A 56,875-nucleotide genomic window follows, 5' to 3' on the forward strand; every position below is an offset into this window, starting at 1 on the left:
TGCTGCATGGTGGTGGTCAGGAGGTCCAGGGGCGGTCGGGCACCTTGTCGCCGGCGCTTTGCGCGGGCTTCGGCGCGGCGGCCGCGCTGGCGGCGGCGCGCGGCGAACAAGACATGGCGCATGTCGATCGGCTTTTCGCACGCGCCTGCAAGCGGCTCGGCTTGCAGAACGACGGCGAGCGAACGGACGGGGCGGGCGGCTGGATGCTCAACGGGTCCGCCGAAACGCGCTATCGGGGCAATCTCAACATCCGGCGCGACGGGCTCGATGTGGCGCGACTGATGGCCGATCTGCGCGGCATCGCTTTTTCGGCGGGATCGGCTTGTGCCAGCGGTTCCGGCCGACCGAGCCATGTGCTGCGCGCCTTGGGGATAAGCGATCGGCAGGCGCGATCGAGTCTCCGCATTGGCTTTGGCCGTGACACGCGCGAAGAAGCGTTCATGACTGCGCTCGATCGAATCGCCGAAGCCGCCGACCGCCAGCGGGTGGCCGCATGATCCGCGTCCGTTTTGAAAGTGCCGACGGAAACGCGGTTCGCCATGTCGAGGCGCCGGCAGGTGCCCGCTTGCTGGAAGTGGCCCAGAATGCCGGTGAGCCGCTGGAGGGGACATGCGAAGGTCAGATGGCCTGTTCGACCTGCCACGTCATCGTGTCGCCAGAGGATTTTCCCCGGCTGCCGCCTGCAAGCGAAGAGGAGGAAGACATGCTCGACCTTGCGATTGGAGCCGTGCGGACCAGTCGTCTCGCCTGTCAGGTCATCCTGACGGACGCGATGGACGGGCTGACCGTACGGATGCCGCCCACGCACCGGGACATGCAGGGGCGCTGACGCAGCGGCGACGCGGCCTTCGTTTAGTCGCGTTTGCAGGGTCCGGGCGACATGACCTTGCCTTCCAGCTGGGCCAGCAACGCCACCATGTCGTGGGGCAGGCGTTGATCCGGGGAGAAGGCGCAACGGAGCGCATTTCCGATCGAATCATCCGCGCATGGCGCCTCGATCCGCAGGAAATTCGCCACATTGGCCTCTTCGGCCAGCAGAGATGCGTTTTTGACCACGGATGCACAACGGGTAGCGCCCGCTTTCGTTTCCACTGACAACTGCAACTCGGCGCAACTTTTGGGAGGATCGGCGATGAAAGTGCTTCGCGCGTGGTGACGGGCGGTTCCGAAGCAGTCGAACGGCTGCGCGCGCATTCGCCTTTCCTCGCCGTGATCGCGGGCCGCGAGGCCGACCTGATCGACGCGCTGCCGGAGGCGCTGGCGAATCCGCGCGATTGGGCGGCGAGAACCGGCGAAGCGATGAACGTGGCGCGGCAGCTTCGCCTCGAACGGCGGCGATTGGCGCTGATTGCGGCGATCGGGGATCTGTCGGGACACTATGACTTCGACGCGGTCACGCGATTGCTCAGCGATTTTGCCGACGATGCGCTCCACCGCGCGGTGACCGCGGCGATCAAGGAACGAACGCCGGAGGCGGAACCCACGGGGTTCGCCGCCATCGCCCTTGGCAAACAGGGTAGCCGCGAACTCAATTACTCGTCCGACATCGATCCCATCCTCATCTTCGATCCGGCCACGCTGCCGTGCAAGCCACGTGAGGCGCCGGAGGAAGCCGCGGTACGGATCGGCCGCCGGGTGCTCGACCTGCTCCAGACGCGCGATGGCGACGGCTATGTGCTGCGGGTTGATCTGCGGTTGCGGCCCTCGCCCGAAGCGACACCGATCGTGCTGCCGGTCGAGGCGGCGATTTCCTACTATGAGAGCCAGGCGCTGCCTTGGGAACGCGCCGCCTTCATCCGGGCCCGCGCCGCGGCAGGGGACCGGAAACTTGGCGAGAGCTTTCTCGAGGCGATCCGGCCGTTCGTGTGGCGCCGCGCGCTCGATTTTGGCACGATCCGGGAAATCCGCGAAATCTCGCGCCGCATTCGCGATCATCATCGGCGCGGGCAGCAATTCGGCCCTGGTTATGACCTGAAGCGCGGGCGCGGGGGCATTCGCGAGATCGAATTCTTCGCGCAGATCCACCAACTGATCCACGGCGGCCGCGAACCTTCGCTGCGGGTGCCGGCGACGCGCGACGCGCTTGCCGCGCTGGCCGGGGCGGGGCGAATCGATGCGGAGGAAGCGGCGGCGCTCGATGCGGCCTATGTGCTGCTGCGGACGATCGAGCATCGCCTCCAGATGGTCGACGATCGGCAGACGCACAGCCTGCCTGCGGATGCCGCCGCGCTCGACAATGTGGCGCGCCTGCATGGGCTCGCCGACGGCAATGCGCTGATCGGGGTGCTGCAACCGCACGTCGCACGCGTCGGCCACATCTATGATTCGCTGGCCAGCGACGATGGCGGCGAATTGCCCGCCGCGCCCGATGCGCTGGCTGCCAGACTGGCCGATACCGGCTTCAGCGACGTTTCCAACGCCTGCCGGCTGATCGATGGCTGGCGCGGCGGCCGTTATCCGTCGCTGCGCTCGCCGGCGGCACAGGCGGCGTTGGAGGCCGTGTTGCCGGGCGTGATCGGCGCGTTCGCCGAGGCACCCGATCCGCATCATGCGCTCACACGCTTCGATACGATGCTTGCGAGACTGCCCAGCGCGATCAACATCTTCCGGTTGCTTGAGGCGCAGCCGGCGCTCGCCCGGCTATTGAGCGCGATCCTCAGCCATGCGCCGACGCTGGCGGAGCAGTTGGGGCGCCGTGCGGAGCTTCTTGACGGCCTAATCGACGCGACCGCGCTCGATCCGATGCCGCCCATCGCCGATCTGGCGTGCGAGATGGCCGCGGTGGAGCCGAACGCCGACTATCAGTGGCGGCTCGAACATGTCCGCCGCCTCGTGAACGAGCGGCGCTTTGCGCTCGGCGCGCAGATCGTGGCGGGCGCGAGCGACCCGCTCGAGGTCTCGGCGGGTTATGCGCGGATTGCCGAAGCGGCGATCGACGTGCTGGCATCGGCGACGGTCGAGGCGTTTGTCGAGGCGCATGGCCGCGTGCCGAACAGCGAACTGGTGATACTGGCGCTCGGTCGGATGGGCGGCGGCGCGCTCACCCATGCGTCGGACCTCGACCTCGTCTATCTCTTCACCGGCGACTATGCGGCTGAATCGGATGGACGCCGGCCGCTCGGCGCCGTCACTTATTATAACCGGCTGGCCCAGCGGGTGACGGCTGCGCTGTCCGTGCCGACCGCGGCGGGCCCGCTCTACGAGATCGACACCCGGCTGCGCCCGTCCGGCGCCCAGGGGCCGCTCTCCGTGTCAATCGAGGGGTTCCGGGCCTATCAGGAAAATGACGCCTGGACCTGGGAGCATATGGCGCTGACCCGCGCTCGGCCGGTGTTCGGATCCCCCGGCGCCCGCGCGGCCGTGGCGGAGATCGTCGCTCAGGTCCTGAACGGGGCACGCCCGGCGCGCGACATTACCGCCGATGCCGTTCGGATGCGCGCGGAAATGGCAACTCACAAGCCGCCGGCCGGGCCGCTCGACGCCAAGCTGCTCGACGGCGGGCTCGTCGACCTGGAGTTTGCGGTGCATGTCCTGCAACTGCGGCACAGGATCGGCTTCGATCCGCATCTTGGCCGCGCGATCGACGCGCTCGTCGAAGAGGGGCTGATGCCGCCGTCGATCCGCGAGGCGCATGATTTTCTTAGCCGGTTGTTGGTGACGCTGCGGCTGGTCGCGCCCGATGCGCAACCGCCCGGCGCCAGCACCCGCGCCCTGATCGCGCGCGCCGTGGGGCTGCCCCAATGGGAAGGCGTGGTTGCCGCGCTGGACGTGACGCGGCAGGAGGTGCGGCGATGCTGGGCGGCGATTCAGGCCGGCGACTGACCTTGAAGGAGATGAACATGGCGATCGATCAGGGCGAACGGTTTCCGGCTGTGACGCTGACGGCAGCGGACGACAGCACGATCACGCTGCCGGACTGGGCGGCCGGGGCGCCGTTCGTGCTCTATTTCTATCCAAAGGACGATACGTCTGGCTGCACGCGGGAGGCGCAGGATTTCTCTGCGCTGATGCCGGAATTCGAAGCGACCGGTGTTCGCGTACTCGGCGTGTCGAAGGATCCGCCGGCGAGCCACCGCAAGTTCGCCGCCAAATATGAACTGGCCGTTCCGCTCGCCACCGACGCCGATTGCAGCCTGATGGAGGCGATGGGCGTCTGGGTCGAGAAATCGATGTACGGCAAGAAATATATGGGGGTGGAGCGCTCGACCTTTCTGGTCGACGGCGCCGGTGTGCTCGTCCAGGCGTGGCGCAAGGTGAAGGTGCCGGGGCACGCCGCGGCGGTGCTCGATGCGGCTCGGGCGCTGGCCTGATCGCCATGCGGAGCGTGGCAGCGGCGGCGCGGTCGGTGCTCGACACCGGCGCCCCCTATGACAAGGTGATGGCCGCGCGAGCGGCGGCGCGTGACTGGCGGTTGGGGCGGCTTGGCCATCGGTTCGACGTCGCGATGCCCGATCGGCCCGCCCGGCCGGCGCAGCCCGAACTGCTGCCGCCCGACCGCATGCCCAAGCGCGGGCGGGGCGGATCGGATCGCGGGCGGATCGCGCTGATCCATGCGCTGGCGCACATCGAATTCGTCGCGATCGATCTAGCCTTCGACCTGATCGGCCGCTTCGGCGCCGGTTTCCCGGCGGCGTTCGTCGACGATTGGATGCGGGTTGGGGCGGACGAGGCGATGCATTTCGCGCTGCTCGATCGGCGGCTTCGGCGCCTTGGCAGCCATTATGGCGCGCTGCCCGCGCATGACGGGCTGTGGGACGCGGCAAGCGAAACCGCGCATGACGTGCTGGCGCGGCTTGCCATCGTTCCGATGGTGCTGGAGGCGCGGGGACTGGACGTGACGCCGGCGACGATCGAGCGGTTCGAACAGGCCGGCGATTCTGCGACGACGGCGATTCTGCGGCGCATCGTGAGCGATGAGGTGCGCCACGTGCGGGCCGGCACGCACTGGTTCGAATCGGCCTGTGATCAGCGTGATTGCGCGCCCGAAACGACATGGCAGGCGCTGGTTCGCCGGCATTTTCGCGGTGCCATTAAGCCGCCGTTCAACGACTCGGCGCGCGACTCAGCCGGTCTGACGCGGGATTACTACCAACCGCTTGTCGCTGGCTGATTATCCTCCAAAAGACTCCCCAAGCGATCCGTGTGGCGATGGGGCTGCCGTTCGGATCATGCCAATCCTGAAGTGGGCGCCGGGTCGCATCGGCGAAAACTTCCATGAACTTGCCGGGGAATCATGGCCGTAGTTTCCAATCGCGATAACGTGAACCTGGCGCATAAGTTCCGCCAACTCTTCACCAGCCGGGACGTGATTTTCCACGATGGTCGTGCGCTCCGCCGTTTCACCGTGGGTGGCCGCTCGCAGCTGATGTTCGCCGGTGCCGCGATGGTGACGGTGTTGTTTTCGGGCTACGGCGTGTCGCAGGCGATGGCGGGGGCGATCGCTTTCGCGGGTCCGGCAGCCGGTTCGCCCGAGGCCCAGGTGGCGCTGATGCGCAAGGAACTCAGCCGGATGAAGGCCGATGTCGCCGCCGCCAAGGAAGCCGCGAAGCTGCACGCCGCGCGGATCGAGCAGCGTCAGGCGATGCTCAACGCGATCGTTTCGGGCAAGGGTGATCGATCGGTGCTCGATCAGGAACTGCCGGCGGTCCCCGCCAAAACCAGCGCACTCACCAGCGAGATCACCGCGCCGCTCCGCCGGATCGAGGCCCGTCAGGTCATGCTCGCGGGCAAGGTTCAGGCTGCCGGTGAGGCGCGCTACCAGCAATTGGCCGGGCATCTCCGCAAGCTGGGGATTTCGCCCGCGCGTTATGGCAGGGCCGTGCCGGCGATGGGCGGCCCCTATGAGCCGCTCGACGACGATGCCGAGGCGTCGGGTAGCGCGAGCGCCGAGGCTGACGCGCAGTTCCGCGCGTTGTTCGCCACGTGGAAGAAGCTCGATTCGGTCGAGCAGACGGTGATCGCGATCCCGTCGATGCAGCCGGTTCAGCATGTCAGCTTCACCTCCACCTTCGGCGTGCGTTCAGATCCGTTCCGCGGCACGGCGGCGATGCATGCCGGCGTCGATATTCCCGGGGCGGTAGGCACCCCGATCTACGCGACCGCCGACGGCATCGTCTCCAACGCCGGCCGCCGCGGCGGTTACGGCAACATGATCGCGATCAACCACGGTCACGGCGTCGAGACCCGCTACGGCCACCTTTCCAAGATCTTGGTGGCGGACAATGCGCGCGTCCATCGCGGGCAGCTGATCGGGCTGATGGGCTCGACCGGCCGGTCGACCGGCAGCCACCTGCATTATGAGGTGCGTCTGGACGGCCGTGCGGTGAATCCGATCCCGTTCCTGCAGACGGGTGAATATGTTGCCCAAGCGTCGAGCAACGGTGGTGGCGTCGGCGGTCCGCGCTAACGCGTCCGTTCCCGAGGCGCCATTGCCTGGGCCCGATGCAGGCCTTATCTGGCGGGCATGACGACGATCAGCCAGTCCGAACTGGGCTTTACGCCCGCCGCCGCCGCGCGCGTTGCGGCCATCGCGACGAAGCAGGGCAAACCGGCGATTCTTCGCTTGTCGGTCGAGGGCGGCGGCTGTTCAGGCTTCCAGTATCGCTTCGGCCTTGCCGAAAAGATTGAGCCCGACGACGTGGTCGTCGAGACGGACGGCGTCGCGCTTGCGGTTGACCCGGTCAGCCTCGATCTGGTTCGTGGTGCGCAGGTCGATTTCGTCGACAATCTTGGCGGCGCGCATTTCAGCGTGTCCAATCCCAACGCCGCTTCCGGCTGCGGTTGCGGCACCAGCTTCTCGATCTGAGCAACGCATTGAAAATCGTCAGCTATAACGTCAACGGCATCAAGGCGCGGATCGATCGTCTCGTCGAATATCTCGACGAGCAGCAGCCCGATATCGTTTGTCTGCAGGAGTTGAAGAGCACCGAAGACACGCTTCCGGCCGATGCGATCGAGCGTGCGGGTTATGGCGCCATATGGCATGGGCAAAAGGGCTTCAACGGCGTCGCGATCCTCGCGCGCGGCGAGCAGCCGATCGAACGCCAACGCGGGCTGGAGGGCGATCCGGACGATACGCACAGCCGATATATCGAGGCGCAGGTCGGCGATCTGGTGGTCGCTTCTATTTACCTCCCCAATGGCAATCCTCAGCCGGGGCCGAAATTTGACTATAAGCTGGCCTGGATGGAGCGGCTGGCTGCGCGTGCGCGGGTGTTGCTCGCCGAAGAGCGCCCGACGGTGCTGGCGGGCGATTACAACGTCATCCCCAACGATGACGACAGTTTCTCGGTGCGCGCAATGGCTGACGATGCACTGATGCAGCCGGAGTCGCGCCAGCGTTATCGCCAGTTGCTGGCGCAAGGGTGGACGGACGCGCTGCGCACGCGCTTCCCAGCTGGCGGCGTGTGGACGTTCTGGGATTATCAGGCTGGCGCCTGGCAGCGCGACGCCGGCTTTCGAATCGACCACCTGCTGCTCAGCCCGCATGCTGCGGACCGCTTCATCGATGCGGGCGTCGACAAGGCGTATCGCGGCCGCGAGAAAGCAAGCGATCACGCGCCGACATGGGTGGCGCTGCGATAGCCGGCGAGGTGCATTTCGCCATTTGTTGGCGTGATGTGCTGTGTTGTGGCAGTGGCACGCATCGCTGAAATTATTTGAGATGCGCAAGGGTCTGGAATTGAAGAGATAATCGATTTGGCATGATGCCTGCAAAGCGATTGGCACCGGCGGGAATGGACAGCGCCGGCGCCAAATTCAACGCAGGAGCCCAACATGACGAGCATTCGTGCCACGACCAAGATCGCCCATCATGCCGCCATCGTGCTGGCGGTCGCGCTTTCGTTCGGTGCAGCGTCGCAAGCGATCGCCGCTGCCGATCCAGGCGAGAAACCCGCGGCCAAGTCGAAAGAGACGGCAGCGGAGAAGCCGGTCCGCTACTGCGTCGATCAGTCGGTTACCGGATCAATCCTCCGCCGCCCGCGCGTCTGCAAAACGCGGCAGCAGTGGATCAAGGAGACTGGAATCGATCCCGCCAAGTAAAGCTGATCGCGGGCAGGCGCGCTGCCTGCCCGCATCGCCCCGCCGTGATGTTCAGAGCGGCTTCTGGTAAATCACATATTCGCGATTAACCTGGCTCTGGATCGTCTCGGCGATTGCGACCATGCCCTGATTGTCCTCGAGCACCCAGCCGATCTCACCCCGCGTCGCGCCATAATGTTCGACCGACGCGCGGCGGATATACTCGATCATCATGAAGGCGAGCTGGCTTGCCATGCGCGACGACTGCAGCCGCTTCACCACGCCCATCAGCGGCACGCGCATCGTCCGCGCCTTCGGCTTGCGCAGCCACAGCAGCAGCTTTGCCCAGCCGAACGGCAGCAGCGAGCCCTTGAGCGGCTTCAGCGGTTCGTTCAGGTCGGGTAGCGTCACCATGAACGCAACGGGTTCGCCGTCATATTCGGCGATCCGGATCAGATCATTGAAGACGAGCGGCTTGAGCTTCTTGCCGACATCGTCGACTTCGGGCTGGGTGAGGGGAACAAAGCCCCAATTGTCCGACCACGCATCGTTGAGGATGGCGAGGATGATCGCCGCTTCCTCGTGAAACTTGGACTTGTCGACCATGCGAATGCGAATCCGCGCGTTCTTTTCGCCCGCGGCGATGATGCGCTGGACGATCGGCGGGAAGTCCTTGGTGATGTCGAGGTCGTAGGTCAGCAGTCGCTTGGCGGGCGCATAGCTCAAGGATTCGATCCATGGCTGATAGCGCGCGGGGTGATGCCCCATCAGCACGGTCGGCGAGTGATCGTGGCCGCGGACGAGCAGACCCGGTTCCTCCCAGATCGAAAGGCTTACCGGGCCGAGCGCGCGCGTCATCCCCTGATCGCGCAACCATTGTTCGGCAGCGGCGACGACCGCGGCGGCGACATCCTGGTCCTCGGCGTCGAACATGCCCCAGAATCCGGTGCCTGGTCCAAAGCCCTGCCCAGGCGGCATCTCGAGCGCGAGGCGGTCGATATGCGCCGAGATGCGGCCGACAACCTGGCCGCCGCGCTCGGCAAGGAACAGCTGTGCCTCTGCATGGCTGAACCAGCCATTTTTTTTCGGGCTGATGGTGCCGGCAACCTCCTCGCGTAGGGGGGGCACCCAGTTCGGGTCGTTACCGTTCAGTCGATAGGCGAGTTCGATGAAAGCCTTGGTGTCGGCCTTGCCCGAAACGGGCCGGACCTTGAGTTGGGCGGTTGCCACGGAAGCGGGCCTCGAAATTCTTGATGGAGGACAATGCAGTCTCCCGTTGCCTCGTGCCTGTCAAGCGCGCGGTGCGCAAAGCGGCAAAGGGCCTCGCAACGGCCCTGTAATGCCACCATAAGGCCACTATCTAAGGGCAATGGCAGAGACTATGACCAAATCGCTTGCCTTCAATCTCGATGACGCCGAAGCCGAGGCCGCCGTTGCGCGCGTTCGGCTCGCCGGTGTTCCGGATGATCGCGCCATGCTGCGGGCCGCAGCCGAACTCACCCGCGACCTCCATATGCCCAGCCAGCGCATCTATTGGACGGATTTCCTCCTGTCCTCGGCGGTCGGCTATGCGGGCCTTGCGCTTGCCATTCTGGCGACATTGCCCTTGCTGGCGATTGCCGGCGGGATCGTTGCGGTTCTGGCGCTTTATCGCGCGGGCCTGTTCATCCATGAACTGACGCACGTGAAGCATTCGCTGCTCCCGGGCTTCCGGCTTGCGTGGAATCTCGTGATCGGCGTGCCGCTGATGATGCCGTCTTTCATGTATGAAGGCGTGCACAGCCTGCACCATGCGCGTACCCGCTACGGCACTGATCAGGATCCCGAATATCTGCCGCTCGCGCTGATGAAGCCGTGGACGTTGCCGGTTTTTCTGCTCGTTTCGGTGTTCGCGCCGATCGCGCTGCTGATCCGCTTCGCCATTCTGGCGCCGGCGTCGATGCTCTCGCCGAAGCTGCGCCGGATCGTCGTCGCGCGCTATTCCGGGCTGCAGATCAACCCGTCGTTCGAGCGTCGCCCGCCGGAGGGCGAGTTGCGGAACCAGTGGCGCTGGCAGGAACTGGGGGCCAGCCTGTTTGCGATCGGCCTGCTTGCGGCGGTGGCGACGGGCGTCGTGTCGCTGCACGCTTTCCTCGTCTACCTCGTCGTGCTGGCGTCGGTGGCGGTGATCAACCAGGTGCGTACGCTTGTCGCCCATCTTTGGGAGAATGAGGGCGAACCGCTGACGGTGACGGCGCAGTATCTCGACAGCGTGAACGTGCCCGGACCGAGCTTCTTGCCTTATCTCTGGGCACCGATCGGTCTGCGGTACCACGCGCTCCACCATCTGCTGCCGAGCGTTCCCTATCACGCGCTGGGCACGGCACATCGTCGCCTGGCGGCGGCACTGGAGCCGGCCTCGGCCTATCACAAGGCCAATTATCCGACGCTGAGCGGACTGGTTGTGCAGCTTGCGCGCGGCACCATGCGTCTGCGCTGATCGCAATCCCGCTGCTGAAGCCAGGGGCCGGCCACCGAAAGGTGCGCCGGCCCTTTTCGTTTTTCGGCAATTGCTTGCGTCCCTTCGCTGGCCCGGTAGGATCGGGCGACAGGAACGGGAGAGGGTGATGCACCGCATTTTCACGCGCGCCACGGCGCTGTGCATGCTGGCGGTCGGCGCACCCGCGTCGGCACAGACGAACTGGCCGAACGGCGCCAAGGCGGCCGTCGTGCTGACCTATGACGACGCGCTTGGCTCGCAACTCGATCATGCGGTGCCGGTGCTCGATGCAGCGGGACTAAAAGGAACCTTCTTTCTTGCTAATGTGGAGCAACAGCATGTCGAACGCTGGCGCCGCGTAGCGGCCGCGGGTCATGAGCTCGGCAACCACACGATCTTCCATCCTTGTTCGGCGGCAAGCTATCCCGCCGATCCGCGCTTTGTGAGCGAAGCCTATACGCCCGCTAGCATGTTGCGCGAGATTGCTCAGCAGAATGTGCTGCTGACGGCGTTGGACGGACGCAAGCGGCATGGCTTTGCAACACCCTGCGGCCAGACCTTGGCAGGAGGGCAGGATTATCTTGCGGCGCTGCGCGTGTCGGGATTGGTCAGCTATGTGCGCGGCGTGACGACGACGGCTGAAGACCTCCGCGCCGATGTATCGAAGGTTGATCCGATGCACCTTCCGTCGCGCGGTTTTGGAGAGGGTTCGACAAGTGCCGAGATGATCGACTTCGTCCGCCAGGCAGAAGCGGGTGGCGGCTGGGCGGTGTTGCTCTTCCACGGGGTCGGCGGCGATTATCTGGCCGTGTCGGACCAGGCACATCGTGAACTCGTCGCCTGGCTGGCGGCGCATCGCGATGAGGTCTGGGTCACGACGCTGCAGAACGCACTCGACTGGGCGGCTGCACACCCGGGCAAGTGATCCTCGCTACTCCTCGGTGCGCAGCAACACCGCTTCGCCGATCATCAGAAACAGCAGGAACGGTGCCCAGGCGGCAAGGAAGGGCGGATAGGCACCGAGATTGCCCATCGCCAGCGCGAAGTTATCAGCGACGAAATAGAGGAAGCCGAGCGCCATGCCGATCACCGCGCGAACGAACAGCTTGCCCGATCGCGCCAGTCCGAACGCGGCGACGGCGCCCAGCAACGGCATCAGCATCGCCGATAGCGGGCCAGACAGCTTGTGCCAGAGCGCCCCTTCGAGCGCCTTGGTGGGGCGCCCCGCCAGTTTGAGTTCGCCAATGGCGCTGCGCAGGCTGCCGAAGGAATGGGTGTCGGGATCGACGTTTGACAGGGTGAATTGATCGGGACGAACGCCCTCGCCGACGATGATGGTGCCGATGTTGGTCAACGTGCCTGCAGCGACATCGAACCGCTTTGCACCTTCGATTCGCCATGCGTTGCCGGCGCGGGCGCCGTGCGTAGCGGTGAGGATCGAGGTGAGCGATCCGCCCTGTCGCTGATAGACGGTGATGCCATAGAGCTGGACGGCCTCGCCCTTGCCCTTGACCTGCTTTACCTGGATCAGATGGCCGTCAGCCTGAACCCACACGTTCGAACGGTCGCCGCGATCGATCGGCAAGGGCGCGTAATCGACGTCCTTCCACTGATCCATCGTCGCGGTCGCGCGCGTGACGATCCGATCGTTGAAGGCGAAGGACAAACCCGACACGACAAGGCCGGACAGGATCAGCGGCGCCAGCACCTGGTGCGCCGAGAGACCACCGGCCTTGAGCGCGATCACTTCGCTGTTCTGATTGAGCTGCGCAAGCGTGAGGATCGATCCCAACAGCACCGAATAGGGCAGGAACGTCGAGATGATCTGCGGCACCCGTAGCCAGACATAGCGCCAGATTTCCGCGTCGCCATTGCCCGGATAGGCGAGAATCGCGGCGGATTCGCTCAGCAGATCGAGCGACTGCAACACCAGCACCAGCGCGCCGAGGATCGCAAAGGTGCGAACCACGAACATCCGCGCCATGTACAGCGACATGGTGGGCGAGGGGAATATGCCGGTCAGGTTCATTCCGCGGCCTCCGCCCGCCGACGCCGTCGTCGGCTGCCGGGCAGCAAGCGGCCCAGCAGCTTGCCGATCTTGGCGAAGACGCGTTCGAGCGCGCCGATCGGCTGCCCGCCGGGGACGTAGGCGACGGTGTAGTACATCCAGAAGGTCAGCCCGGCGAACAATGCGAACGGCACCCAGAGCGCGATGATCGGATCGATCCGGCCCAGACTGCCGATGCCCTGCGCATATTCGTTGATCTTGTGATAGGTGACGATCATCACGATCGACAGGAACACGCCGAGCGCCGAGGTCGACCGTTTCGGCGGAATCCCCAGCGCCGCCGCGAGCATCGGCAGCAGGAACATCGTCGTCACTTCGGCCATGCGATAGTGAAATGCCGAGCGGCTCGTCTCGCGATCGACCATGTTAGCGGTGGGATCGCGGCCGATCACGGCAAGTTCGGGCAGGGTGCGTTCGACGTTGTTGTTACCGCGCTGGCGGAACTGCTCATATTTCGGCAGCGGAATCGGCAGGTTGTGCGTGGTGAAGGTCAGCACCCGTGGCACCGGAGATCCCTTGTCGCGATGTACCAGCGTGCCGTTGGTCAGGCGAAAGATGATCGTATCGGGATCATCCGATCGCAGGAACTGGCCCTTTTCGGCGGTGACGGCCAGCGGGCTGCCATCCTTCGTCACCATCTGGACGAAGATGCCGCGCAGGTCGCGGCCCTCGTCGCGGCTCGATTCGATCCGCAACGTCATCTTCGAGCCGAAATTGGTGAACTCGCCGACCTTGATCGACGCGCCGAGCGCACCCGAGCGCAATTCGAAGCGCAACTGCTCGTAATTGTATCGCGAGGTGGGCTGGAGGAATCCGACGATACCGAAATTGAGCGCAGCCAGCACGATGGCGTACATATATGGCACGCGCAGCAGCCGGGTGTAGCTGAGCCCCACGGCGCGCATCACATCGAGTTCGGACGAGGTGGCCAGTCGTCTGAACGCGAGCAGCACACCCAGCATCAAGCCGATCGGAATGCCCAGGCCCAGATATTCGGGCAGCAGATTGGCAAGCATCCGCCAGACCACGCTGACCGGCCCGCCCTCGGTCGCCACGAACTCGAAGAGTCGCAACATCCGGTCGAGCACCAGCAGCATCGCCGAGACGATCAGCGTCGAGATCAACGGAACCGCGATCAGCCGCGCCATATAGCGATCGATCGACTTCATGCTTCTCGACGTGTGTCCTTATGCTTCAACCCGCCGTCGAGCCGCGATGGCGCCGCGCGCGAATGATCCGGTCGCCTATAGCTGCGTGTCAGCGCAATTCCACCCTGTAATGGGGTGGGTGACGGCAGAATACCAGCGCTTCCGTCGCAGGGGGTGACGGAATCGTCGCGACGGCGTAAGGGCAGGCGCATGCATTTTCTCGATCAGGCGAAGATTTTTGTCCGCTCCGGCACGGGCGGGCCGGGCGCCGTCAGTTTCCGGCGCGAAAAGTTCATCGAATATGGCGGCCCCGATGGCGGCGATGGCGGCAAGGGCGGCGACATCATTTTCGAGGCGGTGCCGGGCCTCAACACCCTGATCGATTTCCGTTACACTCAGCATTTCCGGGCGCCGCGTGGGACCGGAGGTTCCGGTTCGAACCGCACCGGCGCAGGCGGCAAGGATCTGGTGATCCAGGTGCCGATCGGCACGCAGATCCTGGCCGATGACGATGAGCGGTCGCTGCTGGCCGACCTAACCAAGGCCGGCGAGCGGATCGTGTTCCTGCGCGGCGGCGACGGCGGCCGCGGCAATGCCAGCTACAAGACGTCGACGAATCGCGCGCCGCGCCAGCATGGCACCGGCTGGCCGGGCGACGAGGCATGGGTCTGGCTGCGGCTGAAGCTGCTTGCCGATGCCGGGCTGGTGGGGCTGCCGAATGCCGGCAAGTCGACCTTCATCAACGCCGTCACCAACGCGCAAGCGAAGGTGGGGGAATATGCGTTCACCACCACCCGGCCGCAGCTCGGCGTGGTGCGGCACAAGGGCAGCGAGTTCGTCATCGCCGACATTCCCGGCCTGATCGAGGGCGCGGCGGAAGGCGTGGGCATCGGCGATCGGTTCCTTGGTCATATCGAGCGTTGCCGCGTCCTGCTTCACCTTGTCGATGCCAATGACGAGGATGTGGCGACCAGCTATCGAATCGTTCGCGACGAACTCGCAGCCTATGGTGCGGGGCTGATCGACAAGCCGGTCATCGTCGCGCTCAACAAGATCGATCTGCTCGACGACGAACTTATCGAAGCATTGTCGGCCGAACTGGAAGAGGCCAGCGGCGCGCCGGTAATACCGTTGTCTGGCGCAGCAGGCACCGGGATCGACTGGGTGCTCGACAAGATGTTGGAGGCGATCGGTCCCGGTGAACAGCGATCACGCGATTACGGTGCCGATGACGAGGAAGAAGAAGTCACATGGTCGCCGATCTGACGCATTTTTAGGGCACTGCATCCACCCGGATTGATTTCGCGGAGGATAGGATGGGTGCGTTCGCTTGGTTGCGTGGGGTCTTCCGCAGCGCACGACCGGACACGGAAAGGTCGGCAGCCCCGCCCGCGAGCGCTCCGGCCAGCTGCGCCGATCGTTCGGCGGATGCCCGGGCGCGCTTCTGGGCGGCGCAGGGCCCATCGAGCGATCGTATTCTTTCCTCGTCGCCGGATGGATCGACCTGGCCCGGCGGGCATGAGGCATATCGGCTGGTCCATCGCGGCAGTGCGATCCTCCTTGCCACCGATGGCCTGTCCGATCCGTTGGATGAAAGCGCCGGTGCCAACGGGTTCGAGATCGAGCTGTTCATCGAGGGGCCGGGCGAGGGCGAACCGTCGCAAGTGGCCGGCGATGGCTGGATGCTGGAGGTGCTCCGCCGCGTGGCCGCAATCGTGATCGAGGAAGGCGGCATCCTGCGCCCGCTCGACCGGCATGGCCCGATCCCGCTCGAACTGACCAATGTCTCGCGATCGGCGGCGATCGCCGCGCGTCTGCCGGCACACTTTCTGACGGCGGACGATGTGCTGGGCGTTATGATCGGCGGGCCGGCGCCAGATTTTCCTACCGTGATCGAAGACATGCCGCTTTCCCCGGTAAGGGTGGTGCCGGTGGTGCTGCTGACGGCGGCCGAACTGGGCGAAATACGCGCCGGCGACAGCGAGACGCGCGACGCCGTGATCGTGAGGCTCGCCGAATCGGGTGCCGGGCATCGCAGCGATCTGCAACGCGAATCGATCATCTGATCGACTTGGCAGATGACAAATCACCCCGCTAAGAGCGCGGCCATGTCCGTAAGCTCCCCCGTCGCCGAGGCCATCGGCTTTGCGCCCGCCCGGTGTGCCAGGCTTGTCGTCAAGGTCGGGTCATCGCTTCTCGTCGACGCAACCGGGCAGGTGCGGCGCGAGTGGCTGACCGGGCTGGTCGAGGATCTCGGCGCGCGCGCGCGTGCGGGACAGCAACTGATCGTCGTGTCGTCGGGCGCGATCGCGCTGGGAGCGCGCAGGCTCGGCCTCGCGAAGGGCGGACGCGCCAGCCTGGAGGATGCACAGGCGGCCGCCGCGACCGGACAGATCGCGCTTTCAAGCGTCTGGGCAGAACTGCTCGATGCGAAGGAGCTGACGGCCGCGCAAATCCTGGTGACGCTCGACGATCTGGAGGATCGCCGGCGATACCTCAACGTGTCGGCCACGCTCGATCGGCTGCTGCGCCTGGGTGTCGTGCCGATCATCAACGAGAATGATTCGGTCGCCACCGAAGAGATCCGGTTTGGCGACAATGATCGCCTTGCGGCTCGCGTTGCCAGTGCGTCCGGCGCCGACGGGGTGGTGCTGCTGTCAGACGTCGACGGCCTGTACACGGCCAACCCCAACACCCATGCTGACGCCGAACTGATCGCGCTCGTCGACCAGATCGACGAGCGGATCGAGGCAATGGCCGATCGTGATTCGAGCTCGGGCATGGGCTCGGGCGGCATGATCTCCAAGATCGAGGCCGCGCGGATCGCGACCAGCGCCGGCGCACATCTGGCCATTGCCGACGGCCGTGTCGCCAATCCGTTGCGCCGGCTTGGCGAACAAGGGCGGGGCACGCTGTTCGTCGGGCAGAAGGGCGGCGCGGCGCGCAAGGCGTGGCTGCGCGGCGGGCTGACGGCGAAGGGCGCGATCCATATCGACGCGGGCGCGGCGCAGGCGCTTCGCGACGGCCGCAGCCTGTTGTCGGCCGGTGCCACCCGCGTCGAGGGGCGGTTCGCGCGCGGCGATCTGGTGGTGGTGATCGGCCCGGACGGTAAGCATCTGGCGCGCGGGCTCGCGGAATATGGCCATGTCGATGCCTCGCGTATCGTCGGGCGGCGGACCGAGGACGTGATCGCGATCCTGGGCTATGCGCCGCGCAGCGCGCTGGTGCATCGCAGCCACATGGCGTTGCTGTGAGCGTTATTGCCGTCACCGGCGGCACCGGCTTCGTCGGTTCCCGGCTGATCGATCTGGCGCTGGATGCCGGCCATCGGGTCCGCGCGCTCACCCGGCGCGACCAGCCGCCGCGCGAGGGCGTCACCTGGGTGCGGGGCGATCTGGACGCAACGAAGGCACTGGCGACGCTGTGTGCGAGCGCCGATGCGGTGATCCATGTCGCCGGGGTGGTCAACGCACCCGATCGCGAAGGCTTTGCGCATGGCAATATCACCGGCACTGCGAATATGCTGGCTGCGGCGCAAGGCGCGGGGGTGCGCCGGTTCGTCCACGTCTCCTCGCTGGCCGGGCGTGAGCCGCAGCTTTCGGCCTATGGCTGGTCCAAGGGCGAGGCCGACAAGCTGGTGCGGGCATCGGGGCTCGACTGGACGATCGTGCGTCCGCCGGCAATCTATGGCCCCGGCGATCTGGAGATGCTGGAGCTGTTCCGTCTTGCACGCTGGGGGCTGGCGCTGCTGCCGCCCGGAGGCCGCATCTCCGTGATCGAAGTGAGCGACCTCGGCCGGCTGTTGCTGGCACTGGCGACGACCGACGGCGTTGCCGGAGCGATCGACCCCGATGACGGGCGCCCGGGCGGGTGGAGCCATCCCGAATTCGCGAAGGCGATCGGCCGCGCGGTGGGGCGGCGTGTGCTGGCGCTATCGCTGCCGAAAGCCGTGTTGGTGGCGGGCGCCAGAATCGATCGGCTGCTGCGCGGCAAGCGGGCCAAGCTGACGCCCGATCGCGTCTCCTATTTCTGCCATCCCGACTGGGTGGCCGATCCGGCGCACCGTGCACCGGCCAATCTTTGGACGCCGCAGGTGGAAACCGAAGCGGGGCTGGCGGAAACGGCGCGCTGGTACCGGGCGCAACGGCTGCTGTAACCGCCGCCGGCACCGCGGCCATCCTATAATGACCGGGTGATGTGGAACACCCAGGTCAAGCTGATCCTCTGGGATCTCGACGACACGCTCTGGCGGGGCACGCTGGCCGATGGCGATGCCGTGGTGCTGGACGAACGGCGCGCGGCGCTGATCCGCGCGTTCAATGCGCGCGGCGTCGTCTCGTCGATCTGCTCGAAGAACGATCATGACGCGGCGCGCGCGCAATTGGAGGCGTTCGGGCTTTGGGACGAGTTCGTCTTCCCGCACATCGCCTTCACGCCCAAGCCGGACGCGATCAAGACGATCATCGAGGATATGCAGCTGCGGCCGGCGAACGTGCTGTTCGTCGACGATAACCCGTTGAACCTCGCTTCTGCGCGTCACGCAATGCCCGATCTCCAGACGCTGGACATTACTGAACCCGACGCTGACGATCGGCTCGGCCAGTTGCTGGCGATCCAGCAGGGCACCGAGAGCCGCGTTGACGCCTATCGCCTGCTCGAACGCAAGCGTAGCGCGCGCGTGGCGGCGCCCGAACTGTCGTACCACTCGTTTCTGCGGCTGTCCGGCATTTGCGCCTGCTCGCCGAAGCTGATGGACAATCTGGACTTCGCGCCGCGCATCGCCGAGCTGATCAACCGTTCCAATCAGCTGAACTATAGCGGTTCGCGGGTCGAGCCGGACGCGCTGGCGCAGGCGATCATCGATGTCGTCCGGTTCGACAGCTGGTCGATCTTCGCCTGGGACCGCTATGGCGATTACGGGCTGGTCGGCTTCGCGATGGTCGATCGCGACAGCGGCAGGTTCGTCCATTTCACCTTTTCGTGCCGCGCGATGCACATGGGGCTGGAGGCATTCGCGCTGGCCAAGGTGCGCGAGGCCTGGCCGGACATCGATACAAGCGAGTGGGACGGGCGGTTCGATCGCACCGCGCCGGACTGGATCAGCGATTGCGACTTCAACGATCCGGCCATTCGTGCGCGGATCCTAGGCCAGCAATTGCCCCAGATCGTCGCCGATCCAGCGATTCGGATCATGTTCGACTGTCAGTCGGGCGGCATTGCGCATTATAGCCGCTTTCGCCCGGCCATCGAATTCGACAACCGGCCGCGCGTGTTCCGCATGAACATGATGGACGACGGCAGCTATCGCGATCAGCACTATCCACCTTTTCTGGTCTATGGCGCGACCGTCGACTATCTCGACGTCCATTGGCCCGACAAATGGCACCTGATCGACCTCGGACTCTATGAAACCTGCGTGATCCGCACCTGCATCTTCCTGATGGAGAACGGGTTGCGGATGCTGGTGGTGCTTCCCCCCGAGGACGCGTCGGCGGACAAATACCGGATCGGCCTGAACCACACGCGCGAGCGATCGGCGCGGTTCAACGCGATCTGGCGCAAGGCCGCGCGCGAGAATCCCGATCACATCTGGGTGCTCGAAGTGTCGCACATCATCGACGATCCTGACGAGATGGCCGACGTAACTCATTATCGCCCGGCGCTGCTCCAGAAGATCGCCGCGCAGATGGATTGCTGGATCGAACAGGTGGCGCTGGGCGGCGGCGACGCCAATCGCCAGGCGGCCTGACCCGATCCTCGCCCGCTGACGGACCCGTTTCCGCCGCATTCGCTTGGCAGTCGGCGCTGATCACACTAAGGACCGGCCGCATGAGTGATCGCGCTGAAATCTTCGACTCCGTCGCCGCGCAAATTGCGCCTTTCAACAAGAAGGGCGTCGCGCTGACCGAAACCACCACCTTCGCCGGCGACCTCGAATGGGACAGCCTGACGGTGATGGATTTCGTTGCTGCGATCGAGGACGAATTCGATATCCTGATCACGATGAACATGCAGGCCGAGATCGAGACCGTCGGCCAGCTGGTCGATGCCGTTCAGAAGCTGAAGGGCTGAACAGCATGACCGATGCCCTGCGCAGCGTCGAGCCGGTTGCCGCCGGCGACCTGATGAGCAAGTTCGACGGCCTGATCGCGGAGCGCAAGAAGCTGCTCGACAGCGGCGTCACCGATCCGTTCGCGATCGTGATGGAACAGGTGAAGTCGCCCACCGAGGCGGTGATCAAGGGCAAGGACACGATCCTGCTCGGTACCTACAATTATATGGGCATGACGTTCGATCCGGACGTGATCGAGGCCGGTAAGGTCGCGCTCGAACAGTTCGGTTCGGGCACCAACGGCAGTCGGATGCTCAACGGGACGTTCCAGGACCATATGGAAGTCGAGCAGGCGCTGCGCGACTTTTACGACGTGTCCGGCGCGATCGTGTTCTCCACCGGCTATATGGCCAATCTGGGCATGATCTCCACGCTCGCCGGCAAGGGCGAGTATGTCATCCTCGACGCAGACAGCCATGCGTCGATCTATGACGGTTGCAAGCAGGGCTATGCGGAAATCGTTCGCTTCCGCCACAACGATGTCGCCGATCTCGACAAGCGCCTGGGCCGCCTGCCGGCAGAGGCCGGCAAGCTGGTGGTGCTGGAGGGCGTCTATTCGATGCTCGGCGACATCGCCCCGCTCAAGGAAATGGTCGCCGTCGCCAAGAAGCATGGCGCGATGGTGCTGGTCGACGAAGCGCATTCGATGGGCTTTTTCGGCCCCAACGGTCGCGGCGTCTATGAAGACCAGGGCCTTGCCCAGGATGTCGACTTCGTCGTCGGCACCTTCTCCAAGTCGGTTGGAACCGTCGGCGGATTCTGCATCTCCAACCACCCGAAGTTCGAGGCGATCCGGCTCGCCTGTCGGCCGTACATCTTCACCGCCTCGCTACCGCCGTCGGTGGTCGCCACCGCTGCGGCGTCGATCCGCAAGCTGATGACGGCGCATGAGAAGCGCGCCCGGCTGTGGGAGAATGCCCGCAAGCTGCATGGCGGGCTGGTCGCGATGGGCTTCAAGCTCGGCACGGCGTCTCCCGAGTCGGCGATCGTTGCGGTGATCCTGGAGGACCAGGAACAGGCCGTCGCGATGTGGCAGGCGCTGCTCGACAACGGCGTGTACGTCAACATGGCGCGCCCGCCCGCGACGCCCGCCGGTACCTATCTGCTGCGCTGCTCGCTGTGCGCCGAGCATCTGCCCGAGCAGATCGATCGCGTGCTGGGCTTGTTCAAGGCTGCAGGCGACGCAGTTGGGGCGCTCGCCTAACGGCGCTTTCAACTTCCGCCGTAACGGCCTAGAATTGACGCTAATGAGCGAGGCAGACCCCGCCCTGGAGCGTTCGGTTCGCGACAAGAACTGGCGCATGCTGGTACTCGGCGCTCTGGCGGTGCTAGGCGTCGTGGTGCTTGGCGTGCTCGTGTTGCTGCAGCAACGCACCGATGCCGAGCGCGATCGCGCGATCCAGATGCAGCAGCACACGTTCGAGGTGATCCTGCGCGCGAACCAGCTGTCCGGCGCCATCTCCGCGGCCGAGGCGGCACTGGGCCGCTATGTCGTCAGCGCGGATCGGAACCTGGGCCAGCAATATACCGACCAGTGGCAGCGGGCGAGCGAACAGCTGCAACGGCTGCGCGTGCTGACCGCCGACGACAAGGCCCAGCAGGCGCGGATCGCCAAACTACGCCGCGCCTTCGACAATCGCGGCAAGGAACTCAACGAAACCGCGCTCTATTCCACGTTCAAACGGCATCGCGACGCCTGGGGCAGCTATTACCAGGTCCGTGAGAGCAAGGCGCGCACCAACGTCGAGAACCTGCTCGACGAGGTGGTCGAGCATGAGCGTGGCGTGCTTCACAGCAGGACGGTGGCGGCTGCGGACCTGATTGCCAATTCGAGCTTCGCTTCGCGCGTGCTCAGCGGGTTCGGCCTGTTGATTGCGATGGGCGCCGTGGTGCTCGGCTGGATGGCGATCGAGGCGCAGGGCGACCGTGCCGCCGCCGACGCCGACGCCGCGACCGAGCGTGCGCGCGCGGACATTTTGCGCGCGGCGGTCGCCGAGGCGACCGAGCAACTGCGCCAGGAGGCCCGTGAGCGCGAGCAGGCGGAGGCGAAGCTGCGGCAGGCGCAAAAGATGGACGCGGTCGGCCAGCTGACCGGCGGCATCGCGCATGATTTCAACAACATGCTGGCGGTGGTGCTGGGCGGCGTCGAACTCGCACGGCGCCAGATCACCGCCGATCCTGCCGAGGCGGCCCGCCACCTCGACAACGCGATGGAAGGCGCGCACCGCGCCGCGGCACTCACCCGGCAGCTGCTCGCCTTTTCTCGCTCCGACGCGCTCGCCCCCGAGGCGGTCGATTCGGGCAGCCTGATCCGCGGCATGCGCGATCTGCTCGATCGTACGCTGGGCGATGCGATCAGCGTCGAGGCGCAGGGCGATCCGAAGGGGTGGCGGGTATGGGCCGATCGTCACCAGCTCGAAAATGCGGTGCTCAACCTCGCCGTGAACGCTCGCGACGCGATGAATGGGCGCGGCACGATCGTCATTACGACCGATACGACGACGCTTGCGGCGCATGCGGTCGGCAACTGCGCGGCGGGCGATTATGTAACGATCGCGGTGCAAGACACCGGGTGCGGTATGTCGCTCGACGTCATCGAGCGCGTGTTCGAGCCCTTCTTTACCACCAAGCCGGTCGGCAAGGGCACCGGATTGGGACTCAGCCAGATCTTCGGCTTCGTTCGGCAATCGAACGGCGAGATCGGAATCGAATCGGCGCCGGGGCGTGGCACCACCGTCACGCTCTATCTGCCGCGCCATATCGGTGCCCAGATGCCGGCCGCCAGCGAACCCGCCCGTTCGGACGGCCGCGACGAACAATCCAACGAATGCTATACGATCCTCGTCGTCGAGGACGATCCGCGCGTGCTGGCGGCGACGCTCGCAGCGTTGCGGGAACTGGGGCACCGCGCCACCGGCTGCGCGGACCCGCTGGCGGCAGCGGCGGCGATCGACGCACTCGATTCACTCGATCTGGTGATGACCGATGTGCTGATGCCCGGCCGCACCGGCCCCGAAATGATCGCCGAGAACGAATCGCGGCTGCGCGGCGTGGCGGTGTTGTTCGTCACCGGTTTCAGCGGCGAAGCGAGCGCGGAGCAGATTCGCGATCGGCCGGTGCTGCGAAAGCCCTTTACCGTTGCCGCATTGTCGCGGGCAATTCGCGAGGCCGTGGCCGAGGAAGGTCGACGGGTGGCGCAGGCGGCGGAGTAGGGCAGGGCGATCGCGAACCGGGTTGTTCTCACCCCGGTTATGCGAGCTCGATCCGGTCCTTGAGCATGCGTGAGGCCAATGCCCGGGCCTGATCGCGCGGCAGCCCCAGCGCACGTGCCATCGGCGCGCCGAGCAGTGCATCGCCCAGCGCCATCAGCGTCAGTTGCAACGTTTCCTCGCGCAGCGACGCCTGCGCCTCATGGCCTTCGCTGATCCGATCGACCAGCCGGTGGATCGCCTCGAGGATCGGATCGAGCGCATCCTCGTTGCCCGTCAGGATCATCCAGCTCGCCAGCGCGCCGCCGCCCTCGCGATCAAAGGCATCGAACGTCATGTCGACCACTTCGCGCGGATTATGGTCGCCGTCGCGGGCACGGAGCACCGCCTCGCAGATCTTCGCGGTGATCGCCTCTGCCATCATGGCGGCAAGAGCCTTTTGCAGACCCGCGGCCGAACCGAAATGATGCAGCAGATTGGCGTGTGTCCGGCCGACCTTGGCGGCAACGGCCTTCAGCGTCACTGCCTGCGGGCCGTCCTCGATCAGCAGCGTGCGGGCAGCCTCCAGCGCCGCGTCGCGCGATTCTTCCGGGGAGAGGCGCCGGCGCACCAGTTTCGTCGTCAACGGTTGGGCCTTGTGTCCATTTGTTGACGGCTTAGTCGAGCTTGGCACCGGGGGGAAGGCGCGCGTCCGCGAAACCTTCTCCCCCAGTGGGGAACCCGCCGCAGCTACGCGGCTAGGCGCGACGCGGGGTCCGGCTGGCCGCTTTCCGCGTCGAGCACGCGTTCGAACTGTGCGCATGCCACTTCGCAGCCGCGGCCCTTCGACCAGACCGATTCCACGCGCCCCGTCGGCCGGAAGCCGAGCTTGCGCAGAACCCGACCCGAGGCGGGGTTGTCGACGACATGGCCGGCGGTGACGCGGCGGATGCCGCGCGCCTTCGCTGCGTTTAGCGCGCCGCGCGCGGCTTCGGTGGCATAGCCACGGCCCCAGGCGTCGGGCGTGAGCCAATAACCTAGCTCATGCGGTTCATCGCGGACCGTGTCGATGCCGACGCCGCCGATCAGCCGCACCGATGCCCCTTGATGCTCGAACACCAGGAAACGCGTGTCCAGCGGGCTGACCCAGCTTGCCAGGAAGGTTTCGGCCGCTTCAATCGGATAGGGCCAGGGCGCGCGCGAGAGGTTGCGCACCACGGCTTCATGCCCGATCGCCCGGGCCAGGGCGGCGGCGTCCTCGGGCCAGCCGGGACGTAACGTCAGTCTTTGGGTCCGCACGAACATGACCACTCTCCTCGGTCCTGCGGCTTCTCTGCGCATGCCCGTATGGCATCGCTGTTTCGCCGCGGTGTCAGGGAGCAATAAAAAAGGGAGACCGGGGTGACCCGTCTCCCTTTTGTGCTGGTCCGTGCGGACCCGGGTCACCCTGGTGGGCAACCCGCGCGGTCACCCGATGTTATTCGGCTGCCTCGGCAATCATGTCTACGGAGCAGAACTTGCGGCCAAGCTTGCCTTCCTTGAACGACACGCGGCCGTCGGTGAGCGCGAAAAGGGTATGGTCCTTGCCCATGCCCACGTTCACGCCCGGATAGAATTTGGTGCCGCGCTGACGCACGAGGATGTTGCCGGCGATCACGGTTTCGCCGCCGAACTTCTTCACACCAAGACGACGGCCAGCAGAGTCGCGACCGTTGCGGGACGAGCCGCCTGCCTTCTTATGTGCCATTGTCTATACTCCTCGAATCTCGTGTCGCTTACTTGGCCGCGCCGATGGCAGTGATCTTGAGGATCGTGTGCTGCTGGCGATGGCCGTTCTTGCGGCGATAATTGTGGCGGCGGCGCTTCTTGAAGACGATGACCTTCTCGCCCTTCGCCTGCGCGATGATTTCGGCAGAGACGGTCAGACCGTCCGTCGCCTTCAGTTCGCCGCCTTCGCCGGCCAACAGGACGTCGCCCAGCGTGACGGACGAACCGGCTTCGCCGTCGAGCTTCTCGACGACGATCTTGTCTCCAGCGGCAACGCGATACTGCTTGCCGCCCGTGCGCACGATAGCGAACATCGGTCTCTTCTCTGCTTCAAAATGCATGTGCCCGCCAGGGTGAACCCCGGCAGGAGGAACGGCGCAGCTATGCGAAGGCGCTTCTGTTGTCAACCGCCACGACGCAAATTGCGGTGTCGGCTGCACCATATTGTCGCCACTGGCCGCCGATCAGTGGCGATGGGTGTGCTTCAGCCGATATCGCCCGGCGTCATAGCCATCGAACAGTCCGTCGATACCCGGATGGTCGACCGGCTCGTCGCTATCGTCCGCCACCAGATTCTGCTGGCTGACATAAGCGATATAGCTCGAGTCGGCATTTTCCGCGAGCAGATGATAGAAGGGCTGGTCCTTGGCGGGCCGCACCTCCTCGGGGATCGAATCATACCATTCCTCGCTGTTCGCGAAGACCGGATCGACATCGAAGACGACGCCGCGAAAATCGAACAGCCGATGGCGAACGACGTCGCCGATCGCGAACCGGGCGCTGGCGACGGCAGGCATTGCACCGCTGGCAAGCGGCGCGGGTGTGGGAATATGCGCGTGGGACATGGCCCTAATTTAGGATCGGCAAATTCTTGCACAAGCACCGCTTGCGGCGTGCGAACGGTTGCGCTAATGGCCGCGCCTCACAGCGACCGGTACGCGGTTCGGGGCCATCCCGAGGGTGCGTATCCTCCCATGCGGAGAGGTGCCGGAGTGGTCGATCGGGGCGGTCTCGAAAACCGTTGTGCGGGTAACCGTACCGAGGGTTCGAATCCCTCCCTCTCCGCCATTGGTCCTTTCCCCCGAAGTTGCTGTGCTTGCCTGTACCCGGCTGATGCGCGTCGGCCGAACAAGCTAGGGCGCCGCCCTCTCGTTTCGGCACGGATACAATCTCGGCTTGCCAGTCCTTTGGTTTGCGCGATAGTCGCGCAGCGGGTGGCGCCAGGCGGCGTCAGGGCCGCGCGCGGCTTCCCAGCCGCGTTGTGGAGGCTTGGGCGTGCAGATTCTTGCGAAGCGATATCATGGCGTGGCGATCCTGCTCCATTGGGCATTGGCGCTACTGCTGCTTTTCCAGCTCGGACTCGGATGGGCTTTGGAATCGCTGCCCGATTCGACGCGGTTTGCGGCCTTCCAGTTTCATAAGTCGGTCGGCATCCTGATCCTTGTGCTGTCGCTCGCCCGGCTCATGGTGCGGCTGATGGTGCGCCGTCCGGCGCCGGTGAGGGCGAGTCCGGCTGCCCAGATGCTGGTGTCCACGGTTCATGCCCTGCTCTACGCGGTGATGATCGTCGGCCCGATTTCGGGTTGGGTGATCGTTTCCACGGCCCGGATCAAGTTGCCGACCCTGCTGTTCGGCGTGGTCCCGCTGCCGCATCTGCCGGTCGCGCGGACGTGGAATCTGCCGGCAGAGACGGTCCATGGCCTGGTGGGGTGGCTGCTTGCGGGCCTGTTTTTGCTGCATGTCGCCGGCGCGCTTCGGCATCATCTGATGCGTGACGACGTGATCGGGCGGATGATGCCGGCGATGCTCGGACGCCGCCCGTTGCTGTCCGTCGCTGTGGCCGCTGCGTTGGGCGCGTGCGTTCTCGCCTTCTTTGCCGGCAATATGAGCTTTCGGAGCGGGCAGGCTGCCGCCTCGCCCAAGCCGGCTCAGTCGGATTCGGCCGTGACGGCACCAACGCCCATTGCTGAACCCTCCGCGTCACCGACGCTGGCGGTCGCATCGCCGACGCCCGCCGCTTCGCCCTCGCCTTCGCCGTCACCCACGGCCACCGGGGCTCCAATGCCGCTACGTCGCTGGCAGGTGACGCCGGGCGGGACGCTGGGCTTTCGCGTCGATTATAGCGGCGAGGCCGTCCAGGGCCGGTTCGCCAGCTGGACTGCCGATATCCGATTCAGCCCCGACGATCTCTCGGGATCGAGCATTACCGTCGACATCGACCTTGCATCGGTCGGTACCGGCGACTCGGAGCGCGACGAAACCCTGAAGGGCGACGACTTCTTCGGCGCGGCCGCGCATCCCAAGGCGCGCTTCACCGCCACGCGCGTCCGACGCCAAGGCGATGGCTATGTCGCCGATGGGACGTTGGCGCTGGCCGGGGCGAGCCGCCCGCTCGCGGTCCGGTTCGATCTGTCGATCGATGGCGACAAGGCACGCGCCAGCGGCACGGCAACCGTCAGGCGGTTGGCGTTCGGCGTCGGCAAGGGGCAGTGGAGCGATTCGAGCACGGTCGCCGATGCCGTTTCCGTCACATTCCGGTTCAACGCCGTCGCGCGCTGACGAGACAATACCGTCGTTCTCCGGTGCTCGGGCTTGCGCGCCAGGCGTTCGCAGGCGACAGGCAGGCGAATAGTCGCGATGGGCAGGATGGGAACGAGATGGCACGTACGGCGCTGAAGCGCACCTATTCGGCGCCTGCGATCGAAAAGGCGTTCGAAGTGATCGAGCTTCTGGCCACGCGGCCCGAGGGTGCGCTGGTGAGCGAGATTGCCGCCGATCTCGGTCGCTCGGTCGGCGAGCTGTTTCGCGTCGTGGTGGTGCTCGAACAGCTCGGCTATCTGAGGAAGTCGGAAACGAGCGACCGCTACACTGTGGCGTACAAGCTGCTCGACGTGGCGTTTCGCGCGACGCCTTCGCAGGATCTGGTGCGCGCGGCGCTCCCCGAAATGCAGGTGCTCGCGCTGGAGACGGGCCAGTCCTGCCATCTGGTCGTCGCCAGCGATGGCCATGGCATGGTTGTCGCGCGCGAGGAGCAGCCCGGCACGCGCGGCTTTGCGCTCAAGGTCGGTGCGCGCGTCGACATCATCAACAGCTGCTCGGGCCAGGTCATCCTCGCATTCTCAACGCTCCAGCGAACCGAGCGGATCGTTCGCGCGGCCGAGACCGAACAGGCGCGGGAAATCGATCGTGCCTGGCTGGCCGACCGGCTCGCGACGATCCGCCGCGTCGGCTATGACAGCCGCAAGAGTCCGATCACCCACGGCGTGACAGACATCAGCTTCCCCGTGCTGGGTTTCGACCGGCACGTCGTCGCGGCACTGACGATTCCGTTTCTCGAACTGATCGACGGTTCCCAGAAGGTGGACATCGAGGCGGCGCGGGCGATGCTGCAACGCGCGGCGGCGCGCGTGTCGGATCGGCTGGGCTATCAGCCTGGCTGATCAGCCGGCCGGGATCTGCAATCACGACGCTTGCTCTGGCAAGCAAGTCGGCTATCGCTAATGGAAAATATCTTCTTCATATAAAAATCCCATCACTGGAAACACGGAGTAGGCAGCCGATGCGGATCGATGCACACCACCATTTGTGGCGCTATGATGCTGCCGAGTTTGAATGGATCGATCCGCAGAGCCGCATCGCGCGGGATTTCGCTCCGGCGGATCTGATGCGTGAAATGGCCAAGCGCCAGATCGACGGTGCCATTGCCGTGCAGGCCCGGCAAAGCGAGGCGGAGACGTCGTTTCTGCTGGCCTGTGCGGCCGTCTGCCCGGCGATCATTGGTGTGGTCGGGTGGATCGATCTCCGCGCGCCCGACATCATCGATCGCATTGCCGCTGCACCTGCCGGGCCGCTGCTCGGCTATCGCCACATCGTCCAGGATGAGCCTGATCCATCGTTCCTGCTCGGCGAAGCATTCATGGCGGGCGTTGCTGCGGTTGCAGCGGCCGGCCTGACCTATGACCTTCTCGTCAATCGGCACCAGTTCAAGGATGTTCCGCGACTGCTTGAGCGGGTCGGCGAGGGGCGCTTCGTGCTCGATCATGCGGCCAAGCCCGATATTGCGGGCGGCGGATGGCAGCCCTGGGCCGACACGATCGCCGACGCGGCGACATTTCCAAATCTGTGGTGCAAGGTATCGGGGCTGGTCACCGAGGCGCGTCACGATGCGTGGACCCCGGCCGACTTCGAACGCTACCTCGACCATCTTCTTGAGGTGTTCGGGCCGGATCGTTTGATCTGGGGGTCCGACTGGCCGGTCTGTGAGCTCGCCGCGCCCTATCAGGCGGTATTCGATCTTATCGAACGGTTTGTGGAGCGACACTGCCCGGAAGCCTCGGCGTCGATCTTCGGCGGCAATGCTGCACGCGCATATCGCCTTTCTCTGCGAGAAGGAGAGACGGTTCTGCGGTGAATTTACGCACCTTCGATGAAAGTGTGCTTGCAAATACGCAAATGGTCGTGTGATTGCGGCGGACAGGAGATTAGCGAATGCGTACCGTCGTCTGTCACGAGCCCTATGAACTGGCCCTTGCCGAGCGGGCGGATCCCGTGCCCGGCGCCGGCGAAGTGCTGATCCGCATCCACCGGGTGGGGTTGTGTGGCACGGACTATCATATTTTCTCCGGCAGACACCCGTTCCTGAATTATCCGCGCGTCATGGGTCATGAGCTCGGGGGAGAGATCGAGGCGCTTGGGCCGGGTACTTCGCTTCGCATCGGGCAACGCGTGGCGATCAATCCGTATCTGCCGTGCGGCACCTGCATCGCTTGTCGCAAGCACAAGCCGAACGCGTGCGTGAACATCGCGGTCCTGGGCGTTCATATCGATGGCGGGATGTGCGAACGGCTCGTGGTGCCGGAAACTGCCGTGGTCGACGCGACCGGCCTGTCGGTGGACCAGGCGGCGATGGTCGAGTTCCTCGCCATCGGCGCGCATGCGGTAGCGCGGTCGCCAAAGGGGCAGGGACAGCGGATGCTTGTCGTGGGGGCGGGGCCGATCGGCGTCGCCGTGGCACTGTTCGGCCGGTTCGACGGATTCGATGTCACCTTGGTCGATCAGCGTCAGGCGCGCCTCGATTTCGCGCGTGAGCAGCTCGACCTCGACGGCGTCATCGTCGACGCGCAACTCGATAGCGCGCTCGCGGCGAAAACGGATGGCGACATGTTCGACGTGGTGGTCGACGCGACGGGTTCGCTGCCGGCGATGCGGCGCAGCCTGGATTTCGTCGCACATGGCGGCGCGCTGGTTCTGGTCGGTGTGGCGCCCGGCGATCTGAGCTTTGCCGATCCGGAGTTCCACAAGCGCGAAGCCATGCTGATCGGCAGCCGCAATGCGTTGGCGACGGATTTTGAACGCGTCATCGACGCCATCCGCACCGGCGCGATTCCTACCGATCGGCTGCACACCCACAGCGTAGCTGCCGAGCAACTGCCGATCCGCATTCCCGAACTGATCGCCGACGCGGACCGCGTGTTGAAGGCGATTGCCAGCTTCTGACATGAGGGGCGGATCGACCCTCGGGTCGCCGATCCGCCGCTTCCGGGATCAGCCCTTCTTGGACCGCTGCCGCTTCGGCGGCGCTGAGGTTGCGCTGGCCTGTGGCCGCGATTTGGCGGCACGCCCGCGTTGCCCGAGCCCGATTTCCTGCGCCAGCGCCCGCCGGCGTTCCGAATAGCTTTCCGCGACCATCGGATAATCGGGCTTCAGGTTATAGCGCGCGCGATACTCGTCCGGCGTCAGGCCATGCGCCGAGAGATGGCGGCGAAGCGTGCGATAAGGTTTGCCGTCGATCAGCGACAGGATGTGATCTTTGGACGCCAGCGACTTGCGCACGGACACTGCGGGCTGAATTTCCTCGGGGCGATCGGCCTCGGCAACCGCATCGCTTTGTTCGCTGGCGTTGGAGATACTGTCGATCGTGGCATACATGCTACGCAGGAATGCCGGGACCTCGTCGATCGTTACTCGATTATTTTGATTGCTCAGCCAGGCGATTGTCAGCTGCACGGCGAGGTGGACGGATTGGTCCATACCTTCAACATTCATCGACGCTTCTCTCCACAGTTTGTATCAATGATGGAACTGACCACCAAGGACACGACATCTTTATAGTATATTCTATCTGCGGGAGTCGTCCATAGCCGTATGGTTTCGTAATAATCAACTGGGTCTGGCGCGTGATTTTCGGCGATCGGTGCCAATATTGGGCGATTTGAGGCGGCAGGGAGTGTACGTTTGCCGCGAATTCGACGAAATCGCCGTCTCATTTTGGGCAGGTCGGGAAACGACTATCCGGCATGCGGAAATCTTGCGCTGGGATGAAGCGCGCAGGCCAGCGTGGCGATCAGGATCATCGCCGCGGCGAGCGCCAGCGGTACGGCGAGGCCGAGGCGATTGACGAGCACCGCGCCGACAGCGGCACCCAGAAAGATCGCGCTGACGGCGGCCAGCCTTCGCCACAGGTTCGGGTTGGCGCCCCCGGCCGGACGGGAATCGGCCGCGATGCCGGCGATGGTCAGGGTGAGAACGGTGGTGGTGAGGTCCGGCACCTTGAGCTGGCGGATCGTTGCGTTGCGATAGCCCATCGCGACCGCCGTCAGCGCGATGATCGAATAGAAGCCGGGGCCGCTCGACAGCGACACGCCTTCCGCGGTGACGGCGACCATCGCTGCCGTACCGAGCAGCGCCGCCTCGAAAATGGCCGCCACGATCAACCATTGCCTGAGGGGCTGTTTTGAGAAGTGGCGGCCCATTCGCCCGGCGACGAGTGCGCCCAGGAAGAAAGACAGCAAGGCCACGAGATACGGCGCGACCATGAAACCGGGCGTTCGGGCCGCCGCGAAACCGAGAAATACGATGTTGCCGGTCATGTTGGCAGTGAACACCTTGCCCAGGCCAAGGACGCTGACGGCGTCGACCAGGCCCGTCGTGGCCGAAAGGAGCAGCAGGAGCGCAGGCAGCGGCGAGCGGCTTTGCGAAGTTTGCGACGGCATGATGAAGTCCCCGTGGCGCTAGAAACGGAAATTGCTTTCGAGGCCGATCATCCGGATCGGTCGGGGCGCGCCGGCGTCGCGGAGGAAACGGCCGGCGTTGAAAAGGGAGAGCGAGGCGGAAAGCTCGAGTTCAGCCGTTGCCTGCCAGGCGATCGCCCCCTCGATCTGCATTCCGATGAAGCGGGCGCGGCTGGTGCCGGGCGGGCGGAGCAGATTGCCGGGGATGTCGTACACGCCGTCGGCGGTGCTGTAGCGCCAATAGGCGCTGGCGGCGATGCTGGCGGAGACGCCACCGCCCAGCGTGCCGGCGATGCGCGGATTGAGGTTGATCAGGTTGTACGGGCCGATCGGCGACAGCTCACCGAAATATTTGCCCTTGGGGAACAGCGCGTTGAACGTGCCGAGTCGCCGGTCGCCGGCATGGCCGTCGCCGCTGATCACGTTGAAGCGCAGCACCGCGTCGGGCGCGAAGGGCAGGGCGGGTAGCGTGCGGCCAAGCTCGGTACCGAGCGTCCAGGCGGCGATCGGCCCGTCGGCGAAGCGGCCGAACTGGGCCACCCCTTCGACATTCCAGTGCCAATCGTCGCGGGTGCCGTGGATTCGTGCACCGAAGCTGTGGCGCAGCTCGCGGCCGTTGCGGGTGCCGAAATGTGCGGTGCGGTTGCGATAGCCGAGATAATAGAGGTCGATTCCCGGCAGCACGGCATAGGCGCCCCAGAGCCGCTTGGTCGGCGAACTGCGATCATCGATCGTGCCGAGGCGCGGTGCCACCGGCGCGACGGCGAGCAAGCTGATCTTCGCTTGGCCGAGGCGCACAATGCTGCGCATGCCGTCGAAGGCGAGCGGCACATTGGGGCCATAGCGCGTGCCGACCAGCCGCTCCGTGCCGAGCGACAGCATCTGCCGACCCCCGCGCAGGGTTATGGGCCCGAGATCGAGTTCGGCGAAGCCTTGAAGCAAGTCGGTCCAGGTCTGGTCGATCGGCCCGGCGGCCGGCCGCACGCCATCGGCATAGGCAAGGATCGGCTGGACGAAGGCGCGAACGCGGCCGACATGGAGATCGGCATAGGGCAGCGCGCGGGTCCACAGATAGCCGTCGTCCGGCGATGCGCTGTTGCCGAGGGTATTGCCGCCGAAGGATTCGCTGCGCAGCCGGATTTCGATGCCGGTGGAGAGCCAGGCAGTGCCGCCAAGCGGGATATATTTGAACGGCCCGGTCCAGTGATGCGCGCGCTTCTCGGCATTGGCGAGGTCGGACCAGTCCTCGTCATAGCGGGTGATACTGAGCGTCGGCGCCTGCCAGGGTTCGGGGGCGGGGGTGGGGTCGGTTTGCCCCTCCCCCACAGCCGTCATCCCCGCGGAGGCGGGGATCCATTGGGGGTGCAGCATCGGCTTCTGTTCCGAACGCACTGGCGAATGGATCCCCGCTTTCGCGGGGATGACGGTTTCGGGTGTGGTGGCGTCGGACTGGATCTGCACCACCAGCACCAGCGCCGCCGACAGGCTAGCCACGGCGCTTCGCCTGCTCCGCCACCAGCGCCGCGAGCACGAAGCCGCCGATCAGCCCCAGATGCTCGAAGAACGCATTGGTCGCGGCAAACCGCTCCGCCCCTGCCGGCATCGTCCAGAACGCATTGGCGGTGAAGGCGGCGAGCAGGGTGAACACGCCCAGCATGCCCGCGCCCAGCCATATCCAGCGCCCCCACAGGATCAGCACCGGCCCGATCAGCTCGACGGCAATCGTCAGCGCGGCCCAGAAGGCGGGCGGGTGCATCCCGAAATGCGCCTGCTCGGCAATGGCGGCCGGCAGGTCGGTCAGCTTCACCACCCCGCCGAGCAGATAGGCACCGACCAGCAACAGCCGGGCCAGAAACCAGGTCGGCCGCCAGTCGAGGATCGCATCGACGAACCGGGGGTCGCGATCCGGTTGCATCACTTGTCCGCCGGGCTGTGGATCTCGGCGATATAGCCGCCGGGGAAGCGGACGATGACGGCGCGGCGCTTGCCCGCGCTATAGGGCTGGACCAGCGTTTCCACCCCCGCCGCCTTGGCCTTGGCCAGCGTCGCGTCGAGATCGGCGACGGCATAGCCGGTCATGTCGCGGCCATAGGGCCAGGGGAGCAGCCCGTCGGTCACCAGCACGACCATCTTGCCATATCCGCTGTCGATCGCGATGCGGCGGATCGTCTTGCCCGGCTGCCCGGCCTCGACACCCGGCGCGGCGCGGTCATCGGCGGTGATCTTCGCCTTTGCATAGCCGACCCAGCTCTTCACGAAGCGGTCGGCGGCGTCGGCGGTCAGGTAGATGCGGTTCTCGGGCACCGTTTCCAGCGGCGTATAGCTCGGCTTGGTGGTGTGCCAGTAGAGCTGCATGTTCACGCCGCCCGGCCACTGGATCAGCGAATCGCGGCCGATCGGATCGGGAAAGGTCACCAGCCGCCGCACCGCGCCATGTTCGACCGCCGAGGCGACGGCAGCGTCGATATCGGTCACCAGATAGCCGGTACGCTCGTCGCCGAACGGATAGGGGATCGGCGTCTTGAACCCGAACACCGACACGGTGCCGGCGGGGGTCAGCACCAGCTGCGACTTGGTCAGGCTGCTGGTCGGCGTCACCTGAAACACACCCTGCTTGCTGGTCGTGCCGCCGAACGTCGCCTGAAAGCTGGTGACGAAGGCGTCGAACTGGTCCTCGGGCACATAGACATGCGTGGTGTCGTATTGCGGACCGACCGCATAGCCGGCGGGCGCGGGTGCCTGCTGGGCGATAGCAGGGGTAGCGACGACGAGCGCGGAGGCGAGGAGGAAAGTCAGACGCATGGCGGAACTCCTGAAGCTATCGCTCCCCTCCCGCTTACCGGAGGAGAGCGTGGGCGAATGACTCCCTCTCCCCTTGTGGGAGAGGGAAGGGGCCCGCCGCCAAAGGCGGTGGGAAGGGTGAGGGGGACACGCTGCCAACGATGAACCCTCACCTTGCGGGGAGGTGATACGAACCCCCATCACACCGCCCAGCACCCGCAGCCGAGCGCGCCCCAGAAGCTCTGAACGTCCCCTGCCGGCACCTTCGCACCCAGCGCGGCGGCATGGTCGTGGCCATGGACCGAACAGGCGCTGTGACAGGCACAGGCCGAGGCAAGCTGCGCGCGCGTCTCGGGTGACTGGTGGTATCCGCCGAAGGTCGCGACCGGCGACCAGTCGGGCATCGGCCGGGGCAGGGCAGGCGCCAGCGGGGCATAGTCGCCCTCACCATGCACCACCGCGCCGCCGAGCAGCGTCAGCACCGATCGGATATGGACGATCTGATCCTCGGGCACCGAGAAATAGTCGGCCGAGAGCACGGTGAGGTCGGCGAGCTGCCCCGCCTTGATCTGCCCCTTCTTGCCGACTTCGTTCGAGAACCAGCAATTCTCGTGCGTCCACATGGCGAGCGCCTTTTCGCGGCTGACGCGGTTTGCGCCCGGATAGAGCCTCAGCCCGCCCACGGTGCGACCCGTGACCAGCCAGCTCAGCGACACCCAGGGATTGTAGCTCGCCACCCGCGTCGCATCGGTGCCGGCCCCGACCGGCAGCCCGGCGGCGATCATCTTCGCGATCGGCGGCGTGCGCTCGGCGGCGCGGGCGCCATAGCGTTCGACGAAATATTCGCCCTGATAGGCCATGCGATGCTGCACGGCGATGCCGCCGCCCAGCGCCGCGATGCGATCGATATTGCGGTCGCTGATCGTCTCGGCATGGTCGAAGAACCAGTGGATGCCGTTCAGCGGAATATCGCGATTGACCTTCTCGTACACGTCGAGCGCGCGGCCGATCGTCTCGTCATAGGTCGCGTGAAGCCGCCACGGCCAGCGATGCTCGGCGAGCAGGCGGATCACCGGCTCGAGATCGCCTTCCATGTTCGGCGGCATGTCCGGCCGGGCGACCCGGAAATCCTCGAAATCGGCGGCGGAGTAGACCAGCATCTCGCCCGCGCCATTGTGGCGATAGCTGTCGTCGCCCTGCCCCGGGGTCACCTGCTTCACCCAGCCGGCGAAGTCCGCCAGCTCTTCCTTGGGCTTCTGCGTGAACAGGTTGTAGCTGATTCGCACGGTCAGCTGGCCGTCGGCATGCAACTTCTCGATGATCTGATAGTCGTCGGGATAGTTCTGGAAGCCGCCGCCCGCATCGATCACGCCGGTGACGCCCAGGCCGTTCACTTCGCGCATGAAGTGGCGGGTGGAATTGAGCTGATAGTCTTGCCGAAGCTTCGGGCCCTTGGCGAGCGTCGCATAGAGGATCGTTGCGTTCGGCTGGGCGAGCAGCAGGCCGTTGGGATTGCCGGCCGCGTCGCGGACGATCTCGCCGCCCGGCGGGTTCGGCGTGTCCTTGGTATAGCCCACCACCCGCAGCGCCGCCGCATTGAGCAGCGCGCGATCATAGAGGTGGAGGATGAAGACCGGCGTATCGGGGGCCACGGCATTGAGCTCGTCGATCGTCGGAAGCCGCTTCTCGGCGAACTGGTGCTCGGTAAAGCCGCCGACCACGCGCACCCATTGCGGTGCCGGGGTGTTGTCGACCTGGCGCTTGAGCATCGCCATGGCGTCGGCCAGCGTCGGCACGCCGTCCCAGCGCAGTTCCATGTTATAGTTCAGGCCGCCGCGGATGATGTGCATGTGGCTGTCGATCAGCCCCGGGATCACCCGGCGGCGATGCGCGTCGATCACCTGTGCGTCCGTGGCGGCGGCGCGGACTTCGGCTTCGCTGCCCACCGCGAGGAACTTGCCATCGCGGATCGCGATCGCCTCCGCCACCGGGTTTTCCCGATCGAGCGTCGTCACCTGCGCGTTGACGAGGATCAGGTCGGTGGCGGGCATGCGGGCATTCCTTGCGAAGAGAGGCGTTGGCAATAGCGCGCCGGCGGCTGCGAGGGTCTGTCGGCGGGTGAGGCTCATGCCTTTTCGTCGGGCTTCTTCACCGGGTGCCCCAGCACTTGCTCGGCACAATCGGTCCGCAGGTACGCGACCACGTCGTGCCCGGCGAGCAGCCGCTTCGCCATCGGCAGCATCTGTTCGCCCAGCAGCATGCCGAGCAGGCCGATCAACGCGATGGTGGGCGGTGCCGGCGACTTCACGCCGAGGAGGCTGTAGATCAGGCCGACCAGCATCCCTGCGGCCAGCGAAATCAGGTACGGCTTCATCGTATCTCCTCCCCGGCGCCGGTCGATCAGCTGCGCACGAAGGCGAGAAGGTCAGGGTTGATGACGTCGGCGTTGACTGTCAGCATGCCGTGCGAGAAGCCCGGGTAGATCTTCAGCGTCGGGTTCGGCAGCAGCTTGGCCTGCAGTTCGGCGCCCTGGTGGTACGGCACCACCTGGTCGTCGTCGCCGGCCAGCACCAGTGTGGGGACCGTCATTGCCTTCAGGTCGGCGGTCTGGTCGGTTTCCGAAAAGGCCTTGATGCCGTCATAATGGGCCTTGGCGCTGCCCATCATGCCCTGGCGCCACCAGTTGGCGATCACGCCCGGCTGCACCTTCGCGCCCTCGCGGTTGAAGCCATAGAAGGGGCCGGCGGCCACATCCTGGAAGAACTGCGCACGATTGGCGGCGGTGCCGTCGCGGAACCCGTCGAACACTTCGAGCGGCAGCCCGTTCGGATAGGCTTCGGTCTTCGCCATGATCGGCGGGACCGCCGCGACCAGCACCGCCTTGGCGACGCGCCCCTGCGGGATGCCATGCTGCGCAACATAGCGGGCGACTTCGCCGCCGCCGGTCGAATGGCCGATATGCACGGCATTGCGCAGGTTCAGATGCTCGGCGACCGCTGCCGCGTCGGCGGCATAATGGTCCATGTCGTGCCCGTCGCTCACCTGCTCCGAACGACCATGGCCGCGGCGATCATGCGCGACGACGCGGAAGCCGTGCTGGAGGAAGAACAGCATCTGTGCATCCCAGTCATCCGACGAAAGCGGCCAGCCGTGATGGAACATGATCGGCGGGGCATCCTTGGGGCCCCAATCCTTGAAGAAGATCGAGACGCCGTCCTTGGTGGTCACGGTGGAGGTCATGGGGAAATTCCTTGTTTTTGGGGGCAGAAGATCGGGCTCAGAGGTCAATGGCCTTCGGAGGCGCCGAACATCGTCTTGGCGTAGGTGACGCCAAGGCCGTAGGCACCGGCCCATTGCTTCGCGATGCCGGTGGTGGAATCGTAGGTCTCGCCACGCGCCCAGTCGCGCTGCAGTTCGAGCAGATATTGCAGCGAGGTCATCGGAACCGCGCCGAGCTGGATCATCCGCTGCACCGCGCGTTCATGCGCTTCGGTGGACACGTCGCCGCAGGCGTCGGTGATCACATAGGCCTCGAAGCCCTGGTCGATCGCCGAGGCGACCGGCCCGACGATGCAGACGCTGGTCCAAAGCCCGGCGAACACGATGCACGGCTTGGCAATGCGGTTGACCTCCGCGATCACCGCCGCGTCTTCCCAGGTGTTCATCGAAGTGCGGTCGAGCAGCGCCTGGCCCGGAAAGGCATCGGTCACTTCGCTGAACATCGGACCGGAAAAGCTCTTTTCCGCCACCGTGGTGAGGATTGTCGGCACGCCGAACGACTTGGCGGCACGGGCGATCAGCCCGGCATTGTTGCGCAGGATTGTCGCATCGATCGACTTGGTGGCAAAGGCCATCTGCGACTGGAAATCGATCAGGATCAGCGCGTGATCGCTGGGTGAAACAAGCGACTTGCCCGGCGTGGCAGTGGCGGTGAGAGTCATGAAGCGGCTCCTTGTTCTGCCGATATCTGGCGTCCACTGGAGCAGAAGAGGGCGTCGCGCCGCCCGGGCCGGGCGTGCGCCTCGCGCTATTCTGTTCCATTAGTTCGAGCAGAAGCATGGGCCGAACCTGACCATCGCCAGCGGGCGAAGGCCGGCAACGACATGCCAGCTGCGCCAATGCTTCTATTCCGGGGCGGGAAGGGCGGTCTTGAACGGCCTTGATGCGATTGGTTCTTGCGCGCGCCGAAGCGCGTCGTTGCAAACCTTAAAGTTCGATCAGGCCACGTCGTGCGGCGATCGTCACGGCATGGGTTCGGTCGCTGGCGCCGAGCTTGGAGAAGAGCGCCTTCATGTGACCCTTGATCGTCTCTTCGGACAGTTCGAGACGCGCTGCGATCTGCTTGTTCGAATTTCCATGCGCCGCCAGAGAAAGCACGGAGACCTCCCGCTCGGTCAGGTCATCGTCGAGCACGTGCATTGCGATCGAGGTGGCGACGCTCGCGTCGAGATGCTTGCCGCCATGATGCACCGATCGGATCGCATCGAGCAGCTGGCTGCGCAGGCTGGCCTTGAGCAGATAGCCCATCGCGCCAGCCCGCAAGGCCTTGATCGCACGCGCGTCCCCCGAATAGGTCGTTAGGACGATGATTCTGGCATCGGGCGACGACGCGCGGATCGCGGCGATCGCGTCGAGCCCCGACATATCGGGCATCTGAAGGTCCATCAGCACGACGTCCGGCCGCAAGACGGCATATTGGCCGATCGCCTCGCCGCCGTTGCCCGCCTCGCCGATGACGATCATGTCGTCCTGGGTGGAAACGACGGCGCGCACTCCTTCGCGCAGCAGCACGTGATCGTCGACCAGCAGAATGCGGATCGGCGCGGCGCCGCGCCTTGCGGATGCTGGCTTCGGTGTGTTGGCGTACATTCGATCAGCGACTTCTTGCAGGGTGCGCGGCAGTCTAACGCTTTCGGCCGCCGATCGCATCAACCTTCATCGCCAGCGTCGCAGCGTCTCGGTCAGGGCGTTGGCGGTCCGCTGGGCTTCGCCGTTGCGGATGTCGAAGGTCCAGTCGCAAGCAAGGGTTTCGCCGGGCGCGCAGCCCTGATCGATTGCCCGCAGCGCACCCCGCATCATCGCGGCTGCCATTGGTTCGACCAGTGGATCGGGCACGGCCAGTTCGGACCAGCCGAGCAGGCAGGCGACGGAACGGGCACGCAGCCGCCACGCCAGCCGCATCGCCTGCTCGGTAAGCGCGCCGACGATCGACGGGTTGCCCGACAGGGCGGCGCCCATGCCCATGAGCATCAACGCGCGCGCCTGGATCGGTGCCGGCGGCTGGGTGAGTACCAGCATGTCGCCAAGCCGTCCGGCGAAGATCCCGCCGTCCCTCAAGCGCGTCAGCGTGCCGTGAAGCGCATCATCGATCTCGCTGGCACCGCTCCGCGCGCGATGGGCCATGTCGGGTTCGAGCATGCCGAGGACCAGCAAGTCGACATCGGCGGCAACAACGTCGATCTCGGCGACGCGGAAATGGACGCCGCGCCAATGGCCGATCGAATGTGCCTCGGGCTTGTCGGTCATCGCCCGCACGTCTCCTGCGATCTGCGCGTGCCGGATCTGAGCGTCACGCCGGTGGCGCTCAGGCGGCATTCTGCCAGGTTCGGCGCCAGGCCATTGGCGTCGTGCCGATCAGCCGGCGGAACAGCCGGGTGAGGTGCGCCTGATCGGCGAGGCCGCAGGCGAAGGCGATCTGGGACAGTCCGTCGCTTGTGTCGAGCATCAGCCGCTGGGCGCGTCGAATCCGCTGCCGGACGAGATAGGCGTGCGGCGGCTCGCCCAGACTGACCTTGAACGCCCGACAGAAATGGCCGGGGCTGAGTTGTGCCACGGCCGCAAGCGTGTCGATGGTCAGCGGTTCGGATAGGTGCGCAGCGATGTGCGCGGTGACGCGGCGGATCTGCCATGCCGCCAATCCGCCGCGCGTCATGCTGTCGTCGCCGGCTGCGCGGTCGGGGATCAGCGCCTCGCCAGCGGCAGGCTCAGGCTGATCGGCCGCCAATATGGTGGACAGGCATTCGAGATAGCGGCGGGCGAGCGGCGGGTTCGTGTCCAGCGATCGTATCGCGCCGGCCAGCAGAGCGGAGGCGCGCGCGCCGCCATCCGCCACGGCCGATCCGGTGCGTTTGTCATCGAACCCGGCAATCAGGGCGTCGTGGTACATGATCGGCTCCCCTTTGATCCGAGGGGACCTTCGCACGCCGCCGGTGCGCCAGGAATCGAACCTGAGAAGGATGCCCAAAGGCCTTTGGTTGGGAAGCGCTAGACCATCGTTTGATCCGTGCCGGTCATGCGGCGGTTTCCGTTGCCCGGATCGATGCGCAGACCCTTTCGGGTGGTGCCTGTCTCCCCCGTTCCGGGCTTGATGGAAACCGCCCGGATTGGTCTTGTGACTCGCGAAAGGGAGGCGCGGGCCTTGGTTTCCACACCCACAGCATGCGCTGCGACAAGCGTACAACCGCTGGTGCTCGTCGTCGACGACGATCCGCACGTGCGCGGTTCGCTCGATTCGCTGTTCCGCTCGGTCAATCTTGACGTCCGGCATTTTGCCTCCGGGCAGGCGCTGCTCGACACGCCGCTGCCGGATGCGCCATCCTGCCTTGTCGTCGACGTGCGGATGCCGCAACTTGGCGGCTTCGAATGTGCTGAGCGGCTGATCGAGCGCGGCGTCGATATCCCGATGATCTTCCTGACCGGCCACGGCGACATTCCGATGTCCGTGAAGGCAATGAAGGCAGGGGCGGTGGATTTCCTGACCAAGCCGTTTCGCGATCAGGACATGCTGGATGCCGTCAATGCCGGTCTGGCGCGCGCCAGCGAGCGCTGGACGGCAAGCCGGGAGGCACAATCCACCCGGCAGCGCGCGCAGACGCTAACTTCGCGCGAGCGGCAGGTGATGGCGGGCGTGGTGCGCGGACTGCTGAACAAGCAGATCGCGGGCGAACTCGGCATTGCCGAAATCACCGTCAAGCTGCACCGTTCGAGCCTGATGAAGAAGATGGGGCTTCGTACCGTGCCCGATCTGGTCCGCGCTGCTGCGATGATCGCCTGATCGCGCTGCCCGCGGGCGGAGCTTCAGGGTTCCCCATTAAAACGCTCGTATAGTTTCGCGGCGGCGGTGCGCACTTCTATGCCAGCCTTGCGGCTCCCCCTGCGGGCCCGCGGCGGAGAATGTGGATCGTGCGAACGCCGATGATTGCCGTGATCGATGATGATGCCCATGTGCGCGAGGCGACGGCGAGCCTGCTCCGTTCGATCGGCTATGGTACGACCTTGTATGCGTCCGCCGATGCGTTTCTGGATGAGGCCGAGCTCGATGGTATCGACGGCATCGTCACCGATCAGCAGATGCCGGGCCGCTCGGGCATCGAACTGGGCCAGTGGCTCCGCGATCGGGGATTTGCCAAGGCGGTGATCCTGATGACGGCTTACCCGTCGGACGCGCTGCGGGCCCGTGCCGAAGCACTAAAACTGGCGGAGGTGCTGGAAAAACCGGTTGATCCGGAGCGGCTTTCACGAGCACTCGTCAAAGCCCTTGGCTGATCTGCGGCCTCAAAGCGGATGAAGCGGCAGGGCGAGCGACACTAGCGCACCGCCGCCGGGGTGGTTGTCGAGGCGGATCGAGCCGCCATGAAGGTCGATGATCGAGCGGCAGATGGAAAGCCCCAGACCCATGCCGCCGGGCTTGGTGGTGAAGAAGGTGGCGAACGGATCCGCCGCAGCTTCCGGTGAGAGGCCGGGGCCGCTGTCACGCAACAGGATCCGCGCCTCCGACGCTGCCTCGTGAACCGACACCTTGATCTGGCGATCGGCTGGCGCGGTCGACTCCATCGCCTGCAACGCATTGGTGATCAGATTTACCAGCAGATGCTTCAGCAGCACGGCGTCGCCGAGCACGGTCAGGCCGGCCATGTCGCTCTCCAGTATGATGCGGGCACCGTGCGCTTCAACATCGCGTGTGGCGAGCGCCACGGTCTCGGCGACGAGCGCCTGCAAAGGAGTCGGGGCCATCTCGCCACGGCCGCTGCCCACCAGATTGCGAACACGCTGCATGACGTCATAGACGCTCTCGACGGCGCGGCCTAGGCCGGCGAGTGCGTGGCGGACCTCGTTCAGATCCGGTTCCGGGCGCGTCAGCCAGCGGGTGGCGGCGGACGCATAGCTTTGGATCGCGGAGATCGGCTGATTGATTTCGTGGGCGATCGACGCCGACATCGCGCCCACGGCGGCGGTGCGTTGCACCCGCTCAAGTTCGATGCGGGCGCGTTCGACGCTCTTTTCCAGCCGCTTGCGCTCGCGAATGTCGAGCACGCTCGCCGGCACCCGTTCCAGACCAGCTGCAGACGCTAGGTTGAAGGCGACGAGAATATCGATCGGCTCACCATCAGCGCCGAGCACCTGGGTCTCCGCCTGAAACATCTCGCGGCGCTCGTCGATCGCGAGGATGCAGTCGAGGAAGCTCTCGTCGGTGGGTGGCAGGAAATCGGACAGGTGCCGGAAGAATGCCGAACGGTTCGCCACGCCCATCATGTCCAGCGCCGTCTGGTTGACGCCCGTGATACGGACCATCGCGCGGGCGCGAGCGACGAAATCGGGATTGGCGTGAAGATAGCCGCGAAGATCGCCGACACCGCTTTCGCGCAGCGTCGCGATGGCTGCCGCGACCGGGCTGAAATCATGTTCCCAGATCGAAACCGCCAGCGAATCGAGCATCGTCGCATAGCGCCGCTCTTCGCGCGCCATGCGCGCATCGAATGTCTGGCGATGGAGCAGCAGTCCGCCGGTCACCAGCGTCGCGGCCAGGCTGACCATCATCCGCAGACTGGCATCCACGGATGGATTTCGACCGTGAACGATCAAGAAGCTCGCGACCGTCAGTGCCGCGCAGGCAGCGGCCCAGCCGATCAGGTCCGTACGCGCCGCATCGCCAGCGGCGATCAGCAGCACGAGCACGTAAAGCGTTGCCACCGCACTCGCGAGCGAGGAGAAGGTGTCGAGCCAGAAGATCGCCAGCGCAAGCGTGAACGCTGCCGCCTGGCGGCCGCCGATCGGTTCGTGCGGCCATCGCAAGGGGCCGGCGGGTCCGCCCGCCGCGCGGTTGATGCGGATGTCCGGCGGGTTCGTCATGCAGTGCAGCATGGCTCGGGCCCGGCCGGGCACCAACCCCCGACCCGGGTGGCGCTGACACCCCCAAAAGTGGATTGACCACGCGCCGTAAGATCAATCGCGTCCCAGCCGCATCGGGAATCGACAAGATGCACGGCCATGTGCGCATGTTAGGCTGCCGCTTCGGGCGTGGGGGGCGTCGCAAGAAGGAATCGGTTGATGTCGAACGAAGCGAATAGCGGCACGGCGGCGCGCGCGCACCAGATGTTTCCAGTGCTGACCGCCGACCAGATCGACGTGGCCCGTCGCTTCGCCAGTGCACGGGCGCGGCATTTCGCACCGGGGGAGACCGTCTATTCGACCGGCCAGCGCGACGTCCCGGTATGGTTGCTGCTCGAAGGCACGATCGACGTTCAGCGGCGCGACGGTTTGGACGGAGACGCGCCAATCACGACGCACGATGCCGGGCAATTTACGGGCGAGGTGAACCAGTTGGACGGTCGTGGATCAATCGCGTCGGCGCGTGCCGGCGCCAGCGGGTGCCTTGCGCTGCCGTTCGATCGCCCGCATTTGCGCGCGCTGATGATCGGTTCTGCGGAGGTGGGCGAAATCGTGATGCGGGCATTGATCCTGCGGCGCGTGGGGCTGATCGAACAGGGTGGTTCCGGCACGATCCTGATCGGCGCGCCGGACGATCCCGTGCTGCTGCGGCTCCAGGGCTTTCTGCTGCGCGCAGGCTATCCGAACCTCGTCATCGATTCGACACGCGACGAAAAGGGCCGCAGCCTCGTCGAGCAACTGGCCCTGGTGCCGGATGATCTGCCGCTGGTGGTGTGTCCCGGCGGTGCGATGCTCAAGCGGCCCGACGATCGCGAACTTGCCGCCTGTCTGGGCATCATTCCCACTCTGTCGGGCACAAAGATCTATGACGTGGCGGTGGTGGGGGCCGGCCCGGCGGGGCTGGCGGCGGCCGTCTATGGCGCGTCGGAAGGGCTGTCGATGCTGGTGCTCGACGCCCGGGCGATGGGGGGACAGGCGGGCGCGTCGGCGCGGATCGAGAATTATCTGGGCTTTCCCACCGGAATATCGGGCCAGGCGCTGGCGGCGCGTGCATTCGATCAGGCGCTGAAGTTCGGCGCGGACGTGGCGATCCCGGTGCAGGTCGATCGGCTCGAAACCGATGGCGAGTTGCGGCTGCTGCGCCTGTCGAATGGCGATACGGTTCGCGCGCGGGCGGTGGTGATCGCATCGGGCGCGGCGTACCGTCGGCCAGCGGTGGCGAACCTCGACGCCTATGAAGGCGCGGCGGTTTCCTATTGGGCATCGCCGGTGGAAGGGCGGCTGTGCGCGGGCAAGGATGTAGGCTTGGTCGGCGGCGGCAATTCGGCGGGGCAGGCGATTGTGTTCCTGGCGCCGCGGGTGCGGGAGCTTCATGTCTTCGTGCGGCGGCCGCTGGCGGAGACGATGTCGCGCTATCTGATCGAACGGATTGAGGCGCTCGACAATGTGACGATCCATGTCGGTGCCGAACTTGTGGGTCTGGAGGGGCCGGTGCCGATGCTGGAGGGCGTGGTGGTGCACGACGGCGCGAGCGGCCGCGAGGTCCGCCATGCGCTCTCCCATCTGTTCCTGTTCATCGGCGCGACGCCGCACACCGCCTGGCTGGGCGATCGCGTGGCGACCGACGAGAGCGGTTTCGTGCGCACCGGCGACGGCGCGGCGCCGCTCGAGACGAGCCTGTCGCGCGTGTTCGCGATCGGCGACGTGCGGCTGGGATCGACCAAGCGCGTCGCCGCGGCCGTGGGGGAGGGCGCGGCGGTGATCGCGCAAATCCACGCGATGCTCAACGCCGCCACCGCTTCCCCCGAGTTGCTCGCCTCAGTTCGGTAGGATGCTCGCTTTTTCGACCACGAAGCTGGCGCTTTCGCCCGCGACGCCGCTGCCCGGCTGGCCGGACCCGACCGTTACGCGATAGGTGCCGGCGAGAACCTGCCGAACGCCTTCGACCGATACGCTGCTCAGGTCGCGGTGGGACAGGTCGAACCGAAGCGTGCGCGACTCGCCGGGGTTCAGTGTCATGCGCTGGAAGCCGCGCAACGCGATCCGCGGCGCACCGGGATCGTCGGGAAAGTCGAGATAGAGCTGGGCGACCTCGTCTCCGAGGCGTTCGCCGCTGTTCCGCACCGTCGTGGTGACGCGAATGCCGTCGTTATTCCGGGCGACCTGCAAGGGCGAATAGGCGAAGCGCGTGTAGCTGAGGCCGTGGCCGAACGGATAGACCGGCGTGCCCGAGAAGTAGCGATAGGTGCGCCCGTCCATCCGATAATCGCCAAAAGGCGGAAGATCGTCGACGCTGCGATAGAAAGTGAGCGGCAGCCGCCCGGCCGGATTGGTCCGCCCCGACAGCACGTTGCCGATCGCCAGCCCGCCGGACTGGCCGGGATACCAGGCCTCGATGATGGCGGCGGCATTGTCCTTCGCCCAGGCGAGATTGATCGGGCTGCCGTTCATCGCCACGACGATGACGGGCTTGCCGGTGGCCTTTGCCGTGGCGAGCAGTGCCTGCTGGTCGGGCGGCAGGTCGAGCGTCGTCTTGTCGCCGCCCTTGAAGCCGGGGATCGCCACCGGCGATTCCTCCGCCTCAAGATCGGACGTCAGGCCGACCACGGCGACAAGCACATCCGCGTCGGCTGCCGCCGACTTCAGTTCCTGCTCGGGCGCCAGCGAGATCCGTTTCCAGACCAGTCCAACCCCGGCCGATCCGGTGTGCGCATCGCCGCTGACCTCGATCGGATAGCGCTTCCCCTTTTCCAGCCGGACCGTCTTCATCGTCGGCAGGCTGCCCCAGGGCGCGTCCTTCAGGTCGACAAACGGCTTGCCCTCGAATTTCATCGAGCCGCTCATGAACCCCGACAGGCCGAGCCGGTAATTGCCGGTCTCCGGCGGTACGATGAAGCCGGTCCAGACCACGCGGTGGTGATCCGAAACCTGTGCGAGATCGAGGCTGCGTCCTTCGACGCCCGTCTCGACACGGATGGCGACCGGGGTGTCGGCAAAGCGGGCGGTGCGAACATAGCTTGCCATCTCGCCGGGTGCGAACCGCGCCGGTGGCGTACCGACCACGTTGTAATAGCGCGCGAGTAGGCCGGGCTGCCCGTCCGGCGTGCGCAGTGCGGTGGTGGGCACCGGATCGCCGTCCGTGTAGCTCTCGCCAAAGGGTACGTAACGCACCTTGGCGGCGGGCATCGCCTGGCGAAGGCCATCGACCACCGAGATCGGCGGCGCAGACAGCGGCGACGAATAGTTGCCGCGCAGCACCCGCGTCGCATCCGCGAGCGGCCCGACCACCGCGATCTTGAGCCCCTGGCGAAGCGGCAGGATGCCGTCGTTCTTCAGCAGCACCAGGCTTTTTTCGGCAGCGGCGAGCGCCAGCGCGGCATGGGCCGGTGCGCCCACTGCCGCGGGATCGCCAGTCGGGTTGCGAATGCCGGGCAGATCGCCGTTGCGATAGCGCGCTGAGAACAGGCGGATCAGCACGCGATCTATTTCGGCTTCGGTGATCAGGCCGCGCGCCAGGGCTTCGCGGTATCGGTCGCCGAGCCCCGCCGTATCGGACAAAGTGGCCGTATGGCACTCATTGTCGACGCCCGCGCGCATCGCGGCGGCAACGGCGGTCGCGCCGTCCGGCGCATAATGGTGGTTGTCGCTGATGTCCTTCACCGCGTCGCAATCGGACACGACATAGCCGGTAAAGCCCCATGCCCCGCGCAGATGATCCTTGAGCAGTTCGTCGCTGGCACAGGCGGGCTGGCCGTCGACGCGATTGTACGCGCACATGATCGATCCGGCCTTCGCCTCGACGATCGCGGCGCGGAACGCGGGCAGATAGCTGTCCTCGAGATCGTGGCGCGAAACGAACACATTGGCGCTGTGGCGCGTCGATTCAGGGCCGCTGTGCACCGCGAAATGCTTCGGCGTGGCGATCACGTCGGGAAGATCGGGGTTGCTGCCCTGCATTCCGGTGATGAACGCAACGCCCATTCGCGCGGTGAGGAACGGATCCTCGCCATAGGTTTCCTGCCCCCGGCCCCAGCGAGGATCGCGGAACAGGTTGATGTTCGGCGACCATGTGTCGAGCCCGGTGCCGATCCGGCCCATCCGGCCGGTTTTCCGGGCAAGCGCGTGAAGCCCGCGCACCTCCGCGCTGATCGCGCCGGCGACATCGTGGACGAGCGGCGAATCGAATGTGGCCGCCAGCCCGATCGGCTCGGGGAAATTGGTGGTGGGCAGCGTGCCCAGCGCCCCGTGGAGCGATTCGGTCCACCAGTTATAGGCCGGGATCCCGAGCCGGGGGATCGCGGGGGCGACGTTGAGAAGCTGATCGATCTTCTCGTCGATCGTCAGCTTCGCGACCAGCTCCGCCGCCATGCGGTCGGCCTGCTCGCGCTCGGGCGAAGCGGGTTGCGCGCGGGCCGGGGCAGGGGCCTGTGCCGATAGCGGGCTGGCGAGCATCGCCGTGGCGGCCAGCATCAGCCAGCGGTGTCGGTTGTTTCGCATCTGCCGTTCGCGCATCGCCACTCCCCTGTTTATTTACTCATGCTAGTCTATGCCGTGGTTCGCCGCATGGCCAGCGTTTCCACGAGCGAGAACGGCTGCTTCCAAGCCTTTGTCCGCCAAATCCTTCGTTGACATGGCGGGAATTAAGCGGACAAATAAGCCCGAGACGCGGCGCCCACGCTGCGCATCCAAAGGGGGGAGAGGCATGATGGCGAGGCAATCGCTCCTGGCGGCGGCGGCCGGTCTGGCGCTGGCATGTGGCGGTGCGCTGCCGGCGGTGGCGCAGGTGCAGACCGAGGTGCCGGCACCGGTGCCCGGCGCGCCGAAGGTGACGATCGAGCGGATCAAGGTCCATTCGGCGGCGATCGAAGGCAATCTGGAGGGCGAAAGCGCCGATCGCGACGTGCTGGTCGTGCTGCCGCCCAGCTATGGCAAGGCGCCCGGCCGGCGATATCCGGTGCTCTATGCATTGCACGGCTATTCGATCGACGCCGAGCAGTGGATCGAGGAAATCCATGTGCCGCAGACGATCGAGGGCGCGCTGGGCAAGGGCGCGCGCGAGATGATCGTGGTGCTGCCCAGCAGCAAGACCATTCACAACGGATCGATGTATTCGAGTTCGGTGACGACGGGCGATTTCGAGGCGTTCATCGCCCGTGATCTGGTCCGCTATATCGACGGCCATTACCGCACGATCCCCGCACGCGAGAGCCGCGGGCTGGTGGGGCATTCGATGGGCGGCTACGGCGCCAGCCGCATCGGCATGAAGCATGCCGATGTGTTCGGCGCGCTCTACATGATGAGCCCGTGCTGCCTGTCGGCGCGTGAGGCGCCGCCGCTCGATGCGGCGACGCTCGCGACGCTGGGGGCGGTCAGGACGGCCGAGGATTCGGCGAAGCTGCCCTGGATGCTGCGCGCGACGCTCGCCACGGCCGCGGCATGGTCGCCCAATCCGAAAAAGCCGCCGCTCTATCTCGATCTGCCCGAGGGCGACGAGGCGACGCGTGCGGCGGTGCTCGCCAAATGGGCCGCGAATGCCCCGCTCGCCTTTGTCGATCAGTATATCGGCGATCTGCGCCGCTACCGTGCGATCGCGATCGACGTGGGCGACCGCGACGGGCTGAAGGCCGATGCCACCAAGCTGCACGAGGTGCTCGATCGCTATGGCATCGCCAACAGCTTCGAAATCTATCCGGGCGACCATACCAGCGACGTCGCCCGCCGCTTTCAGGATCATGTGATGCCGTTCTTCAGCCGCAACCTCGTCTTCAAGGGGCAGCCGTGAAGCGGGCGGCCCGGTTCGGTCTGGCGGCTGCGCTGGCGCTGGCGGTCGGCTGCCCTGCCGCCCAGGCGCAGGTCTGGCGCGCCGATCAGGGCGACGGCACCTATCGCAATCCGCTGCTCTATGCCGATTATCCCGATCCCGACATCATTCGCGTCGGCGACGATTATTATTTCGTTTCGACGACGTTCGTGAACGTGCCCGGCATCACCATCCTTCATTCGAAGGATCTGGTGAACTGGACGCTGTTGTCGCATGTCGCCGATCGGCTGGAGGGCACGCCTGCCTATGATCTGAACGGCGGCAACGGCTATCGCCACGGCCTGTATGCCGCCAGCCTGCGTCACCATAAGGGCCTGTTCTACATCGTCGTGACGCCGGTCGGGCTGAACACGCGCGTCTATTATGCGCGAGATCCGAAGGGGCCGTGGCAATATCACCATCTCGATCGTCAGGCCTTCGATCCTGGATTCTTCATCGACGATGACGGCACGGGCTATATCGCCACCGCCAGCACGGCCGACGGGACGATCACGCTGCTGACGCTGAACAAGGATTTCAGCGCGGTGACCGCCTCGCAGAAGATCCATTACATCCGCGGCGCCGAGGGTTCGAAGATCGTCAAGCGCGAGGGCTGGTATTATCTGTTCAACTCGCTGCCGCCACGCCTCGCGCTCAGCGTGTCGCGCTCGCGGAGCCTGTTCGGCCCGTGGGAGACGCGCGACCAGATCGACGATCGCACCGGGGGCCATCAGGGCGCGATCGTCGATCTGCCGGACGGGCGGTGGTATGGCTTCGTGATGGTCGATGCCGGCTCGATCGGCCGGATGACGAACCTCAGCCCGATCTTCTGGCAGGATGGCTGGCCGGTCTGGGGTACGGCGGACGCACCGGGCCGCGTGCCCGATCGCGCAGCCAAGCCGATCCCGGGCTTTCCCTTTGCCGAGCCGCCCGCGTCGGACGGGTTCGATGCGGCGAGCCTGGGCCTGCAATGGCAATGGAACCACAATCCGGACAATGCCCGCTGGTCGCTGACCGAGCGGCCGGGCTGGCTGCGGCTCCATGCCACCACCGCGCCCGATCTTTGGTCGGCACGCAACACGCTGATCCAGAAGGGGCAGGGGCCGAAAAGCCGGGCGGTGGTAAAGCTCGACATCGGCCATCTCCGCCCGGGCGATCGTTGCGGGTTCGGCACGTTCGGCCAGTATAGCGCGGGCATCGGTGCGGGCCGCGCAGCCGATGGGAAGCCGTATCTCGACATGACGGTGCTCGAAAGCACCACAGAGGGGCCGAAGATCGACACGCGCGTGGCGCGGCACCCGATCCACGGCGACGCGCTGTGGCTCGCGCTCGATCTCGATTTCACCAGCGATGCCGGGCGTGCATCGTACAGCCTCGACGGAAAGGACTGGACGCCGCTCGGCGGCACCTTCCCGCTGGCGTTCGCCTGGCGGACGGGCACGTTCCAGGGCGAACAGGTCGCGCTTTCCTGCTTCAATCCATCGCCGAGCACGGGATTTCTTGATGTCGATTCGTTCACGCTTCTCGCCGCCGGCGAATAAGGTGCGCCGCCACTGGATGGCGACAGCGGCGGGCGCCGCTGCGCTCGCGCTTGCATTGCCGGCCGCCGCCCAGACGGCGGACCCGCTGGCGCCGCAGGGGCGCTGGACCGCCTATACGCGCGGCGCCGCCGCGCTCCCGCCGATGGGGTGGAACAGCTGGAACGCCTTCACCAGCGATATCGACGAGGAAAAGCTGCTCGCCTCCGCGCAGGTGATCGTCGACACCGGCCTCGCCGCCAAGGGTTATCGCTATATCGACATCGACGATGGCTGGTGGCTCAAGCGGCGCCAGCCCGACGGGCGGATGGTGATCCGCACCAAGACCTTCCCCTCGGCGGCGATGGCCGATGGCACCACCAGCTTCCGCCCGCTTACCGATCGGCTGCACGCGATGGGGCTGAAGGCGGGTATCTATTCGGACATCGGGCGCAATTCGTGCGGGCAGGTGTTCACCTCGACCTTTCCCAACCAGCCCGAGGGCAGCGTCGCCGAACGCGAGGTGGGCCTGTATGGCCATGTCGATCAGGACATCCGGCTCTATTTCGCCGAATGGGGTTTCGATCTGATCAAGGTCGATGGCTGCGGCATCCGCGGGCTGCCGGCGAGCGATCCCAAGGTGAAGTCGGGCCAGTATCGCGCCTTTCCGCCGCTGGTCGATGTCGACTCGCTCGGTCGCACTGATGTTACGGCGGTGCGCGGGCTGTACGAGCAGGTCGGTGCCGCGCTGGAGAAATGGAACCCTGACAACGATTTCATCTTCTCGATCTGCATCTGGGGCGCGGCCGATGTCCGCGCCTGGGCCAAGGATGTCGGCGGCATCTCGCGCACCAGCGAAGACATTTCCGCCAACTGGAGCAGGATGCTCCACAATCTCGACAGCGCGGCGCGGCGGCCATTCTACGCGCATCCCGGCTCGTGGAATGACCCGGACATGCTGTTCGTCGGGTCGGGCGAATTCGATGCCGAGCACCTGACCGAGGCGCGCTCGCATTTCTCGCTTTGGGCGATGCTCAACGCCCCGCTGATGATCGGCTATGATCTGCGCAAGGCGACCCCGGCGCTGCTCGACATCTTGGGCAACCAGCGGATCATCGCGCTCAACCAGGATCCGGCGGGCAATCAGGCGGTGCTGGCGTTCGATTCCGATGATGTCGATATCTTCGTGAAGACGCTGGCCAGTGGCGAAAAGGCGGTGGCAATCCTCAACCGCACCTCGGCGCCGGTCGATGCGGTGCTCACGGCGGCGCAGCTCAAATATCTCGATAGCGCCGATGTCGCGCTGACTGATTTGTGGAGCGGGGCCGAGAGCCGGTTTCACGGCGAACAGCGCTTCAAGCTGGCGCCGCGCGAGACCCTGGTCTTCGTCGCGCGCGGCTCGCGTCGCCTTGCGGACGGGATGTATCTTTCGGAGCAGCCGGGCAGCGTCAATCCGGCGGTGGACGGCGTGACCGTCCCCGAGCCCGAACCGCTGATCCACCGCGCAATCCTGCCCTGGCGCAGCACGCGCGGATCGGGCGAGCCGCCGCGCTATGGCGGCTGGGGCGGCGCGCAGCCCGATCGTGCGCCCTATGGCGGCGACCTGGGCGTCGCCGGCACGCGCTTTGAGAGCGGGATCGGCGTGCTCGCCAATTCGCGGCTGGAGGTGCGCAATGCCGGTCATGCCCGCTTCACCGCGCAGGTTGGCGTCGACGATTCCGCGCGCGACCGCAGCCAGCCGGTGACGTTTGCCGTCTATGGCGACGGCAAGCTGCTGGCGCAGTCCCGGCCGATGCGGTTCGGCGAGGCGCCGGCCGCGCTCAGCGCCGATGTGCGTGGCGTCAAGCTGATCGAGCTCGTCGCGCGCACGCCCAAGCCGATGCGCTTTTCCGATCCCGTGGTCTGGGGGGACGCAGCGCTGCTGCGCTGAGCCCCCCTTTGCGGCTAGGATGCAAGCTGGACGACCGCGACCGACTTCGCCGGCAACTCGAAGCTTACCCCGCTGTTCGACGCCTTGCCCGCGAACGGGCGCGGTACGACGGTTTCCGGCGCGTCGAAGCTGTTGACCGAATCGACCTTGGCACCCGTCAGCACCTCGCCGGATGCGGATTTGATCTTCAGGCCGGCGAAGCGCGCCTCGATCCGCGCGGGGCGGTTGGGATCGACATTGGTCATCGCCAGCCACAGCTTGCCGTCGGCGCCGCGCGCCGCGACCGCATCGACGCGCGGCAACGTCTCGTCGCCATGCTGATAGGTGCCCGCATCGAACTGCACCGGCACCAGCGTCGCGTCCTGGAACGGCAGGTACATTTTGAAGACGTGATAGGTGGGCGTCAGCACCATCTTCGGCCCGTCGGTCAGGATCATCGCCTGGAGCACGTTCACCATCTGGGCGATGTTGGTCATCCGAACGCGATCGGCATGGCGCGCGAAGATGTTGACGTTGAGCGCGGCGATGATGCCGTCGCGCAGCGAGTTCTGCTGTGACAGGAAGCCCGGATTGCTGCCCGGCAGCGGGGCCAGCCACACGCCCCATTCGTCGATGACGAGGGGGATCTTCTTGTCCGGATCATAGCGGTCCATGATCGCCGAATGCTTGGCGATGATGTCGTCCATCGCCAGCGTCGCCTTCACCAGCTTGGCATAGCCGGTCTCGTCGAAGCCGACGCTGGGATAGGAGGGCGGCCAGCCTGCCGTGGTGTAGGAATGGAGCGATAGGCCCTCGATGTTCCAGGCCCAGTCATGGCCCTTCCACGCCTTCATCACCGCTTCGGTATAGGCGGTGTCGTTGTCGTTCGGACCCACCGCGATCCGCTGCATCGCCTGGTCGCCGGTTTGGGCGGGGTTCAGATTGTGGACAAAGCGGGCGAAGCGCTTCATCAGATCGACATAATAGTCCGGCCGCATCGATCCGCCACAGCCCCAGCTTTCGTTGCCCAGGCCGAGATATTTCACCTTGTACGGCGCCGGGTGGCCGTTCGCCGCGCGTGCCTTGCCCGCCGTGGTCGACGGATCTGCGGTCATATAGGCGATCCAGTCCGCCGCCTCCTGCACCGTGCCCGAGCCGACATTGACCGAGATATAGGCCTCGGCCCCGATCTGGTCGGCAAAGTCCATGAACTCGTCAGTGCCGAAGGTGTTGGGCTCGCCGGCGCCACCCCAGTTGGTGTTGACGCTGCTCGCGCGCTGGCTGACCGGGCCGACACCGTCGCGCCAGTGATATTCGTCGGCGAAGCAGCCGCCCGGCCAACGCACGTTCGGCACGTGGATCGCCTTGAGCGCGGCGACGACGTCCTTGCGGATGCCCCGGACATTGGGGATCGACGAGTCCTTGCCCACCCAGACGCCGCCATAGATGCCGGCACCCAGATGTTCGGCAAACTGGCCGAAGATGTTGCGATCGATCCGGCTGCCGGTCTTCGCCGGATCGGCGGCGATCGTGATCGGCGCGCCGCTGCCCGTCTGGGCAAATGCGGCAGGCGCAGCCAAGGCGAGCAGCGACACTGCGGTAGCGCAGGACAGTCGGTTCATGTTTTCCCCTCCAACGGCGGCATGGCCCGATGACGCGTCTTGCGTGCGGCCACGCCGGCTTGCCGGTGATAATAGTCCGACAAAAGCGATGGTCAAGAAACCCCCGCAAACGGCAGCTTGAGGGGCATCAATCCGGTGACTCTTTTTGCGCGAACAAATGGCATAAGCCATAACATAATCGAAACGTCGACCGGCAGGCAGGAGCAACCCGCGCGGATCGACTATCAGGGGAGGAAAAGGCGATGAAAGCGACGCAATGGGCGACTGCGGCGGCAATATGCGCACTGGGGGGCACGCCGTGGATCGCGCACGCCCAATCGAACGAACCGCAAGCGGCGCCGGCTGAGTCGGCACCGGCGGCAGACGCGCCCGCGGCGCCATCGTCGCGCGAGCAGCAGGCTTGGGAGGAAATCGTCGTCACCGCGCAGCGCCGGGCAGAGAATCTTCAGAGCGTGCCGATCGCCGCGACCGCGCTGTCCGGCGATGCGCTGGAGGACAAGGGCGTGGCGCGGCTGGCCGATCTGCAATTCGCCGCGCCGTCGCTGTCGATCACCGATCAGGGGCTGACGCAATCGGTGAACATTCGCGGCATCGGCATTGCCAGCGGGTCACCGGCGGTGGCGAATGGCGTCGCGACCTATATCGACGGGGTCTTCCAGCCGCCGATCCTCACCATGAGCAGCTTCTACGACATTCAGAATATCGAGGTGCTGCGCGGGCCGCAGGGGACGCTGGTGGGGTCCAATTCGACGGGCGGGGCGATCTTCATCAACACGCGCAACCCGTCGACCGATCGCATCGAAGGCTATGCCCAGGCCAGCTATGGCAGTTACGATGAAGTGACCGGGCAGGGCGCAATCAACCTGCCGGTGACGGGTGACCTCGCGGTGCGCGCGTCGGGCAATTTTCGCCGGCGCGACAGCTATTACGAAGATCTCGGGCCTTACGACAACAAGCCTGATCGGCTGAACGAAAAGGCCGGACGGTTCGGCGTGATGTGGTCGCCGGGCGATTTCCGCGCGCTGGGCAAGGTCGAATGGGTCGACCGGCAGACCGGCGGCTATGCCTATCGGCCAATCGCCGGCACCGAATTCGCCGCCGATCGCCAGGACGATATTCGCGACCTGACGTACAACGCGCCGACGCTCAACCATGAGCGGGCGTTCCTCGCCAGCCTGGAGCTGCGCTACGAATTCGCCGGCGGCACCGTGCTGCGATCGGTGAGCGGCTATACCAACAAGCGCATCAATAATCTCTACGATACCGACGGCAGCCGTCTCGCCGATCAGACGCAGGACCAGTTCGTGCGCGAGCGGCAGTGGAGCCAGGAAATCAACCTGATCTCGCCAACGGACGGCGCATTCGATTGGATCCTGGGCGGCTATTACCAGCGCAACAAGGTGGACGTGGACATCGAGGCGCGTAGCGGCGTCGTCACCGATCCCACCGATATCGACCAGAAGCAGGACAAGATCACCTGGGGCGTGTTCGCACAGGGCAATTACGAGATCGCCCAAGGGCTGGAGGCGCAGGTCGGCGTCCGCTATTCGCATTTCCGGGCGGAACAGAAGGGCGCGGTGGTGATCGGCGCGGGCACGCCGATCTTCGGCCCCGATGGCCTCACCGTCGCCGATCTGGTCGGCGCGCATGAGGATGGCCGTGTCACCGGCAAGATCGGGCTCAACTGGAATGCCGATGCCGACACGATGGTCTATGCCTTTGTCGCCCGCGGCTACAAGCCGGGCGGCATCAATTCCGCCACGTCCGAGTTCGATCCGGAAACGGTATGGGATTACGAAGTCGGGGTGAAAACGGCGTTCCTCGACGATCATGTTCGTGCCCAGCTGGGCGGATTCTACATGAAGTATCGCAACTTCCAGTTCGACGGGCGCGATCCCGCCTCCGGCCAGTCGGGCGTGTTCAACATCTCGAACGCGACGATCAAGGGCATCGAGCTGCAGCTTCAGGCGCGCAGCGGCGGGTTCTCGGTCGATGGCGGCATCGCTTATGTCGATTCGAAGCTCGACGCGGTGACGCTGGTCAACACCCGCACGCTGCCGGCGCTCGCCCAATATGGCCCGCAATGCCCCGCCGGCACCGCATCGAACCCGCCCGTCTGTTTCGACTATACGCCCTATCTGACAACGGCGGGCGGCGGCGACAATCTGTTCTCGCCGCGCTGGAGTTACAATGCCGGCGTCCAGTACGACTTCGCGCTGGGCGGGACGAGGACGCTGACGCCACGGCTCAACTATGCCTATGTCGGCCCGCGCTGGACCAACCT

At 65.7% G+C, this 56,875-nt stretch carries 53 protein-coding genes, 1 tRNA gene and 1 pseudogene (1 of these 55 cut by a window edge); 31 read left to right on the forward strand and 24 right to left on the reverse strand.

Translation table 11 applies throughout. From position 1 onward, the window contains the following. Positions 1-497: pseudogene (locus ACX40Y_RS16070) on the forward strand (aminotransferase); the annotation flags it as partial. After that, positions 494-829, forward strand: a complete 336-nt coding sequence (locus ACX40Y_RS16075) for a 2Fe-2S iron-sulfur cluster-binding protein (RefSeq protein WP_459120581.1) — start codon at positions 494-496, stop codon at positions 827-829. The pseudogene ACX40Y_RS16070 and the gene ACX40Y_RS16075, both read left to right, overlap by 4 nt. Positions 830-852: 23 nt before the next feature. On the opposite strand, the gene ACX40Y_RS16080 is transcribed toward ACX40Y_RS16075, so the two are convergent. After that, complete coding sequence (locus tag ACX40Y_RS16080; RefSeq protein WP_459120582.1) at positions 853-1,194, reverse strand: hypothetical protein; 342 nt, start codon at positions 1,192-1,194, stop codon at positions 853-855. Positions 1,195-1,209: 15 nt separating this feature from the next. Here ACX40Y_RS16080 and ACX40Y_RS16085 point away from each other — a divergent pair, with 15 nt between their 5' ends. The 7 genes from ACX40Y_RS16085 to ACX40Y_RS16115 all read left to right on the forward strand — a co-directional run bounded on the left by ACX40Y_RS16085 (position 1,210) and on the right by ACX40Y_RS16115 (position 8,043). Then, complete coding sequence (locus ACX40Y_RS16085) at positions 1,210-3,822, forward strand: bifunctional [glutamine synthetase] adenylyltransferase/[glutamine synthetase]-adenylyl-L-tyrosine phosphorylase (RefSeq protein ID WP_459120583.1); 2,613 nt, start codon at positions 1,210-1,212, stop codon at positions 3,820-3,822. 17 nt (positions 3,823-3,839) lie between these two features. Further along, positions 3,840-4,310, forward strand: a complete 471-nt coding sequence (locus ACX40Y_RS16090) for a peroxiredoxin (RefSeq protein ID WP_459120584.1) — start codon at positions 3,840-3,842, stop codon at positions 4,308-4,310. Between the two features lie 5 nt (positions 4,311-4,315). Next, positions 4,316-5,110: a ferritin-like domain-containing protein gene (locus tag ACX40Y_RS16095; protein WP_459120585.1), complete on the forward strand. Its 795-nt coding sequence runs from the start codon at positions 4,316-4,318 to the stop codon at positions 5,108-5,110. Between the two features lie 123 nt (positions 5,111-5,233). Continuing rightward, positions 5,234-6,406, forward strand: coding sequence for a M23 family metallopeptidase (locus tag ACX40Y_RS16100; protein ID WP_459120586.1), 1,173 nt, complete (start codon positions 5,234-5,236; stop codon positions 6,404-6,406). 57 nt (positions 6,407-6,463) lie between these two features. Next, positions 6,464-6,805: an iron-sulfur cluster insertion protein ErpA gene (erpA, locus tag ACX40Y_RS16105; protein ID WP_459120587.1), complete on the forward strand. Its 342-nt coding sequence runs from the start codon at positions 6,464-6,466 to the stop codon at positions 6,803-6,805. A gap of 8 nt (positions 6,806-6,813) precedes the next feature. Beyond that, the gene (gene xth, locus ACX40Y_RS16110; RefSeq protein WP_459120668.1) at positions 6,814-7,584 is read left to right on the forward strand and encodes an exodeoxyribonuclease III; all 771 of its coding nucleotides are present in this window, start codon (positions 6,814-6,816) and stop codon (positions 7,582-7,584) included. A 192-nt stretch (positions 7,585-7,776) separates the two neighbouring features. Further along, entirely contained in the window at positions 7,777-8,043 is a 267-nt protein-coding gene (locus ACX40Y_RS16115) for a hypothetical protein (protein WP_459120588.1), read from the forward strand. Between the two features lie 51 nt (positions 8,044-8,094). Here ACX40Y_RS16115 and ACX40Y_RS16120 read toward each other — a convergent pair whose 3' ends face one another. Next, a complete protein-coding gene (locus ACX40Y_RS16120; protein WP_459120589.1) occupies positions 8,095-9,252 on the reverse strand; it encodes an N-acetyltransferase in 1,158 nt (385 codons plus the stop codon). A gap of 151 nt (positions 9,253-9,403) precedes the next feature. Here ACX40Y_RS16120 and ACX40Y_RS16125 point away from each other — a divergent pair, with 151 nt between their 5' ends. Together ACX40Y_RS16125 and ACX40Y_RS16130 are read left to right on the forward strand one after the other, a co-directional pair. Then, complete coding sequence (locus ACX40Y_RS16125) at positions 9,404-10,501, forward strand: fatty acid desaturase family protein (protein ID WP_459120590.1); 1,098 nt, start codon at positions 9,404-9,406, stop codon at positions 10,499-10,501. A gap of 127 nt (positions 10,502-10,628) precedes the next feature. Further along, positions 10,629-11,426, forward strand: a complete 798-nt coding sequence (locus tag ACX40Y_RS16130) for a polysaccharide deacetylase family protein (RefSeq protein WP_459120591.1) — start codon at positions 10,629-10,631, stop codon at positions 11,424-11,426. Positions 11,427-11,432: 6 nt separating this feature from the next. Here ACX40Y_RS16130 and lptG read toward each other — a convergent pair whose 3' ends face one another. Together lptG and lptF are read right to left on the reverse strand one after the other, a co-directional pair. Next, positions 11,433-12,530: an LPS export ABC transporter permease LptG gene (gene lptG / locus ACX40Y_RS16135; RefSeq protein WP_459120592.1), complete on the reverse strand. Its 1,098-nt coding sequence runs from the start codon at positions 12,528-12,530 to the stop codon at positions 11,433-11,435. Continuing rightward, positions 12,527-13,738: an LPS export ABC transporter permease LptF gene (lptF, locus tag ACX40Y_RS16140; RefSeq protein WP_459120593.1), complete on the reverse strand. Its 1,212-nt coding sequence runs from the start codon at positions 13,736-13,738 to the stop codon at positions 12,527-12,529. The genes lptG and lptF overlap by 4 nt, the downstream gene beginning before the upstream one ends. A 189-nt stretch (positions 13,739-13,927) precedes the next feature. On the opposite strand from lptF, the gene obgE reads away from it, so the two are divergent. The 8 genes from obgE (at position 13,928) to ACX40Y_RS16180 (ending at position 23,041) form a co-directional block, all read left to right on the forward strand. Next, the gene (gene obgE, locus ACX40Y_RS16145) at positions 13,928-14,983 is read left to right on the forward strand and encodes a GTPase ObgE (RefSeq protein WP_459120594.1); all 1,056 of its coding nucleotides are present in this window, start codon (positions 13,928-13,930) and stop codon (positions 14,981-14,983) included. A 68-nt stretch (positions 14,984-15,051) separates the two neighbouring features. After that, the gene (locus ACX40Y_RS16150) at positions 15,052-15,783 is read left to right on the forward strand and encodes a suppressor of fused domain protein (RefSeq protein WP_459120595.1); all 732 of its coding nucleotides are present in this window, start codon (positions 15,052-15,054) and stop codon (positions 15,781-15,783) included. 42 nt (positions 15,784-15,825) lie between these two features. Then, positions 15,826-16,971 (forward strand): glutamate 5-kinase, encoded by a 1,146-nt coding sequence (gene proB / locus ACX40Y_RS16155; RefSeq protein ID WP_459120596.1) that lies wholly within the window; start codon positions 15,826-15,828, stop codon positions 16,969-16,971. After that, on the forward strand, positions 16,968-17,873 hold the full coding sequence (locus ACX40Y_RS16160; RefSeq protein WP_459120597.1) for an NAD-dependent epimerase/dehydratase family protein: 906 nt from the start codon (positions 16,968-16,970) through the stop codon (positions 17,871-17,873). The genes proB and ACX40Y_RS16160 overlap by 4 nt, the downstream gene beginning before the upstream one ends. Before the next feature lie 39 nt (positions 17,874-17,912). Continuing rightward, the gene (locus ACX40Y_RS16165; RefSeq protein ID WP_459120598.1) at positions 17,913-19,466 is read left to right on the forward strand and encodes an HAD family hydrolase; all 1,554 of its coding nucleotides are present in this window, start codon (positions 17,913-17,915) and stop codon (positions 19,464-19,466) included. 80 nt (positions 19,467-19,546) lie between these two features. Further along, complete coding sequence (locus tag ACX40Y_RS16170) at positions 19,547-19,789, forward strand: acyl carrier protein (protein ID WP_459120599.1); 243 nt, start codon at positions 19,547-19,549, stop codon at positions 19,787-19,789. 5 nt (positions 19,790-19,794) lie between these two features. Then, positions 19,795-21,033, forward strand: a complete 1,239-nt coding sequence (spt, locus tag ACX40Y_RS16175; RefSeq protein ID WP_459120600.1) for a serine palmitoyltransferase — start codon at positions 19,795-19,797, stop codon at positions 21,031-21,033. 43 nt (positions 21,034-21,076) lie between these two features. Next, entirely contained in the window at positions 21,077-23,041 is a 1,965-nt protein-coding gene (locus tag ACX40Y_RS16180; protein ID WP_459120601.1) for an ATP-binding protein, read from the forward strand. Between the two features lie 37 nt (positions 23,042-23,078). Here ACX40Y_RS16180 and ACX40Y_RS16185 read toward each other — a convergent pair whose 3' ends face one another. From ACX40Y_RS16185 to hspQ, 5 genes are all read right to left on the reverse strand, one after another. Next, complete coding sequence (locus ACX40Y_RS16185) at positions 23,079-23,663, reverse strand: TetR/AcrR family transcriptional regulator (RefSeq protein WP_459120602.1); 585 nt, start codon at positions 23,661-23,663, stop codon at positions 23,079-23,081. Between the two features lie 104 nt (positions 23,664-23,767). Then, entirely contained in the window at positions 23,768-24,322 is a 555-nt protein-coding gene (locus ACX40Y_RS16190) for a GNAT family N-acetyltransferase (protein WP_459120603.1), read from the reverse strand. Positions 24,323-24,494: 172 nt separating this feature from the next. Next, complete coding sequence (rpmA, locus tag ACX40Y_RS16195; RefSeq protein ID WP_459120604.1) at positions 24,495-24,764, reverse strand: 50S ribosomal protein L27; 270 nt, start codon at positions 24,762-24,764, stop codon at positions 24,495-24,497. A gap of 28 nt (positions 24,765-24,792) precedes the next feature. After that, complete coding sequence (gene rplU, locus ACX40Y_RS16200) at positions 24,793-25,098, reverse strand: 50S ribosomal protein L21 (RefSeq protein ID WP_019368790.1); 306 nt, start codon at positions 25,096-25,098, stop codon at positions 24,793-24,795. A 150-nt stretch (positions 25,099-25,248) separates the two neighbouring features. Beyond that, entirely contained in the window at positions 25,249-25,629 is a 381-nt protein-coding gene (hspQ, locus tag ACX40Y_RS16205) for a heat shock protein HspQ (RefSeq protein ID WP_459120605.1), read from the reverse strand. A 133-nt stretch (positions 25,630-25,762) separates the two neighbouring features. Here hspQ and ACX40Y_RS16210 point away from each other — a divergent pair. The 5 genes from ACX40Y_RS16210 to ACX40Y_RS16230 all read left to right on the forward strand — a co-directional run bounded on the left by ACX40Y_RS16210 (position 25,763) and on the right by ACX40Y_RS16230 (position 30,280). Further along, positions 25,763-25,852 (forward strand) — tRNA-Ser (locus tag ACX40Y_RS16210). Positions 25,853-26,059: 207 nt separating this feature from the next. Beyond that, positions 26,060-27,343, forward strand: coding sequence for a YceI family protein (locus tag ACX40Y_RS16215; RefSeq protein WP_459120606.1), 1,284 nt, complete (start codon positions 26,060-26,062; stop codon positions 27,341-27,343). Positions 27,344-27,441: 98 nt separating this feature from the next. Next, positions 27,442-28,224: an IclR family transcriptional regulator gene (locus ACX40Y_RS16220; RefSeq protein WP_459120607.1), complete on the forward strand. Its 783-nt coding sequence runs from the start codon at positions 27,442-27,444 to the stop codon at positions 28,222-28,224. A 119-nt stretch (positions 28,225-28,343) separates the two neighbouring features. Then, positions 28,344-29,195, forward strand: a complete 852-nt coding sequence (locus ACX40Y_RS16225; protein WP_459120608.1) for an amidohydrolase family protein — start codon at positions 28,344-28,346, stop codon at positions 29,193-29,195. A gap of 155 nt (positions 29,196-29,350) precedes the next feature. Further along, positions 29,351-30,280 (forward strand): zinc-binding alcohol dehydrogenase family protein, encoded by a 930-nt coding sequence (locus ACX40Y_RS16230; protein ID WP_459120609.1) that lies wholly within the window; start codon positions 29,351-29,353, stop codon positions 30,278-30,280. 48 nt (positions 30,281-30,328) lie between these two features. Here the strand turns inward: ACX40Y_RS16230 and ACX40Y_RS16235 are convergent, their stop codons facing one another. The 12 genes from ACX40Y_RS16235 to ACX40Y_RS16290 all read right to left on the reverse strand — a co-directional run bounded on the left by ACX40Y_RS16235 (position 30,329) and on the right by ACX40Y_RS16290 (position 40,741). Continuing rightward, positions 30,329-30,814, reverse strand: a complete 486-nt coding sequence (locus tag ACX40Y_RS16235; protein WP_459120610.1) for a Ros/MucR family transcriptional regulator — start codon at positions 30,812-30,814, stop codon at positions 30,329-30,331. Positions 30,815-31,071: 257 nt separating this feature from the next. Beyond that, positions 31,072-31,776: a YoaK family protein gene (locus ACX40Y_RS16240; RefSeq protein ID WP_459120611.1), complete on the reverse strand. Its 705-nt coding sequence runs from the start codon at positions 31,774-31,776 to the stop codon at positions 31,072-31,074. 18 nt (positions 31,777-31,794) lie between these two features. Next, complete coding sequence (locus tag ACX40Y_RS16245; protein WP_459120669.1) at positions 31,795-33,129, reverse strand: alginate export family protein; 1,335 nt, start codon at positions 33,127-33,129, stop codon at positions 31,795-31,797. A gap of 151 nt (positions 33,130-33,280) precedes the next feature. After that, entirely contained in the window at positions 33,281-33,709 is a 429-nt protein-coding gene (locus ACX40Y_RS16250; RefSeq protein ID WP_459120612.1) for a DoxX family protein, read from the reverse strand. After that, positions 33,709-34,596, reverse strand: coding sequence for a VOC family protein (locus tag ACX40Y_RS16255; RefSeq protein ID WP_459120613.1), 888 nt, complete (start codon positions 34,594-34,596; stop codon positions 33,709-33,711). Before ACX40Y_RS16255 ends, ACX40Y_RS16250 begins: the two co-directional genes overlap by 1 nt. 179 nt (positions 34,597-34,775) lie before the next feature. Continuing rightward, positions 34,776-36,626: an amidohydrolase gene (locus ACX40Y_RS16260; RefSeq protein ID WP_459120614.1), complete on the reverse strand. Its 1,851-nt coding sequence runs from the start codon at positions 36,624-36,626 to the stop codon at positions 34,776-34,778. 74 nt (positions 36,627-36,700) lie between these two features. Beyond that, the gene (locus tag ACX40Y_RS16265; RefSeq protein WP_459120615.1) at positions 36,701-36,949 is read right to left on the reverse strand and encodes a DUF1427 family protein; all 249 of its coding nucleotides are present in this window, start codon (positions 36,947-36,949) and stop codon (positions 36,701-36,703) included. A 26-nt stretch (positions 36,950-36,975) separates the two neighbouring features. Then, positions 36,976-37,815, reverse strand: coding sequence for an alpha/beta fold hydrolase (locus tag ACX40Y_RS16270; RefSeq protein ID WP_459120616.1), 840 nt, complete (start codon positions 37,813-37,815; stop codon positions 36,976-36,978). Between the two features lie 44 nt (positions 37,816-37,859). After that, positions 37,860-38,516, reverse strand: a complete 657-nt coding sequence (locus ACX40Y_RS16275; protein WP_459120617.1) for a hydrolase — start codon at positions 38,514-38,516, stop codon at positions 37,860-37,862. A gap of 265 nt (positions 38,517-38,781) precedes the next feature. After that, positions 38,782-39,444 carry a response regulator gene (locus ACX40Y_RS16280; RefSeq protein WP_459120618.1) on the reverse strand — a complete coding sequence of 221 codons (663 nt, stop codon included), beginning with the start codon at positions 39,442-39,444 and terminating at the stop codon, positions 38,782-38,784. Between the two features lie 66 nt (positions 39,445-39,510). After that, positions 39,511-40,101 carry a M17 family peptidase N-terminal domain-containing protein gene (locus ACX40Y_RS16285; RefSeq protein WP_459120619.1) on the reverse strand — a complete coding sequence of 197 codons (591 nt, stop codon included), beginning with the start codon at positions 40,099-40,101 and terminating at the stop codon, positions 39,511-39,513. Positions 40,102-40,159: 58 nt separating this feature from the next. After that, positions 40,160-40,741 (reverse strand): helix-turn-helix domain-containing protein, encoded by a 582-nt coding sequence (locus ACX40Y_RS16290; RefSeq protein WP_459120620.1) that lies wholly within the window; start codon positions 40,739-40,741, stop codon positions 40,160-40,162. Between the two features lie 300 nt (positions 40,742-41,041). Here ACX40Y_RS16290 and ACX40Y_RS16295 point away from each other — a divergent pair, with 300 nt between their 5' ends. After that, entirely contained in the window at positions 41,042-41,629 is a 588-nt protein-coding gene (locus ACX40Y_RS16295; RefSeq protein WP_459120621.1) for a response regulator transcription factor, read from the forward strand. A 119-nt stretch (positions 41,630-41,748) separates the two neighbouring features. Then, complete coding sequence (locus tag ACX40Y_RS16300) at positions 41,749-42,120, forward strand: response regulator transcription factor (protein WP_459120622.1); 372 nt, start codon at positions 41,749-41,751, stop codon at positions 42,118-42,120. 9 nt (positions 42,121-42,129) lie between these two features. Here ACX40Y_RS16300 and ACX40Y_RS16305 read toward each other — a convergent pair whose 3' ends face one another. Continuing rightward, entirely contained in the window at positions 42,130-43,704 is a 1,575-nt protein-coding gene (locus ACX40Y_RS16305) for a sensor histidine kinase (RefSeq protein WP_459120623.1), read from the reverse strand. Between the two features lie 198 nt (positions 43,705-43,902). On the opposite strand from ACX40Y_RS16305, the gene ACX40Y_RS16310 reads away from it, so the two are divergent. Then, entirely contained in the window at positions 43,903-45,573 is a 1,671-nt protein-coding gene (locus ACX40Y_RS16310; protein ID WP_459120624.1) for an FAD-dependent oxidoreductase, read from the forward strand. Here ACX40Y_RS16310 and ACX40Y_RS16315 read toward each other — a convergent pair. Beyond that, positions 45,562-48,213 carry a glycoside hydrolase family 3 C-terminal domain-containing protein gene (locus ACX40Y_RS16315; RefSeq protein ID WP_459120670.1) on the reverse strand — a complete coding sequence of 884 codons (2,652 nt, stop codon included), beginning with the start codon at positions 48,211-48,213 and terminating at the stop codon, positions 45,562-45,564. The genes ACX40Y_RS16310 and ACX40Y_RS16315 overlap by 12 nt on opposite strands. Positions 48,214-48,448: 235 nt before the next feature. Here ACX40Y_RS16315 and ACX40Y_RS16320 point away from each other — a divergent pair, with 235 nt between their 5' ends. Genes ACX40Y_RS16320 through ACX40Y_RS16330 form a run of 3 tightly spaced genes read left to right on the forward strand, consistent with a single transcriptional unit; the run spans position 48,449 to position 52,990 of the window. Further along, the gene (locus ACX40Y_RS16320) at positions 48,449-49,525 is read left to right on the forward strand and encodes an alpha/beta hydrolase (RefSeq protein WP_459120625.1); all 1,077 of its coding nucleotides are present in this window, start codon (positions 48,449-48,451) and stop codon (positions 49,523-49,525) included. Beyond that, on the forward strand, positions 49,522-51,084 hold the full coding sequence (locus ACX40Y_RS16325) for a glycoside hydrolase family 43 protein (protein WP_459120626.1): 1,563 nt from the start codon (positions 49,522-49,524) through the stop codon (positions 51,082-51,084). Before ACX40Y_RS16320 ends, ACX40Y_RS16325 begins: the two co-directional genes overlap by 4 nt. 16 nt (positions 51,085-51,100) lie before the next feature. Continuing rightward, positions 51,101-52,990: an NPCBM/NEW2 domain-containing protein gene (locus ACX40Y_RS16330; RefSeq protein WP_459120671.1), complete on the forward strand. Its 1,890-nt coding sequence runs from the start codon at positions 51,101-51,103 to the stop codon at positions 52,988-52,990. 14 nt (positions 52,991-53,004) lie between these two features. On the opposite strand, the gene ACX40Y_RS16335 is transcribed toward ACX40Y_RS16330, so the two are convergent. After that, positions 53,005-54,591, reverse strand: a complete 1,587-nt coding sequence (locus ACX40Y_RS16335; RefSeq protein ID WP_459120627.1) for an alpha-N-arabinofuranosidase — start codon at positions 54,589-54,591, stop codon at positions 53,005-53,007. A gap of 242 nt (positions 54,592-54,833) precedes the next feature. Here ACX40Y_RS16335 and ACX40Y_RS16340 point away from each other — a divergent pair, with 242 nt between their 5' ends. After that, a protein-coding gene (locus tag ACX40Y_RS16340) for a TonB-dependent receptor (protein ID WP_459120628.1) crosses the window boundary here: on the forward strand, positions 54,834-56,875 show its 5' portion. The gene runs 199 nt beyond the window's last position; 2,042 of the gene's 2,241 nt are visible here — the first part of the coding sequence; it begins with the start codon at positions 54,834-54,836; its stop codon lies beyond the right edge, outside the window.

The sequence above is a fragment of the Sphingomonas sp. RS6 genome (assembly GCF_054489705.1).

Coding starts and splice junctions, on each gene's coding strand:
- ACX40Y_RS16130 (WP_459120591.1), top strand. CDS start 10,629: ATGCACCGCATTTTCACGCGCGCCACGGCGCTGTGCATGCTGGCGGTC.
- ACX40Y_RS16260 (WP_459120614.1), bottom strand. CDS start 36,626: ATGCCCGCCACCGACCTGATCCTCGTCAACGCGCAGGTGACGACGCTC.
- ACX40Y_RS16300 (WP_459120622.1), top strand. CDS start 41,749: ATGTGGATCGTGCGAACGCCGATGATTGCCGTGATCGATGATGATGCC.
- hspQ (WP_459120605.1), bottom strand. CDS start 25,629: ATGTCCCACGCGCATATTCCCACACCCGCGCCGCTTGCCAGCGGTGCA.
- ACX40Y_RS16285 (WP_459120619.1), bottom strand. CDS start 40,101: ATGACCGACAAGCCCGAGGCACATTCGATCGGCCATTGGCGCGGCGTC.
- obgE (WP_459120594.1), top strand. CDS start 13,928: ATGCATTTTCTCGATCAGGCGAAGATTTTTGTCCGCTCCGGCACGGGC.
- ACX40Y_RS16330 (WP_459120671.1), top strand. CDS start 51,101: ATGGCGACAGCGGCGGGCGCCGCTGCGCTCGCGCTTGCATTGCCGGCC.
- ACX40Y_RS16315 (WP_459120670.1), bottom strand. CDS start 48,213: ATGCTGGCCGCCACGGCGATGCTCGCCAGCCCGCTATCGGCACAGGCC.
- rplU (WP_019368790.1), bottom strand. CDS start 25,098: ATGTTCGCTATCGTGCGCACGGGCGGCAAGCAGTATCGCGTTGCCGCT.
- ACX40Y_RS16280 (WP_459120618.1), bottom strand. CDS start 39,444: ATGTACGCCAACACACCGAAGCCAGCATCCGCAAGGCGCGGCGCCGCG.
- ACX40Y_RS16090 (WP_459120584.1), top strand. CDS start 3,840: ATGGCGATCGATCAGGGCGAACGGTTTCCGGCTGTGACGCTGACGGCA.
- ACX40Y_RS16290 (WP_459120620.1), bottom strand. CDS start 40,741: ATGTACCACGACGCCCTGATTGCCGGGTTCGATGACAAACGCACCGGA.
- ACX40Y_RS16225 (WP_459120608.1), top strand. CDS start 28,344: ATGCGGATCGATGCACACCACCATTTGTGGCGCTATGATGCTGCCGAG.
- erpA (WP_459120587.1), top strand. CDS start 6,464: ATGACGACGATCAGCCAGTCCGAACTGGGCTTTACGCCCGCCGCCGCC.
- ACX40Y_RS16270 (WP_459120616.1), bottom strand. CDS start 37,815: ATGACCTCCACCGTGACCACCAAGGACGGCGTCTCGATCTTCTTCAAG.
- ACX40Y_RS16095 (WP_459120585.1), top strand. CDS start 4,316: ATGCGGAGCGTGGCAGCGGCGGCGCGGTCGGTGCTCGACACCGGCGCC.
- lptF (WP_459120593.1), bottom strand. CDS start 13,738: ATGAAGTCGATCGATCGCTATATGGCGCGGCTGATCGCGGTTCCGTTG.
- proB (WP_459120596.1), top strand. CDS start 15,826: ATGTCCGTAAGCTCCCCCGTCGCCGAGGCCATCGGCTTTGCGCCCGCC.
- ACX40Y_RS16235 (WP_459120610.1), bottom strand. CDS start 30,814: ATGGACCAATCCGTCCACCTCGCCGTGCAGCTGACAATCGCCTGGCTG.
- ACX40Y_RS16165 (WP_459120598.1), top strand. CDS start 17,913: ATGTGGAACACCCAGGTCAAGCTGATCCTCTGGGATCTCGACGACACG.
- ACX40Y_RS16305 (WP_459120623.1), bottom strand. CDS start 43,704: ATGACGAACCCGCCGGACATCCGCATCAACCGCGCGGCGGGCGGACCC.
- ACX40Y_RS16240 (WP_459120611.1), bottom strand. CDS start 31,776: ATGCCGTCGCAAACTTCGCAAAGCCGCTCGCCGCTGCCTGCGCTCCTG.
- ACX40Y_RS16335 (WP_459120627.1), bottom strand. CDS start 54,591: ATGAACCGACTGTCCTGCGCTACCGCAGTGTCGCTGCTCGCCTTGGCT.
- ACX40Y_RS16190 (WP_459120603.1), bottom strand. CDS start 24,322: ATGTTCGTGCGGACCCAAAGACTGACGTTACGTCCCGGCTGGCCCGAG.
- lptG (WP_459120592.1), bottom strand. CDS start 12,530: ATGAACCTGACCGGCATATTCCCCTCGCCCACCATGTCGCTGTACATG.
- ACX40Y_RS16125 (WP_459120590.1), top strand. CDS start 9,404: ATGACCAAATCGCTTGCCTTCAATCTCGATGACGCCGAAGCCGAGGCC.
- ACX40Y_RS16220 (WP_459120607.1), top strand. CDS start 27,442: ATGGCACGTACGGCGCTGAAGCGCACCTATTCGGCGCCTGCGATCGAA.
- ACX40Y_RS16320 (WP_459120625.1), top strand. CDS start 48,449: ATGGCGAGGCAATCGCTCCTGGCGGCGGCGGCCGGTCTGGCGCTGGCA.
- ACX40Y_RS16180 (WP_459120601.1), top strand. CDS start 21,077: ATGAGCGAGGCAGACCCCGCCCTGGAGCGTTCGGTTCGCGACAAGAAC.
- ACX40Y_RS16265 (WP_459120615.1), bottom strand. CDS start 36,949: ATGAAGCCGTACCTGATTTCGCTGGCCGCAGGGATGCTGGTCGGCCTG.
- ACX40Y_RS16170 (WP_459120599.1), top strand. CDS start 19,547: ATGAGTGATCGCGCTGAAATCTTCGACTCCGTCGCCGCGCAAATTGCG.
- spt (WP_459120600.1), top strand. CDS start 19,795: ATGACCGATGCCCTGCGCAGCGTCGAGCCGGTTGCCGCCGGCGACCTG.
- ACX40Y_RS16245 (WP_459120669.1), bottom strand. CDS start 33,129: ATGACGGCTGTGGGGGAGGGGCAAACCGACCCCACCCCCGCCCCCGAA.
- ACX40Y_RS16115 (WP_459120588.1), top strand. CDS start 7,777: ATGACGAGCATTCGTGCCACGACCAAGATCGCCCATCATGCCGCCATC.
- ACX40Y_RS16275 (WP_459120617.1), bottom strand. CDS start 38,516: ATGACTCTCACCGCCACTGCCACGCCGGGCAAGTCGCTTGTTTCACCC.
- rpmA (WP_459120604.1), bottom strand. CDS start 24,764: ATGGCACATAAGAAGGCAGGCGGCTCGTCCCGCAACGGTCGCGACTCT.
- ACX40Y_RS16100 (WP_459120586.1), top strand. CDS start 5,234: ATGGCCGTAGTTTCCAATCGCGATAACGTGAACCTGGCGCATAAGTTC.
- ACX40Y_RS16075 (WP_459120581.1), top strand. CDS start 494: ATGATCCGCGTCCGTTTTGAAAGTGCCGACGGAAACGCGGTTCGCCAT.
- ACX40Y_RS16250 (WP_459120612.1), bottom strand. CDS start 33,709: ATGCAACCGGATCGCGACCCCCGGTTCGTCGATGCGATCCTCGACTGG.
- ACX40Y_RS16080 (WP_459120582.1), bottom strand. CDS start 1,194: ATGCGCGCGCAGCCGTTCGACTGCTTCGGAACCGCCCGTCACCACGCG.
- ACX40Y_RS16255 (WP_459120613.1), bottom strand. CDS start 34,596: ATGCGTCTGACTTTCCTCCTCGCCTCCGCGCTCGTCGTCGCTACCCCT.
- ACX40Y_RS16310 (WP_459120624.1), top strand. CDS start 43,903: ATGTCGAACGAAGCGAATAGCGGCACGGCGGCGCGCGCGCACCAGATG.